Consider the following 50,765-nt stretch of genomic DNA (forward strand, 5'->3'; position numbering starts at 1 on the left):
GGCACATCCCTTGCATCGTCAACAATACGCCACCCCATCGGGAGTATTGTGTCATGGAATGGGACACCCCAATCGAATTCGATCCCGTGATCCTGATGTTTCACGATCCCGACAGGCTCCTGTCCGTGCGAACCGCTATCGGAGCCGCCAATGCGCTCATGACGGAATTCCCTTGCGATGACGGGGAGGAATTTGTTGCGGCGATCAAGGCCTGTCTTGATGTCATACAGGGCAACGCTAGCCCCGGGGAATTGAGAGCGGCGATCATTCGCGCCGCAGCCGAGGCTGGGATTACCGCCATCGCCGTATTGCACTGAGCGTCTTTCGCGGCAACGATGTGTAGCCCGAACTTTGTAAGTGGTCGCTTTTTCCCGCAAACTTGTAAGCGAATTTCGCGAAAAGAATCAAACACTTAACCATAGCGCTTACAAACTTACGAAATTACAGTATGTTTCCCACTCTCATGAGAAACCCTGCAAGAACCATTTTCTCTCACCTGAGTTCGCAATTATCTCCGTAAGTCTGTAAGCCTAGCAATAAGCGCCTGAAAGAATTGAGGAAATGCGCTTACAAAGTTCATGTAAGCAATTGTAAGCGCGTAAGCAATCCCGTGGGTCTGCCGATGCGTCCATCCATGACCGCCCCTCTCTCCACGGCATCGGCGCAGGTCCCGTAAACGCTAAGTCCCAGCAACCTGCTCCCAGCGCGCCGGCATCCCGATATGGGTCTTCAATGCCTCCGAGAAGGCCCTGATCTTCGCTGAGGGAACCTGGAGCGCCCGCAGGAGGTAGATGCCGGAGGGATGGTCGTTCCAAGGCTCGTCGTCGATGGGCAGCCGCACGAGATCGCCGGACTGCACCGCCGTTCCCGATACCCAGCTCGGCAGCAAAGCAATGCCGAGCCCGGATATGGCTGCGCCATTCAGTGCCTCGAAGTCGTCGGATCGAAACGCGACCCGCTCGCATGCCGTTCCTGCCGGTCTGCCAAAGATATCCGACCAGCCGAGCAGATCGTTGCCGTGCAGTTTGTCGAGCAGGCGATGGTGGCGCAGCTCTTCAATGCTCGCCGGCGCCGGGTTGTCTTCGAGATAGGCCGGACTTGCCACCACGATGCGGTTGAGCGGCGCAAGTTTCGTCGCGATCAGCGAACTATCCTGCAGCGTCCCCATCCTGATGACGAGGTCGAGCCGCTCCGCGACCGGGTCGGCAAGCCGTTCGGTGAGATCCAGTTCGACATGCAGGTCGGGATGCGCACGCGCGAGCGATGCCAGGACCGGGATGACATAGCGTTTACCGAAAGTCGGGAAACAGGCGATGCGCAGCGTGCCGCTCACCGCATCGTCAAAGGCGGCCACCTCGGCATGTGTGTCGGCGAGGTCATCGAGCAGACGCCGGGCGCGATCAAAGAGGCGATGGCCCGCATCCGTCACGGCCAGTGCCCGCGTCGAGCGCACCAGCAGCGTGACGCCCAGGTCCCGTTCCAGCGCGTCGATCTGCCGAACGATGGCCGAAGGGGTGACGGCACGACGCCGGGAGGCGGCCGAGAAGCTGCCCGCGCGCACCACGTCGACATAGACGGCAAGATGTTCGGCGAATCGCGGATCCTTCATCTTTGCCTACTGCGCAAAATGGTTTCGAGCATTCAGTTCGTTATCATCGGCCGGCATCGGGGGCACATTCCTTCTCGTCAACGGGCGTTTCCCGCTCACTCAACAGAAGGAACAATGCCATGGTCAAGGTCCTCGATACGATTCTCTCCCAGTCCGCCTATTCCGCGAAAATCGACGTCCCGATCGAGAAGATCGACATTGCGGACTGGCTCTTCAATCTGCCCGAAGCTGAATATCTGCGTTGCTGCCCGCCGGATCATATCGCCGCCGGCGTCACCTGGACCGATGACGGGCGCCGCATGTCGATCAATGTCGAGCAGATCGGCTCCGGCCTCGTCGTGCAGCACTATGTCGCCGAGGTCGCCGAGGCCGCCTATTGCCGAATGAATTCGATCTCGGATGTCTTCACCGCAAACGGCCGCACAAAGGTCAATGTCGTCTGGGAACTGATCGCCGAGAAAATCGACGACGCCAGCACCCGTTACACCAACCGCGTCACCGCCCATCCCACGGATGCCTTCATGACGTTCCTTGAAGAACACGCCATCACATTCGAGGATGCCGCAGCGGCGCGACAGGCAGCGGGTGCAGACCATAACAGCCGCGAGACGCCGCTTTTCGCCGCAAGCATCGCCCGCCGGGCGCAGGCGAGGTAAGCGGCGGCAGCAGCAATTCTCAAGGTCGGTCCGCACGGAAAAACCGGCAGAAGCCCGGCGTCTCAGAACGGTGTACCCGCGCCCTTTAGAACCTCCGTTCCCGCCCTCGCGCGCCGTGCTCGAACTCGATGCGGCCGTCAGCCCATCTCGCCCAGGGCCTGCCGCTCACGTCGCCGCGAACATAGACGCGCACAGCCTCGCGTCCGCGATTGGAAACCACCGCCTGCGGTTCGAACCCCAGCCCGGCAAGCGCCCTCTGCAGGTTGGCGCGCCAGCCGGCAGGCAAGCGGCTGGCATCCTCGCTGCCACCCGTCAAAAGCTTGCGCATCTCGGCGCACGGCACCATCATCTCGCCGTCAGGGATCAGGTCGCGGATGATCTCGTAGGTGGGGCCGAAATCCATCACGCCGTGATGCAGGGCTTCGAGGTCGGCCTTCAATGCCGGGTCATCCAGCCACAGTGGCTCATGCTCGCAGATCGTCATGACTTCGGCCCAGATCTGCGCGCGGTCGGTCCGGATGGCCGCGAGATCGATCGCGGTGGGCTTGACCGGCCACCAGCGGCGGTTGCCGCTCGTATCCGTCAGGAACTCGTTGGCATTCGTCGTGGCGTAGAAGGCGAACTGGCGCGGCACGTCGTCGGGCCTCTGCTGATACGCCCCGCGCGCGGTATCGACGCGGATCGTGATGAACTTCCTGATCGTCTCGATCTCCCGGTTCGACCGGCCGGCAAGCTCCGCGAGCTCGACGACCCAACGCCCGCGCGTGATCTCGATCACTTCGCGCGCGTTTTCGCCCACCGTCAGGCCGTCGGTCACCCATTCCTCGACCGGAACGAGCGCCCGGCCGAAGGATGATTTTCCGAGCCCCTGTTTGCCCTGCAGGGTCAGCACGTGGTCGAACTGGCACCCTGGCTCGAAGACGCGCCTGGCAAGTGCGGAGAGCCATTTGCGCGCGAAGGCGCGGTTCAGCTGCGTGTCCGCGGCGCCGAGATAGCAAGTCAGGAACGTGTCGACCCGCCGCGTTCCGTCCCCTGCCGGCAGCGAGGACAGCCAGTCTTTCACGGGGTGATAGGGATGCCGGCCGGCGACCTTGTCGATGATGGGATTGATGTTGAAAACCTTCGGCGTCAGGCCGAACCCTTCCAGCCACTCCACCGCTTCGGCAAGATCGTTGTTTGCGAGGGCGCGAGGCTTCCAGTCGCCCTTGCGCAAATCCCACGGCGGCCGGCGCAACAGCATCGTGCGGCCGCTGAATTCATCGAGCGCGAGCATTCCGCGCGCGTCGGGGTGATGCTCCAGGATTACGGTCCAGTTGAGCGTGAGGCCCGGAAGGGGATTGCCCCTGTCGTTCGTCTTGAGCATGGCGAGCCAGTCGCGCGACGGCGCGTGTTCAGTCATATGTGGCATGGGATTTTCCGCGCGGGATGAAGTGGTGTCCCCTTCTCCCCGGGCGGGGAGAAGGTGCCCGAAGGGCGGATGAGGAGGCTCCGGGCAAGAGTTTAACCACAGGAGAATCTCCCCCTCTCTGCCATCCGGAAACGAAAGGTCAGCAATCTTCGACTGCATTATCCGTCGGCACCCGTGGCCCCCTCATCCGACCCTTCGGGCCCCCTTCTCCCCGCTGGGGAGAAGGGGGAGCCGCACCCGCCACACATTCACCGATCCACGCCTCGACCTGCCCTTCCATCCAGCCGACGGCGCGCTTGCCGATCTTCACCGGGCGCGGAAACCGGCCGTCGGCAATCAGCGCATAGAGGGTTGAGGTGGGAAGGCCCGTCCTGTTCTGAACCTCCGGGCGGCGGAGAATCCTTGATGTCATTGACCGTTTCCTTCTGGGATGTTTCGGACATCGCCAGACTTGCTTGGAAACGGTTGGGATATAGAATTGCGCCGATAACGCCTGTTGTCGGGCAGGTGCCGGCCGCTCGCTGCGGGCACGGATCCTCAGTCGCGCATTGGCGGCAAGGCCGTGCGCTGGCCGTCCGCCGGCGGATCAGGCGGCGGCGTGGCTGCTCCCGGCATGACGGCTGAAGAGGCCGCGTGCGCCTTCCACCATGATGCGCAGATGCTCCGCGTCACGCACGCCCTGCCGGTAAAGCTCGACGACGATCGCGGCGATCCGCGCGGCCTCTTCCGAGGCCTTGTCGACGCCGGCTTCTCTCACGAGCGTATCGAAAACGGGCTGGCAGGCTGCAAGATCGCGCGCGTCGAACGGCTGCGGCTTGCGAACATCGATCGATTTCATGTCTTTCAAAAGCCGGCGCCATCTGGCGGCGCCGGCTTCCTCCTCCCCCTCCGGTTAAGCGACGTTCTTTTCGCCTTCGATCATCTGCATCGGCGCCTGAGAGCCCTCGGCGCTGGCGATCGCGATCTTGCGCGGCTTCATCTCTTCGGGGATCTCACGCTTCAGATCGATGGTCAGAAGGCCGTTGGTCAGCGAAGCGTTATCGACCCGGACATGGTCGGCAAGCTCGAAGCGCCGCTCGAAGGAGCGGCCGGCAATGCCGCGATGCAGGTAGTCGCCCTGCTTCTCTTCGTTCTTCTGGCCTCTGACGACCAGCACGTTGCGCTCCTGGGTGACATCGAGGTCGCTGCCGGCAAAGCCTGCGACCGCCATCTGGATGCGGTAGTCGTTCTCGCCGGACTTGACGATGTCGTAGGGCGGCCACGTGTCGATAGCCTGCAGGCGCTGCGGATTGTTCAGAAGGTTAAGCACCCGGTCGAAGCCGATGCTCGAGCGGTAGAACGGTGCGAAGTCGAATTCGTTTCTCATGACCAAATCCTCCGTAAAGCGAGTTGGAAAGGAGACGCGTCGGAAACTGCGTCCCCGGCTTCCGGCCCCCTTTGGGCTGCCGGCGAATATCGATTTGGTTTGGCTTTTTTTGCCTTTCAAGAGGCCTCGGAAAATTTTTTCGGGCGCCCTGCGCCGGCCCACTTGAACCCTGAAAACACCGAAACGATCTCTTATCCGCCTGGAGATTTTCCTCATCCGTCGAAAGTTTTTAGGAGAACGAACATGACCATCGAAGGCACCAAATCAGTCGGCTCGGCCACTGCCGTCGACGCCATCTCGGCGTCGCATATCCTCTATCCGCACCAGCATTTTTCCCATCCCGACGAAGTGATCGCTTCGCAGACGATGACGACCGCGGAAAAGCGCGCGATCCTCGCGTCCTGGGCGTCCGACCTCCACGCGGTCGAATCCTGTCCCGAGCTCCGCCACCCTCCGGGCGTCGCCTGCTCCATCCGCTACCAGGACATCCTCTCCGCCCTGAAGGCTCTCGACGGGCGGGAGAAGGCCCGCAAGCCGGCCTGCACCATGTTCGGATAAGGGAGGGCGGAATGCGGCAGAAAGCGTCACAGTCTCCATCCGCTCCAAGAGGCAACCCGATTACCGACAGGCTCGTTCTCGCCTCGCGATATTCGGAATGCCTGCGGCGCCTCTCGCGATCTGCCGGGCGGCTGCGCCACGCCGATCTCGGCGAGAAGCTGATGGAGATCGCCCTGTGCCTCGACCGGATGAGCGCCGACATCGCGATCAACGACGCGGGCATCGAAATCCTGAGGCGCGCAGCACGCCTCATCGGCACGGTGGAAGCCCTGATCGACCGCAAGGCGAAGGCATCGATCCTGCATTGAAGGCTCGATCCGTGTAAACGAAGCGTCGGAAATCGGTTACACTTCTGCGCCACAAGGCGGGTAGTTTGGCCATTGCCAAGGGTGCCGCGCATCGAACGAAACCGAAATGGGCGTCAGGAACTATTTGATCGAAGGCGTGTCGGGGACGGGCAAAACCTCGGTCGCCACGGAGCTGCAGCGGCGCGGATACCATGTCGTCCACGGCGACCGGGAGCTCGCCTACCGGGGCGATCCGCGCACCGGCGAGCCGCTGGATGGCTCGGGGCACGAGTGGCGCGATGTCGCCTTTGCCCATAGGCACCATCTCTGGAATGTCGAAAAGGTCGCATCGCTCGCGGCCGACAAGCGCCACCCGATCTCCTTCTTCTGCGGCGGCTCGCGGAATTTTAGCCGCTTTATCCATCTGTTCGACCGGGTTTTCGTTCTCGATGTCGACCCGCAGACGCTGAAAAGGCGGCTTGCCGGCAGAGGGGACGACGAGTTCGGCGGAAAACCGGCCGAACGCGATCTGGTCTTGCGCGTGCATGCGACGAAGGAAGACATTCCCGGCAACGCGACGGTCATCGACGCCACCGCGCCGCTCGCCGCCGTCGTCGACGGCATCCTGTCGCAATGCGGAGAGCCCGGCTGAAGACAATCGAAAACTGCCCGAAACGGACGGGTCTGTGTTAACCTTGCCGTCTCGGACGAACCGTGGGTGGCAGCGATGTTGGAGACGGACAAAATCTTCGCCGGCTCGATTCCGGAAAACTACGACCGCTATATGGTGCCGCTGATCTTCGAGCCCTTCGCGGCAGATCTCGCGCGACGTGCGGCATCCTTCTCGCCTGACGCCGTCCTGGAAATCGCCGCCGGCACCGGGGTCGTCACCCGCGCATTGGCGCCAAAGCTGTCCCCCGGCGCAACTTATACCGTCACCGACCTCAACCAGCCGATGCTCGACTATGCCGCCTCGCGCCAGCCTTCCGACAGCCGCATCGAGTGGCGCCAGGCGGACGCCCTGGCGCTGCCGTTCGAAGACGCAGCCTTCAATCTCGTCCTCTGTCAGTTCGGCGTGATGTTCTTTCCCGACCGGATATCCGGTTACCGCGAGGCGAGACGGGTTTTGAAGCCCGGAGGGCATTTCCTGTTCAATGTCTGGGACCGCATCGAGGAAAACGTCTTTGCCAACGATGTCACGAATGCGCTGGCGCAGATGTTTCCGGGCGATCCGCCGCGCTTTCTGGCGCGCACGCCGCACGGCTATCACGATACCGCCCTGATCCGCCGCGAAGTGGAAGAAGCGGGGTTTTCGAACGTGGCGATCGAGACGAGAGAAGAGCAGAGCCGGGCGCCCTCACCGCGTCTTCCCGCCCTTGCCTATTGCCGGGGAACGCTTCTTCGCAGCGAAATAGAGGCGCGGGACGCCGGAAAGCTCGATACTGCGACCGATCACGCCGCATCCGCGATTGCCGGCAGACACGGCAGCGGCGAGGTCTCGGCCAAGATTCAGGCACACATTATCGAAGCGGTGGCGTAAACCCATCGGCTTCCCGTGCGTGGGCCGCGTTCTAAAGCGCGTCGCGATCTTTCATATCCGCTCGCTGCGCTTTAGGTCTTTGTTTTTACGCATGTCGTTGTCGCAAAACCGCTGCACACTTTTGCGCGACATGCTTTAATGGGCGGTATAGGCGCCATCCACGAGATAGTGGGCGCCGGTGATGAAGCTTGCCTGTTCCGACAGCAGAAAGCAGACGAGATTGGCCACTTCGTCCGGTGTCCCGCGCCTGCCCATCGGCTGGAGCGAGGCCATGCGGCGCATGCTCGCCGTTTCGAGATGCTCCGCCAGGAGGGGCGTATCGATCCAGCCCGGACCGACGGCATTTACCCTGATGCCGTATCGCGCATATTCCATCCCCGCCACCTTCGTCAGCCCGACGACGCCGTGCTTGGCGGCGGTATAGGCTGCCGCGGTCGGCAGTCCGACAGTGCCGAGCATCGAAGACATGTTGACGATTGCGCCCCCGCCCCGCTTCAGCATCGCGCCGATCTCGAATTTCATGCAATAGAAGACGCTGTTGAGATTGACGTTCATCACTCTGTGCCAGTCGTCGAGCGGATAGTCTGCAACCGCCGACCGTATCCCGTCGACCCCGGCATTGTTGACGGCCAGATCCAGACCGCCGCATGTCTCGACGGTGAAGTCGACGAGGCTCTGCACGGCTGCAGGATCCCTCACATCGACGACGAACGGGCGGGCGCGACCGCCCTCCTCCCGGATTGCAGCGGCCACCTTTTGCGCAGCGTCGCCATTGAGATCGGCGACGACGACCTCGGCACCCTCGACAGAAAGTTGCCGGGCTACGGCAGCCCCGATTCCGGAACCTGCGCCCGTCACGATGACGACTTTTCCTTCAAGGCAAAGTTTCATGGCATCCATCCATTTCACTATGCTAATGTTCCAAAAAGCATGATTCACGCAAGAGGTTTCATGAATGGGGGCACGCGATTTGAAGCTGCACATCTTATCCGCCTAACACGCGCACGACGGAAAATTCGAACATCCCGGTTCGTCGGCGCGCTGTTGATCGGCGTCGTCAAGACCGAGGGGACGACTTGGCAGAACGACTTGAGCAGGTGGAAATGAACGGACAAGATGTTGAACGCCGAGGTTTCATTTTGGGCAGCCTCGCTCTCATGCTTTCGGGATGCAGCACCACCACGGATGGGCCGCCGCTCGGCTATCGCGTATTCGGCAGCGACCCTGATGTCGATCCCCGCTATCGGCGGCAGGAGGTCGCCTATTCGGGAGGCGAGCCGCCCGGCACGATCGTCGTCGATACCGGGGCGCGCTTTCTCTATTTCGTCGAGGCCGACGGCCTTGCCACGCGCTACGGTGTCGCCGTCGGCGAAGAAGGGCTGAGCTTCAAGGGCGAGGCCACCATCGGCCGCAAGGCCGAGTGGCCCTCCTGGAAACCCACCGACGATATGATCGCCCGTAAGCCGCGTCTTGCCCAATATGCCGATGGCGTGCCGGGCGGACCGGGCAATCCGCTGGGTGCCGCAGCCCTCTACCTCTACCAGGGCGGACGGGACACCCTGTTCCGCCTGCACGGAACGAACGCTCCCTGGTCGATCGGCCATGCGGTTTCGAACGGCTGCATCCGCCTGACAAACGCAAACATCATGGACCTCTACGCACGGACGCGCGTCGGAACCCGCGTGGTGGTCATTTGATGGCATTTACCATGTGAAATTACCGGGTTGGTCACACCGGTTAGTATCTGCTAATGTAGATTCGTTGCACGTTGCATCACTCCCGCACTGTTCACGGTGCTGAATATCGTCAAACTTCGAGGCGCAGCCTTCGACGGTCTGCGTCATGATGAGGAGAGGACTTGTTAATGAGCAGAATTCTATTCGTCATCCTCGCAGTACTTGCGGTGGCCAATCTGAGTGCCTGCGGGTCGATTGGTAAAGGCAAGGGGAAAGCTCCGCCGCCTGCGGAAACAGCCGTCTACAAGTAAGCTCGCATGATTCCCGGGAAGGGCTCGCTCAGCCCTTCCCTTTTTCTCGACATCCGAAACCGGCCAGGATTGATCCCCCGCATTCAGGGCACAAGAATGGCATATCTGCCGGCGTCGCGTCGCCGCTGGGCAGAGCTTGCATATGGAGCGTGGTGATGGCGCTTGGAAGAAGCCGCTTGTGGCTGGTTGTTGCTGTGGCATTTGCAGCATCATCGTGCCAGACGGAAGACAAAGGTCCCCAGCCGCGTTATACATCCGCCGGCCGAGAACTGACGAAAACCACCGCCCAGAATAGATCGAGCGGGCGTTTCATAGAATTCCGCTCCCGCTATGCGCTGACCTACGGTCACACCTACGTCGTCTTCGGCAGCGCCGACAAGAACGGAAGAATGATCAATCCCGAGGTCGCAGGCCTTGCCCCGGCTTCGGAAGATGCAGCGCCTTACGTCATCGGCCACTTCATTCCGGTCCCTGCGACGACGGGGGAGACAGACGGCGACCTCGAGGAGCAGTACCGCTCGGCAAGCTGGCGCGTGATGCTGACGGATGCCGAATATAACGATACGGTCGCCTATATCCGCAAGCTGCAGGCGCGAAGCCGTCTCTGGGAGGCGACGGTCTACAATTGCAACGCCTTCGTGGCGGATATCGCAAAGCACATGGGCTACAAGACACCCGGCATCTGGCTACGGCCGCAGCAATTCATTACAAGACTGCGGGAGATGAATACGTGAGGCTGGCATAGAGCGCCGGGCGTCATACGGACGCGCCGAGGACGCTCTAACTCTCTCCAACCGCTGGCGATCGCGGAAGCCTGATCGTGGAAAGGTTCTGGTGCCGGCTTGAACATGTCGGTCAATATCATTGGCGAGGCTGTCTGGGTCCTCGGAATTATCGCATGGTACGTTATTCGATACCCGTTCGAGCGCCGGGGAAAGCGCGTGCCTGTCGTCAGCAGCCGGCGCAGCCTGTCTGAAGGTGTCGCACTGGCCGCAGCGCTTGCCGGGCTTGCGATCGTGCCGGGATTTTACGTCGCGACGGGCATCCCGAGAGCAGCCGACCATCCCTTGCCTCTCTGGGCCGTCGTCATCGGCGCGGCCCTCTTCTGCCTCGCAATGTGGGTCTTTAGAAGAACCCACAAGCAGCTCGGGCGAAACTGGTCCATCACGCTCGAAATCCGCCAGAAGCATGAATTGATATGCGCCGGACCTTATGCCTATGTCCGCCATCCCATGTACACCTCGTTCCTCCTGATGGGGCTTGCCCAGGCTTTTCTGCTGCCGAACTGGGTGGCAGGCATGGCCGGGATCGTCGGTTTCGCCGTGCTGTTCTTTCTGCGCGTCGACAAGGAAGAGCGTATGATGCTCGATGTCTTCGGCCCGCAATACCGCGCCTATATGGACAGGACCAAACGCATCATCCCTTATCTGTACTAGGGGGCCGACGCTCCGACGTTTTGGATCTCTGCGGGTGGAAAGACGAGGGGGAGGAATAAGATGAAGGGACGGGCAATCAGACTTTCCGCGGCAAGGCGGCTGGTTGGGGATCTCATGAGATTTTCGATCGGCATACCGCGCGTAACCGTTCAGCGGCAGATGAACATCCGCCCCCTTCTCGATGCCAGGCGAATGTCCGATCCCCGCCCCTCCTGGACCGCGCTTTTCCTGAAGGGATATGCCCTCCTCTCGAAGGAGGTTCCGGATCTGAGGCGCGCCTACATCAAGTTTCCGCGGCATCAGCTCTACGAATATCCGGCAAGCGTGGCCTCCATTGCCCATGAGCGCGAATATGAAGGCGAGCGGATCGTTCTCCTGAGCACGATCAAGACCCCCGAAGACCGGTCCATCCCCGAACTGGAAACGCAGATCCGCGAGGCGAGGTCGCGCCCCGTCCTGGAGATCAAGGAATTTCGCCGCTCGCTTAAGCTTGCGCGTGCGCCTGCTTTGCTCAGATGGTCGCTCATGTGGCTAGGGCTCAATCTGGGGCGAAAACGGGCGCGCTATTTCGGCACCTTCCAGCTGTCGGTCTATTCGGGCCTCGGGGCCGAATCCCTCAATCCTTTGAGCCCCTTGACCACGCTCATGAACTATGGCCCGATCGATGAGAACGGATCGGTGACCGTCCGCATCCACTATGACCACAGGGTCATGGATGGAGCCAGCATCGCCCGGGCGTTGGAGCGGTTCGAGACTATCCTCAACGGCGCGGTCGTCGACGAGATGCGGGAGCTGCACCGGAAGGCAGCGTCCACCGGCGCGTCGCCCATCGGCGCGTCGATTGCAGGAATGTCTCGATGATATCAGAGCAGTTCCAGCAAAAGCGAGGTGCGGTTTTGCGTGCGGAATTGCGGGAAAACAATGAGACGGGGAACCGTCCGGCCGTCGTCGTACTTGGCGCCTCCCGTGGCATCGGGCGGGCAATTGCGAGGGTCGCGGCGCGCGAGCGCAACATCGTCGTTCTCGTGGCACGCTCCCCGGACGAGCTTGCGGCGGCGGCGGCCGAGGTGGAAGAGGCCGGCGGAGAGGCTTTCACGATCGAACTCGACCTCATGGCGCCAGGCGCATCGTCGCACCTCGATGCCTTTCTGGCCGAGAAGGGTCTGGTCTGTGACGTCCTTGTCAACAGTGCCGGCTACGGCCTGCGCGGCGCAGCGACCTCGCTGCCATTAGAGGATCAACTTGGGATCATCGATCTTAACATACGGGCGCTTGCAGACATGAGCCTTCGCTTCCTGCCGGGAATGGTCGCCCGCCGGCGCGGCGGAGTGGTCAATCTCGGCTCAATCGCGGGTTTTGCACCCGGGCCGTACATGGCCTTCTACTATGCCAGCAAGAGTTTCGTACACTCGTTTTCGGCTGCTCTTCATGAGGAAGTCCGCCGCTTCGGCGTCACCGTGACATGCGTGGCACCCGGGCCGGTATCGACCGACTTTCTTGAAAAATCCGGCGCCGATCGCGCCGCGCTCTTCAAGGTATTGCCCAAGCTGAAGGCGGATTACGTCGCCGAGCGGGCGTGGCGCGGCTTCAAGTCCGGTCGCAGCCTCGTCGTTCCCGGCTTCTCGGCGAAGCTGACCGCCTTTATCGCAAGGGTCCTGCCATCGGCGGCTGCCCTGCGGCTGATCGGCCGGGTGCAGCGCCGAAGCAAAGATCCGAGCCCGCACGGCCCGCGCACGAGTGTCAAATAAAGCTGCGATCACGGCAGCGGCACGCCAGCGAGGTCACCGGAGCGGCAGCCCGTATCACTGCCCTTCCTCCTTGCGGACAAAGACCTGCTTCGAACTCTCTGCGTCGTCGCCTTGCGAGGCCTCGTGCCTGATGCGCAGCCACCAGTCCGTGCTGAGATGCGGCGCCGTCAACTGCCCGTCGTGAGGCGCCGGCTTCAGGACTTCGTTTTGGGGGCGGCTGTCCTTTTGCGATCCGGCATCATCGGCGCAGGCCATGGTCACGGCAGAAGCAAGAGCAGCGACGGTGACGAGCGCTCTCCAGGCATGTCGTCCGATGCTTGCCATGACGTGCTGGTTTCTCATCAGCCCATTCAGCCAGAATATTAGCGTTTACGGAAGTACAAAAGGCCGAATGTGCGGCACCAAATGCAAATATAACGGCGGTTCGCGCGCCCAATCTCACACATATCGGAGAAGGTTTCGCAATTAGATATTCATTCGATTGACTGAAATATCCGGCTGCGCTATACATGAGCCATGACTGATGAACAAACTCAACCGAACCGCGCCGAGATCACGCGGGAAAAACTGCTGTCCGCAGCCCTCGATGTCTTCGGCCGCTACGGCTTCGACGGGGCTTCGACACGGCAGCTGAGCGAGGCTGCCGGCGTCAACCTGCAGGCCATCCCCTATTATTTCGGCGGCAAGGAAGGCCTTTATGTCGCGACCGCGGAATACCTGGTCTCCCGCATCGAGCGCCATATCGGCGGCCTGCGGCAGCGGATCGGCGCCCATCTCGGGGAACTCGCTGCTGCCGGCGAGGCGCTCAGCGAAGCGGAGGCGCGGCGTTTCCTGACGGAGATGGCGACGGCCATGGTCGCCCTTTTCGTCAGCAAGGAATCCGAGCCCTGGGCGCGCTTCATCATCCGCGAGCAGATGGAGCCGACCGAGGCCTTCGCAAGGGTCTATCAGGGCCTGATGGGTCCGATGATCGGCATGGCGCGGCAGATGATCGGCGCCATCCTGCGCGAAGACCCGGCTTCCGAGCATGTGCGTCTGCGCACGCTGGCCTTCATCGGCAACATCATGATCTTCCGCGTCGCTCACGCCGCCGTTCTCGCCCAGATGGAATGGCAGTCGGTCGGCCCCGGCCAGCTTCAGGCCCTGCGCAATCTCGTTGCAGAACTCGTCGGCCAGTTGCAGCAGGCGAAAGGAGAGAGTCGATGAGACGGATCATTCCCCTTGCCATCCTCATTCTCGTTGCGGCAGGCGCCGCCGCCTGGTGGTACGGGCTGCCCCAGAAGTTCGGCTGGCTGCCCGAGCGCACACGACAATTCGCCCTCTACGGCAATGTCGATATCCGCCAAGTCTCTCTCGGCTTCCGCGTCAATGGCCGGCTTGCCTCGCTCGCTGTCGACGAGGGCGACATGATCAAGAGCGGCGACGTGCTCGGCAAGCTCGACACCGCACCTTTCGAAGCGGCCGTCACCTCGGCTGAGGCCAATGTCGCCGCCCTGCAGGCAACGCTCGACAAGCTGAAGGCTGGTCCGCGCCCGACAGAGATCGCCCAGGCAGAGGCCGCCCATGATGAAAGCCTTGCCGCGCTGCGCAATGCCAACATCGCTTATGACCGCGCCCGCCAGCTTCGCCCCCAGGGCACGATCTCGGAGGCCAGCCTCGATCAGGCGACCGCCAACCGCTCGATGGCGGCAGCCCGCGCGGATTCCACCGAACAGGCGCTGAAACTCCTGCAGGAGGGCAGCCGCGTGGAAGACATTGCCAATGCCGAAGCGCAGCTGAAAGCCGCGCAATCTTCGCTCACCTCCGCCCGCATCTCGCTTGCCGATGCCGAGCTGCGCGCGCCTGATAATGGCGTCATCCTCTCCCGCGTGCGCGAACCCGGCGCCATCGTCTCGCCCGCCGACACCGTCTATGTGCTCTCGCTGACGCAGCCGGTCTGGGTGCGCAGCTATGTGGCCGAAGGCGATCTCGGCCGCCTGCATCCCGGCATGAAGGTTCAGGTGACCTCGGATACCCAACCGGACAAACCCTATGACGGCACTGTTGGATTCATCTCGCCGGTGGCCGAGTTCACGCCGAAATCGGTCGAGACGCCGCAATTGCGCACCGACCTCGTCTATCGCCTGCGCATCGTCATCGACAAGCCCGGCCCCGATCTGCGCCAGGGCATGCCGGTCACCGTGCATTTTCCCTCGCTGGTCGCGCAATGAGCCCCTCTTCCACCCCGACGGATGACGCGCTGGTCCGGCTCGCCGATGTCACCAAGCATTTCGGCGATGGTCCGGCCGCACTCGATGCCGTCTCCGGCGAGGTGAAGGGCGGCGCCATCACCGGCCTCGTCGGCCCCGACGGGGCGGGAAAGACGACGCTGATCCGGCTGATGACCGGCCTGATGCTGCCCGATAGCGGCATGGTCGAAGTGCTGGGCTTCAATACGCAGAAGAACCCCGCCGGCATCCAGGCGGCGATCGGCTATATGCCACAGCGCTTCGGCCTCTATGAAGACCTGTCGGTCCAGGAAAATCTCGATCTCTATGCCGATCTGCGCGGCCTGCCGAAGGGCGAGCGCGCGGCCGCCTTCGAGGAACTGCTGACCTTCACCGATCTCAAGCGCTTCACGACACGGCTGGCCGGCAAGCTCTCGGGCGGCATGAAGCAGAAGCTCGGCCTTGCCTGCGCTCTCCTGAAAAAGCCGCGCCTGCTGCTGCTCGACGAGCCGGGTGTAGGCGTCGATCCGATCTCGCGCCGCGACCTCTGGAAGATGGTCGAGAACCTGACGCAGGAAGGCATCGGCGTGCTCTGGTCGACCGCCTATCTGGACGAGGCCGAAGCCTGCGATCACGTTCTGCTGCTCAACCAGGGCAAGCTGCTCTTTTCCGGCAAGCCGCATGACCTGACCGGCCGGGTGGAAGATCGCGTCTTCAAGGTATCGGGCGTGACAGGTCGCAGGCGCCAGGTGCTGGCCGAACTCCTGCAGACGAAAGGCGTCATCGACGGCGTCATCCAGGGCGATGCCATCCGCCTCGTCGCATCGAAGGACGAGACGCCCGACATCGGCAGCGCCGGCAACGGCGCGAAACTTGCCCCCACGCCACCCCGCTTCGAGGATGCCTTCGTCGACATGCTGGGCGGCGGCCCCGGCGGGCGTTCGAAACTCGCGGAAGCGCAAGCGCCGCCGAGCGAGACGGGCGACCGCCCCGTCATCGAGGCCAAGGGCTTAACCAAGCGCTTCGGGGATTTCACCGCCGCCGACAAGATTACCTTCGATATCAGCCGCGGCGAGATATTCGGCCTGCTCGGGCCCAACGGCGCGGGCAAATCCACCACTTTCAAGATGCTCTGCGGCCTGTTGAAGCCGACGGAAGGCGAAGGCCGCGTCGCCGGTTTCGATCTGCGTAAGGATGCTGCCGAAGCCCGCAACCAGCTCGGCTACATGGCGCAGAAATTCTCGCTCTACGGCGATCTCACCGTCATGCAGAACCTCGAATTCTTCGCCGGCGTCTACGGTCTCTCAGGCAGCCGGCGGCGCGAGCGCATCGAATTGATGACCGAGATCTTCGATTTTCGCCGCCACGCGCGCCACTCTGCCAAGGACCTGCCGCTCGGCCTGAAACAGCGCCTGGCGCTCGCCTGCGCCGTCATGCACGAACCGCGTGCGCTCTTCCTCGACGAGCCCACGTCCGGCGTCGACCCGATTACCCGGCGCGAATTCTGGACCCATATCAATGCGCTCGTCGAAAAGGGCGTCACCGTGCTGGTGACGACGCATTTCATGGACGAAGCCGAATATTGCGACCGCATCTCGCTGATTTATCGCGGCCGCTCGATCGCCCTTGGTTCGCCAGACGAACTGAAGGCGCGCGTCGCGACGAAAGAACAGCCTGACCCGACGATGGAGGATGCCTTCATCGCCCTCATCAAGGACTCGGAGAGGGAGAAGGCCGTATGAGCACCTCGTCCAGAGCCCGTCGCTTCGCCGCCCTCGTGCGCAAGGAAAGCTATCAGGCGATACGCGATCCCAGCACCATTCTCATCGCTTTCGTGCTGCCGCTGATCCTGCTGTTCCTCTTCGGTTACGGCGTATCGCTCGATACGACCCGCACCCGCATCGGCCTCGTGCTGGAACAGGCGACGCCGCTGACGCAGGATCTCGCGGCAAGCTTCCAGGCTTCCCGCTATTTCTCCGTCGCCGTCGGGCGCGACCGGCGCATGTTCGAAGACGATCTCGTGCTCGGTAATGTGCGCGGCATCGTCGTCATTTCAGCCGATTTCGCGACGGATTATGCCGCCGGCAATCATCCGCAGGTCCAGGTCCTCGTTGACGGCTCGGATCCGAACACCGCCAATTTCGTGCAGAACTACGTGCAGGGTGCGGTCGCCAACTGGGAGCGGCAGCGGCAATCCGAAACGATTGCGGCGGGACCGCCCATCGCCATCGAGCAGCGTTTCTGGTTCAATCCGGAGCTGACCAGCCGCAACTTCCTCGTCCCAGGCTCCATCGCTATCGTCATGACGCTGGTCGGCACGCTCCTGACCTCGCTCGTCGTCGCCCGCGAATGGGAGCGCGGCACCATGGAGGCGATGATGGCGACGCCGGTGACGGCGGCCGAGCTGCTGGCCGGCAAGATCCTGCCCTATTTCATCCTCGGCCTTGCCTCGATGACGCTCTGCGTGCTGCTGGCAGTCTTCCTCTTCGGCGTCCCCTTCCGCGGCTCTGTCGCAGCCCTCTACGCGCTCTCGGCCGCCTTCCTGATCCCGGCGCTCGGCCAGGGCCTCTTGATCTCGACGGCAACCAAGAACCAGTTCCTCGCCTCGCAGCTGGCATTGATCTCCGCCTTCCTGCCGGCCTTCCTGCTGTCGGGCTTCCTCTTCGAGATCAATTCGATGCCTCAGATCATCCAGTGGATCACCATTATCGTGCCCGCCCGCTATCTCATCCCCAGTCTGCAGACGGTATTTCTGGCCGGCGACATCTGGCCGATGTTTGCCCGCGCGATTGCCGTCATGCTCACCATAGGCTCCATCATGTTCCTGCTGGCCGCCCGCAGCACGAGAAAAAGGATCGGCTGAAATGTGGTGGACCCGGCTTCGTGCTCTTATCGTCAAGGAACTGCTGGCCGTCCTGCGCGACCCGAGAGGGCGCTTCGTGCTGATCGGGCCGCCCATCATGCAGCTTCTCGTCTTCTCCTATGCGGCGACGCTCGAAGTGCGCAATGTCGATATCATTGTGCTGAACCGCGACAGCGGTCATTGGGGACAGGAACTGATCGAGCGCATTCAGGGCTCCCCGACATTCCGGCACATTGAGACTGCCGGGAGCCAGAGCGACATCCGCGAGGCGATTGACGGCCAGTCGGCAATTGCGGCAATCGAGATCGGCCCCGATTTCTCCCGCAACATCGAGTCGGGCATCCCCGCCGACCTGCAGATCATCCTCGACGGGCGCCGCTCCAACGCCTCGCAGATCGTATCGGGCTATCTGACCCAGATCGGAATGACGCTCTCGGCCGAAACGCCAGCCGGTCGGCGTGCCGTGGCAAGAACCGTGGCGACGGTGCCGCGCAACTGGTTCAACGCCAACCTCACCTATCAATGGTTCATGGTGCCGAACCTGATCGCCAGCATCGCGCTTCTGATCGGCCTCATCGTCACCGCTCTTTCCATCGCCCGCGAAAGGGAACTCGGCACCTTCGACCAGCTGATGGTCTCGCCGCTGCGCGTCCATGAGATCCTGATCGGCAAGCTCATTCCGCCTATGATGATCGGCCTTTTCCACATGACGATCTATGTGCTGGCGGCGATCTTCGTCTTCGGCGTACCTTTGCGCGGCTCGCTCGTCCTGCTTTACGGCGGCTCGATCTTCTATCTGGGTTCGGTCGCCGGCGTAGGCCTCTTCATCTCGGCGCTGTCGATGACACAGCAGCAGGCGATCCTCGGCGCCTTCCTGTTCATGGTGCCGGCCATGCTGCTTTCGGGCTTCGCGACGCCGATCGAAAACATGCCGGACTGGCTGCAGCCGGTGACAACAATCAATCCGCTGCGCTATTTCCTCATCATCGTCAAAGGCGTTTTCCTGAAGGATATCCCGGCAGGCGAGGTGCTGAACCTGACCATTCCGCTGGCGCTGATTGCCTGCGCGACCCTCGGCGCCGCCGCCTGGCTGTTCCGCCGCAGGCTGGAATAGACCTCACGCACTATGACTTCAGTTGCCAAAGCGTGACTCCTGACATCCGGAACATCGAATCGGCAGGCTCGTTAATCCAGCGCAAACCCAAGCAATTCCAGCAAAGCGCCCAGCGCTCTCGCGTCAGGAATTGCCTGAAAATAAGCGGATAGCATTTTCGTCTTTCCTCGAAAAACGCAAATGCTCTCGAGCTAAAGGAGAAGCAAAATGTACAAGGTCATTCTTGTATCTGGCGCACTTGCGCTTTCGTCTCTGGCCACGAATGCGATGGCTGACGGAGCCGTCACCGGTGCTGCCGGCGGCGCAATCACTGGCGCCATCGTTGGTGGTCCGGTAGGCGCTGCGATCGGCGGCGTCGCAGGCGGTGTCGCCGGTGCTGTTGTCGACCCGCCGCCGCGCGAGGTCGTAACCTACGTCGAACAGCAGCCCGCCCCGACCTCTTCAGTGGTGGTGCAGCAGCCGATCGTGGTTGGCAAGCCGCTGCCGGCCGAAGTCCAGGTTATTCCGGTGCCGGATAATCCACGCTACGCTTATACGGTCGTCAACAACCGCCATGTGATCGTCGAACCGCAGACCCACCGCGTGGTCCAGGTGATCGAATAAAAGGAATTGGCCCCGCTCTCCGGCGGGGCCTCTTTCATGCGCAGTTTTCGAAAATGTCAGGGCTTGCGCGGCGTCGTCAGAACCGCGTCAGCCGTATCGACCACAAACACGGCAAGCAGCTTCGCCGGTTTTGTTTTGCTGGCATTGGCGCTGACATCGTGCCGGTCGCCGGGAAGCTCCGTGAAGTTCGTTCCCTTGGTGAAAGTCTTCACCTCGCCACCATTCACCCCGCTCAAAATGGCGCCTTCGAGAACGGTCGCATAGATAAGCGCCGATTTGGCATGGGTATGCGCCGAGCTGTAGCCGCCGGGCTCATATTCGACCAGGACCCCTTTCACGCTCTTGCCGGGAACATCCGGAAGCGCGTGCTCGTAAACCTCCGTTACTTTCGCCCCTTTCGACTCGTAGACGAGTTCACCCCTGGTGAGGTCGTCCGCCGAGGCGGCGGTGACCGGCAGAACGAGTGCCATCATGGCATAAAGGATCGTTTTCATTATGCTTTCTCCACTTGCGTTGCATGGGTCTGTTGCTGTAGCCAGTCCGAAAACGCGATCTCCCCCCGCATGAAGGCACCCATCGGAACGAGCGAGGTAGCCGTCACCGGTGCGCCGAAATAGCCGAGGGAGGCATCGACGCGAACGCTGCGCCTATCGCCCTTTGCAGCCAGATAGGTCCGCATGATCTCGTCAAAGCCGGCGCGATCGGGACCGGCAAGATCGACGATGCCGTGGTGCGGATTTCCAAGCGCGACTCTGACCAGCGCCGCCGCCACATCATCGGCCGCAATCGGCTGAAATTCGATATCGGGAACCGTCACGGCGCCATCGGCGGTATAGGCCTCGGCCAGCGTGTCCATGAACTCGTAGAACTGCGTGGCGCGCACGATCGTGTAATCCTGGCCGGAGGCCTGCACGGCCTCCTCCTGCGCCTGCTTGCCGCTGATGTAGGGATTGCTGACGAGGTCGCTGGTGCCGACGATGGAAAGAACCACATGGTGGCGAACTCCCGCCGCTTTCTCGGCCGCGGTAAGGTTGCGGCTCGACGTCGCAAAGAAATTGCGCAGGACCGGCTCGTCGAACGACATCATGTTGGAAACGTCGATGACGGCATCTGCCCCCGAAAGAGCGGCCTCGAGCCCCTCACCCGTAAACGCGTTGATGCCGTTTCTGGAACTGGCCACGACGACGTCATGACCGGCATTGCGAAGAATGGCGACTGCCTTGGAGCCGATGAGGCCCGTGCCGCCGATGACGACGAATTTCTTGGACGTGCTCATTGTAGCTTCTCCTGAGACGAGGCCCGATTGCCCGTCTTTCTTTCGTTGAGTTCAAGGAAAGCGCAGCCGCGGGCGGCGATACCGCCGTCATCGTCTGACATGACATTGGCCACGATGTCCGCGATGGTCACCTTGGCGAGTTCGGCGCGATAGGCCTTTTCGGCCTTCAGCATTGCGGCATTGATCTGGCAGGGCTTTGTGAAATACCGCCCTGGCAGAGGATTGGGACCGCGCTGGCGGATCTCGGCGCAGCAGAAAGCTGGTGCAGGCCCTTCCACGGCCAGCACGACATCGAGAAGCGTGATCTCCTCCTTCGGCTTCGCCAACCGGTATCCGCCCTTTGGCCCAGGTGTGGTAACAAGCAGCCCCGCTCCCGACAGCGCCTGCAGATGCTTCAGGAGATAGCTCCCAGAGACCCCGTGAAGCTCGGCAAGTGCGGCTGCCGACAGCACCCCGTCCTCCGACAATCCGGAGAGGAAGGTCACGCAGTGAATGGCCTGCTCTACGCCGTCGCTGAGTTTCATTCGCCCTCTCCAATCATGGATAAACTTTATCCACGATTTTCGGCGCCGTCAACATGCGGGCCGCAAATAGTGCGTCGCGATCCTTCACGCCCGGGCCGGCTTGGATGCGTGTGATTGGAAAGGGGCGGCCCTAACGTGCGTTTCAGGTCAGTTGAATAAAAGAAAAAGGCCCCGCTTTTGCGAGGCCTTCAGCTTGTCCGATGCGATTAGAAACCCTGTCTTCCGCCATGCTCTGGCTCGTCCGCACAGGGCACCAGGAGGATGACGCAGATTCATCTATCCGCGATTTCTCAGGGCTTCCGCCTGCGCATAGAACCTCTTTTCCCACTCCTTGTGATTGTCGAGCCCTTCGCGAATGAACGGCGTGAAAATCGCAAGATTGAGCAAAATCCAGTTGATCAGCCGCGCCGGAAATTTCAGCGGCTTGACGAAATCGATGAACAGCACGACGCGCGTCTTGTCCGTGTGGTTCCACGCTTCGTGCTCATAGGCGTCGTCGAAGATCAGCGCCTTGCCTTCCTGCCAGTGGCAGATCCGGTCCTTGACGCGGATAGCGAGCTTTTCGGCGGGTTCCGGCACGATCATGCCGAGATGCAGACGCAGAACGCCATTATAGGGGCCGCGATGGGCCGGCAGATGCTTGCCGGGCTCGAAGATCGAAAACATCGCCGTCTTCAGGCCGGGGATCTTCTGCACCGCCTTCCAGGTTTCCGGGCAGGCCTGAATGTTCTGCTCGGACTTCACCCCGAAACCGACGAGAAAGAAGGTTTTCCACCGATTATCCTTGGAGATGGTCGAAACGTCGGTGGAGATTTCCTGGAAGCTCGGCAGCTCGCTCTGGCGCACCAGCACGCGGTCGAGTTCGGCGCGGATCTGAGGCCAGGCCTTCTCGACCTCCTTCGCCCACGGGAAGACGGCATTGTCGTAAACCGGCGGATTGCCGAGTTTGGCATATTTGAAGTTCAGGCCCTCGGCCCAGGCCACGATGCCCATGAAGAAGCGCGTGATTGCGCTTGGCCGGTCCATGGGAGCGATACCAGCAGTGGCAAACTCTTGTGTCTCGGGGGCGGTTTTTTCTGGAAGGGGTGTATTGGCGATACCGTCAGTCATGTGTTTTCCGTTGCGGACTAGAGCAATTCCAGCAAAAGTGCATGGCGGTTTTGCATCGGGAATTGCGTCAAAACGAAGAAAAGAGCGCTTCCGCATTTTTGAAGAAAACGGAAATGCTTTAGGAATGACATGGCCTTCCGCAGGAGCCTATGGGATCGGTTACCGCGTTGCCACCGAATAAATATGGCGAGTGCCGGGTGTGGCTCAAGTACACTTAAGTGCAGGTTTTAGCGATCAATTGCCGCATGTTACCGCCGCCCTAGAAGGGCGACGGCAACAATCTCGAAGAAACGTCCGGGAGAATATCAGACTTTCAGCTCGCGGCGGTCGCGCTCGGTGACCATGGCAAGGTCGAGCACTTTCTGCAGGTTTGCGGCATGACGGAAGTTCGGATCGAGCTGCACGCCCGTTGCCACAGCCTCGGCAAAGCGCTGATAATTGGTTGGAACCGGCGGCACGTCGACCGGCTTCCAGGTCGCCGTTTCCACGTCGTCACCGAGGCAGCCGTGGAGTTCCGAGCCGCTCGGACGGTGGATGACTTCGAGGCTGCCCTTCTCGCCATAGATGCGCAGCTTCAATTCGTTGAGATGGCCGGTCGCCCAGCGGCTGGCATGGATGACGCCGAGCGCGCCATTGGCGAAATCGACCGACATGGTGAAGCTGTCATTGGCATCGAGCATGTATTCGCCGATCTGGCCTCCCGGCGCCTTGTTGAAGGTTTTGAGCCGCGCAAAGACGTGATCGATGTCGGTCGCGGCGCCATAGGCGGCGAAATCGAGGATATGGATGCCGACGTCGCCAAGTACACCGTTCGAACCGTGACCCGTCGACAAACGCCACAGCCAGGTGGATTCCGTGCGCCAGTCGCCCCAGGCGCGCGACACCAGCCAGCTCTGCAGGTAGGAGGCTTCCACGTGCTTGATCGTGCCGAGTTCGCCTGACAGCACCATCTCACGGGCGCGCTGCAGCGGCGCGACATTGCGATAGGTGAGGTTGACCATGTTGATGACGCCGGCGGCCTCGGCCGCTTCCGTCATTTCCAGCGCCTTCGGATAGTTTTCAGCCAGCGGCTTTTCGCAAAGCACATGCTTGCCGGCAGCGATCAGCGCCATGGTCGTCGGATGATGGATCCGGTCAGGCGTGATATTGGTCGCCGCATCGAACTCGCCCCAGGCGATCGCCTCGTCGAGCGTCAGGAACCGCTTTTCGATATTGAACCTGTCGGCAAAGGCGGCCAGGCGGTCGGAATCGGTATCGACGGCGCCGACCACCGTCACGCCGTCCATAGTCATGAAATGGGCGAGCTGGTTTTTCGCCATCACACCCGTACCAAGAACGAGTAATCGCATGGATGCTCCTCAGCGGTAACCGGCTTCGCCGGCCTGGTGCAGTCTCGGGCCGCGTTCGACGATCGGCTCCAGTGCTTTTTCTACCGGCACATTTGGAGCGTCGGTGATGCTCTTCAATGCACCCTCGGGGTTATAGGCCCACTTCACGCCGTTGATCAGCACCTTCTGCACGTTGGCATCGTGATAGGTCGGATAGGTTTCGTGACCCGGACGGAAATAGAAGATGTTGCCGGCGCCACGCCGCCAGGTGAGGCCCGAGCGGAAGACTTCACCGCCTTGGAACCAGGAGATGAACACCGTTTCCAAGGGTTCCGGCACCGAGAACTGCTCGCCGTACATCTCTTCGTTTTCCAACTCGAAATGCTCGCCGATGCCGGCGGCGATCGGATGGCGCTGGTTGATCGTCCACAAGCGCTCGCGTTCGCCCGCCTCGCGCCATTTCAGCGCACAGGGGGTGCCCATCAGCCGCTTGAAGATCTTGGAGAAATGGCCGGAATGCAGCACCAAGAGACCCATGCCTTCCCAGACCCGCTTGGCGACACGCTCGACGACCACATCGGAGACCGCGCCATGATCCTTGTGGCCCCACCAGGTCAGAACGTCGGTTTCGGCAAGCCGGGCCTCGCTCAAGCCGTGCTCGGGCTCCTGCAGTGTCGCGGTCGTCGCCGAAATTGCCGGATCGGTGTTCAGTGCCTTGGCGATGGTCGTGTGCATGCCTTCAGGGTAGATGCCCCGGACGATCTCATTGGTGGTCTCGTGGATGTTCTCACCCCAGACGATGGTGCGAATGGCCATTGCGATGCTCCTGTAGAACCTCTTGATTGCGCGACAGGCGGGAAGGAAGGGATTTAAGGCGCGTCGGAAAGATGACCAGCCAAATCACTCTCTCCTCCGCGTCGGAGGAAGACATAGACCTTTGTCGGTATTTTGACAGAGGGCTTTTACCTGCGCCATGCGAAGGAAAGCCCCTTTCCGATCAATGGGAAACGGATTTGGAGAACAGGTTGACGACGACGACACCCGAGATGATCAGGCCGAGACCGATAATGGCCGGCGTATCCAGCCGCTGCTTGAAAAAGATGAGGCCAACGGAGGAAATCAGCACGATTCCCAAAGCACTCCAGATCGCATAGGCGATACCAACAGGGATATGCTTCAGCGTCAGCGACAGGCAATAGAAGGCAGCCCCATAGCAGGCAACGACGAGCGCCGTCGGCCCGAGACGGGTGAACTGCTGGGAAAGCTGAAGTGCGGTCGTGCCGATCACCTCAAGCACGATGGCTGCAACGAGCAGCCCGTAGACAACAGCCGGGTTCATTGCGGTATTCCTTCTTGATCTACTTGTGGGTCAGCTCGATGAGGCGGGCGATCAGCTCTCGCCTCAGAGCGCCACTGATATCATGGCTTTCCAGTGTATCCGCCAGCCACAGACCGTCGGCGGCAAAACGCACGATCAGGGTATCGAGCGCGGAGTCGGTGCCGATATATTCCTCGGCCCTTTCCGCCACCCATTGGCGCCATCGCAGGCGCAGCCGGGGTTCGGCAAGCAGCGCGATCGTCACCTGCGTCCAGCTTCTGGAATCATCGGGACGATCCTTCAGCCCGGACACCGCCTGCAGATAGGCGCGAGAGAAACGGCCCTGCGGCAACGGATCGGCACGCATCAGCTGGTCTATCTCGGCGTCGAACTTTTCGAGCAGGCTTTCGAACAGGGCGTCCAGCAGCGCGTTCTTCGTCGGGAAGTGATGCAGCAGCCCGCCCTTGCTGACACCTGACGCAGCCGAGACCGCATCGAGCGTGACAGCGCTCATGCCTTGCTCACCGGCAAGACGCGCGGCGACCTCCAGCAACTGCTGGCGCACGAGCACGGGTTGTTTCTTGCGATGATGAGCGTTCGACATGCCAGAATAAAGATACCGTCCGGACGGTTTTGTCAAGCAGAATCGGTTGAAGCCCCTACACTACAAGGGATTATGCGCGAAATGACGCGGAGTTTTGATGACAGTTGCGATCCTTTTTGATCGGGTGCATGTAGAGCTTCGGACCGGAAAGCGTGAACCGGTTTTCCGATAGTCCGATGCCGGAATAGGACCCGGAGCGGCGGAGGGGGCGGCGACGCTCCGGGGTGTTTAAGGATGGTTTCGTGCCGGAGCAGGTAACTTCACAGGTGACAACTTTGTACGAGGCGATCGGCGGCGATCCCGTCGTTCGGGCGCTGACACACCGTTTCTACGAGCTGATGGACACGCTGCCGGAGGCCAAACACGTGCGCGCCGTGCATCCGCCAAGTCTCGAAGGCAGCGAAAAGAAATTCTACGAATATATGACCGGCTATCTCGGCGGTCCGCCGCTCTATACCGACAAACGCGGTCATCCCCGTCTGCGCAGCCGCCATTTCGTTGCCGAGATCGGTCCCGTGGAACGCGACGAATGGCTGCTCTGCTTCCGCCGCGCGATGGATGAGACCATCGCCAGCCAGGCGCTGCGCGAGCTTATCTGGACGCCGGTCGAGCGCCTCGCCCATCATATGCAGAACAGGGAATAGTCATGAGCCTGAATGCCCGCCTGGAGCCGGTGCTCTTCCTCTTTGCCGGCCTGTTCGGCTTTGCCGGCGTTGCCCTTGCCGCCCTTGCCGCCCACGGAGGCGGCGAAGCCCATCTCGCCGCCTCTGCCTCCGCCATGTGCCTCGCCCACGCCCCAGCCCTTCTGGCGCTCGCGCTCGGTGCCGGCAGAATCAGAACTGCCTGGCTAGCCGGCTTGCTGATGATTGCGGGAACGCTGCTCTTTGCGGGCGATCTCATCACCCTGCGCTTTACCGGCTCCGGCCTCTTCCCCTACGCAGCACCATTAGGCGGCTGGGCCATGATGCTGGGCTGGCTGGCGGTTTCAGTGAGCGCGTTCTGGCGGGTGCGGGCATAGATCTTCCCTTCTCCCCGCTGGGGAGAAGGAGGAGTAAGCCGCGGCGGCATCCCATAAGTGCTAGGCTTTACACGCCTTGAACGACATTGAAACCCTCAAACACCGGCGGCCCCTTATACAGGCCCTTGTTGTCGCCGGCATTGCGGTGGGCGGCGCGGAAATTCTCTGACTTCGTCCAGTTCAGAAAATCCTCTTCGCTGCGCCAGAGCGTGTGCGAGGAAAACAGCGTATAGCCCTCTTCGGCATTGGCCTTGCCGCGCAGCAGCCGAAACTCGACGAAGCCGGGAACTTCGGAAAGGCTGGAATCACGATTGCGCCAGACACTCTCAAAATCGCCCTCGGCACCGGCGGCTACCTTGAAGCGGTTCATCGCGATATACATCAAAAACTCCTCACGCCTTTTTCTTGTTCGCCCGCTCCGCATAACGCGGAAAGGCGACGATATTATTGCCGTCAGCAGCATCCGCGCCAAGCGGCTTTGCGGCCGCTTCGCCGGGCATGCGCGCTTCCCAGGCGGGAAACAGCACCACATTGGGATAGCTGCGCTGGCGCGCAGCATTCTCCAGGAAAACTTCGTAAAGCGCCGGCACCAGGCCGTCGTCGCCGTGAGCGGCGAGTTTGTGCAGGCCGATCATCGTGAACCCGTCAGGATGCCCGCTATTCATCGAAAAAATGTCATTCATCAGGAATTGTCTCGTTCGTTCATCGTCTGCAGCGCACGTTCCAGGCTGGACTTGCTGCCGTTGCGCAGCGGGATGAAGGCCTTGCTGAACTTCTTGCAGCCGGTCTTCACCCGCAGGCAGGCATCGTGGCTGATACAGTCGATGGGGCAGAACACGCAGTCGACGGAGGGAAGCAGCGTATCGATGCGGGAAACCGCTTCGCGAAGGCCGCCATCATGGTGGATGAGTTCAGCGCCGAAATTGCTCGCGATCTGGCGAAGATGCGCCACCTGGCAATCGCGCCCGCCGACATAGAGGAAACTGCGGCCATCCAGCTTGGAGCGCGCCGACGAAGTCTCTTTGGCCTCCTGATCGGCCTGAACACGGATGTCCCGGTTCGCCCCCTTCTTCGCCTTTCGAGCCATTTGCCACCCGTTCGCTCGTTGATCGTCACACGATTCCTGCGTGTGCGAACGGACCTTATTAAACTTGATTTTTGTAGTAAAGTATAAAGTTGATTAGATTACTCATATTATCGGCGGGTGACCTGAACCGGAAATGTGTAGGTGTGGGATGAACCCATTTCATCGGGCAGAGCCGGCAGGTTACAGGACGCGATCCTGCCGAGAGCCGCGTTGTCCACGTCGGGCCGGCCCGATCCCCGGACGATGTTCGATGCCGCAATATCGCCACTGCGGCTGACCGTGATGCGAACCGTCAAGGTCACAGGATCATCGCGATACCGTGCCTCCATCCGGTCGACGCAACGGAATAGGCGGGAAACAAGTTTACCCTTGTAATTAGCTTCCGACGCGCCTCCAGATCCGCTCCGTCCGCCCGATGCGCGCGAACTATCATCCGAGCTGGCATCTGCCTGCCCGTCCGCGGCACCCCTGCGTGACTCCTGCGTTGCATTTCCCCGCGAACCCTGCGCCTTCTTTGGCGGCAGTTTTCTTTCCACAGGCTTCCTTTCCGCAGGCTTTTCCAGCTTGGGCTTCTGCAACGGCGTTACCGCTACTGCCGGCGGTTCCGGCTCGGGAGAAATCGTAGACGTCTCTAAAGGCTTTGTCTCGTCTGGCTCGGGTTGCATCGCCGCTACCACTGGCGGCTCGGCAGAAGTCACAGCTGTGTCCGGCGGGACAGCATCAGACGTCACCGGCGACTCTACTGGCTGATCAGGAACGACCGCCGACATCGGCTGAGCAACGGAGGTTTCCGCAGGAATTTCGGATACCAGAACCTCCGGCTCGACTGCCGCCACGGTTTCCGATGACTGACGGGTAACCTCCTGGGAAGGCTGAACAGCCGTTGTCTCTACGGGCTTTACCTCCGTCGGCTGGGCAGTCTCGGGCTGAACGGCTTCGGGCTGCACTTCAACCGGTTCTGTCGGTTGGATCGTGTCCGGCTGTACCGCTTCAGGAATGATTTCCTCCTGAATGGTCACCTCTGTTTCGCCGGCAGCACTCTGATCCGCCTCAGAGCTGCCGAGTGCGACGACACTGATCGCTGCCCCCGCTTCCATCAGCGCCTCCTCCGGCGCTTTGGGGAAAGCAACGATCAGAGCAGTCGCCAGTGCCGCGTGAAAGAGCAGCGAGCAGATGCAGGTCAGCGCCACCCGTCGCCGCACCGGCGCCTTCTCCTCCTCCTGCTTTTCCACCGCCGCATCCATCGGTGGCGGGGTGACGGAAGCCGCCGGTGCAGCCTCGGGATGATCGGGGAAGGGGGATATCTGCGCAAAACGCCCATAATGGACGACCTGCTCGCCGGCCGGCTGACGCTGCGCATTGCGCAGGTCGGACAGCTCATGGCCGGGATGCAGGCCGGGATTATTGTCGTTCAGGCTGTCGTCAGCGCTCGCCTCCTCGATGAGCACGTGTCTCGATCTGGATTTCGCTGAAATTGCCATTTTAAGCCTCGGACAGCCTGAAACATGCGCGCCGGGCTTTCATCCCGGCCCGGTCTGGCTTGGAACTGGTTTTAGCCTTCAAAAGGAACTGAGATCTGCGAGCGGGTCACGAGACCCTTCATGCATTCGCCGGCAGCCGGCCCGTCACAAACAGGCGTATCGTTGATGAGGATGCGCGTGACCGTCTCGCACTTGACAGCAGGCATATCGAACTGGCGCACGCGTTTCTTGCCCTGCGGCAGATCGCGGAAATCGAGCACGGTGATACGATCGACGGCGTTCTTGTCGTTGAAGAAGGCGAGTTCGAAGGAGACCTTGTTGATCGGCGTCGCCAAATTGTTCTCGGCAACGAAGGTCATCATGCAGCCCTTCTGGGAAGGCGCCAGCGCATTGAGCTCGACATCGAGCTTGGCGGCGGCTGCAGCATCCTGCGCATGGGCCTGCGCCACGCCCGACACCGAAAACAGCACACCGGCAGTGAACGCAGCAATCCGACCCGTCATTATCCATCTCCTCACAAGGCAAATCGACCGCCGCCCAGCGGCTTAAAACAGCAGGACCTAAAACTTGACTGCTTTTGTCTTCTATTATTGCGTCTTTAAAAAACTATGAGTATGAGAGTCAAGATAAATGTCACCGGAACCGGGATCTCGACACCCGCAATCACGGAATAAGCCGACCGAAATGATGGTTGAAAAGCCAGATACCTTTAAGCTCGCACCACTGCGGAACGAACCTGCGGTGGCCGATATCCGCGTTCTTGAAAGCGGCGATCTTTTTCGCAGCGCAAACGAGATCATGATTCGGCACGACGGCGTGATCTACCGCCTGAAGATCACCCGTCAGGGCAAACTCATTCTTAACAAGTAGCTCAATAGCAGGGTAGGACATGACCGAGCAGACCAGACCGGCACCATCAGAAATCCGCGCATTCCGCGCCGATAATCCGAAGATGCGCGAGCGCGACATTGCCGCGCAGCTGAAGATCTCCGAGGCCGCGCTCGTCGCCGCAGAAGTCGGCCTCAGTGCAACGCGCATCGATGCCAGCGCCGCAAAACTGCTGGAGCGTGTCGCCGATCTCGGCGAAGTCATGGCGCTGTCGCGCAACGAAAGCGCAGTGCACGAAAAGATCGGCGTCTACGAAAACATCAAGATCGGCGAGCACAACGCGATCGTGCTCGGCGAAAACATCGACCTGCGCGTCTTCCCGAGCCGCTGGGTCCACGCTTTTGCCGTCACCAAGAAGGACGGCGACACCGAGCGCCTCAGCCTTCAGTATTTCGACAAGACGGGCAACGCCGTCCATAAGATCCATCTGCGCCCGGCATCCGATGTCGAGGCCTACCATCGCATCGTCGCCGAGTTGAAGGTCGAGGACCAGGGCCAGGAACTCGTCGAAGCTGAGGCTTCCCCGGATGTTGACGAAGACGGCAATGTCAGCCGCGAAGAGCTGCGCGACAACTGGAGCAAGATGACCGACACGCATGAATTCTTCGGCATGCTGAAGCGCCTGAAGATCGGCCGCCAGGCCGCCGTGCGCACCGTCGGCGACGACTATGCCTGGAAGCTCGACAACGCGGCGACGGCGCAGATGATGCATGCCTCCGTCAAATCGGGCCTGCCGATCATGTGCTTCGTTGCAAATAACGGCATCGTGCAGATCCATTCCGGCCCGATCTTCAACGTCCAGCCGATGGGTCCGTGGATCAACATCCTCGACGAAACCTTCCATCTGCACCTGCGCCAGGACCATATCGCCGAGACTTGGGCCGTCCGCAAGCCGACCAAGGACGGCCACGTCACCTCGCTCGAAGCCTATGACGCTGCCGGCAACATGATCATCCAGTTCTTCGGCAAGCGGAAGGAAGGCTCCGACGAGAATGCCGAATGGCGTGACATCATGGAAAACCTGCCGCGGGCAACAAGCGTCGCAGCATAAGGATCAGAGCGATGAAAATCCGAAACAACCTGCGCCGGCTCCGTCTCCGGGAACTGGCTCTGCTGGCGGCTGTCATGGCCCTGCCGCTTATCCCGGCGACACCGATCGGCGATACTTTCGTTCGCGCCGCCCATGCTCAGGAAAAAAAGCTCGATACGTCGCGGCTGGTTTCGGTCGGCGGCGACGTCACCGAGATCATTTATGCGCTCGGCGAAGAAAACCGGCTGATCGCCCGCGATACGACGAGCATGTATCCGGAAGCAGCCCTGAAGCTGCCTGATGTCGGCTACATGCGCGCGCTTTCGCCGGAAGGCATTCTTGCCATGAACCCGACGGCGATCATCGCCGTCGAGGGCTCCGGCCCGCAGGAAGCGCTGAACGTTCTGAAGAATGCCAGCGTGCCCTTCGAAACCGTTCCGAATGCCTATACGCGCGACGGCATCATTGCCAAGATCGATCGTGTCGGCACGCTGCTGAACGTTCAGGACAAGGCAAAGGCGCTTGAAGAAAAAGTCGGTGCCGATCTCGATGCCGCCGTCACCGACGCGGAAAAACGCCCCCAGACCGAGCGCAAGCGCGTCCTCTTCATCCTCAGCGCCCAGAACGGCCGCATCATGGCATCAGGCACTGACACCGCCGCAGACGGCATCATCCAGCTTGCCGGCGCCATCAATGCCGTCGGCGAATTCCCGGGCTACAAGCCGCTCACCGATGAGGCGATCATCAGCGCCAGGCCGGACGTGATCCTGATGATGAACCGTGGCGATGGTGCCGGCATCAAGAACGAGGATCTGCTGGCACAGCCGTCGATCGCGCTGACGCCGGCCGGCGAGAAGAAGGCGATCATCCGCATGGATGGCCTGCACCTCCTGGGCTTCGGTCCGCGCACGGCAAGTGCTGTCCGCGAACTCAACGCGGCGATCTACGGGGGCTGATTGTGGCCGTTTCGGAAGCCATGATGGAAAACAGGCGACCCTTTTCGGCTCTGTTCCAACGGAGCCGGCAGGCGGGCGACAGAAGCGAACTGGCCTTGCTTGCGATCACCCTGCTCGTCCTGGCTTCCGTCTTGGCGCTGCTGTTTTCCGTCACGACAGGCGCATCGGATGCGTCCATTCTCGATGTTCTGAGAGACATGACGGGCTCACAAACGGCGCTCAGCACCCGGGACAGGATCATCATCTTCGATATCCGCCTGCCGCGTGCCATCCTCGGTTTCCTGATCGGCGCTTCGCTTGCGGTCTCCGGCGCCGTCATGCAGGGCCTGTTCCGAAATCCGCTCGCTGATCCCGGCCTTGTCGGCGTTTCCTCGGGCGCGAGCTTCGGCGCGGTCGCCATGATCGTGCTCGGTGGCACGGTTGCAGCCCCCCTCTATGCCGCACTCGGCATCTATGCGCTGCCGGTCGCCGCCTTCGCCGGCGGCCTCATCGCCACGCTCCTGCTCTACCGCATCGCTACCAGCAATGGCCGGACATCCGTCGCCACCATGCTGCTCGCCGGCATCGCGCTCGGCGCGTTGGCGCTGGCGCTGACCGGTGTGCTGATCTATATGGCGAACGACCAGCAACTGCGCGACCTGACCTTCTGGAGCATGGGCTCGCTTGCCGGCGCTACGTGGGTGAAGATATCGGCAGCCGGCCCGATCATCCTTCTCTCCTTCGTCGCCCTGCCCCTGATGGCGCGCGGCTTGAACGCCATCACCCTCGGCGAAGCCGCAGCCTTTCATATGGGCGTGCCAGTCCAGCGACTGAAGAATATCGCCATCGTCGGCGTCGCGGCCGCAACCGGCGCTTCCGTTGCCGTCAGCGGCGGCATCGGCTTTGTCGGCATCGTCGTGCCGCACATCCTGCGCATGGTCATCGGCCCGGACCACCGCTTCCTGTTGCCGGCTTCGGCTCTGCTCGGCGGCTCGCTGCTGATCTTTGCCGATGTACTCGCCCGCACGATCGTCGCGCCTGCGGAACTGCCGATCGGCATCATCACGGCAGCCGTCGGCGGCCCCTTCTTCCTATGGATCCTGTTGCGGCAGCGCTCGCGCCTTGCCCTTTGAGTATGTGTCGATGATCGATGTTTCCGGCGTCAGCGTGCGCCTCTCCGGCAAGACCATCGTGCGCGATATTGCCTTCACTGCGAAGGCAGGCGAGTTGACCGCCATTGCCGGCCCCAATGGCTCCGGCAAGACGACGACGATTAAGGCCGTTTCCGGCGAGCTTGCCTATGACGGCTCCGTGCGTCTCAACGGCGAAGAGCTGCGCACACTGAAGCCGTGGCGGCTTGCCTCCGTTCGTGGGGTCCTGCCCCAGTCAAGCGCCATTTCCTTCCCGTTCACCGTGCGCGAGATCGTCCGCATGGGGCTGACATCAGGCCTCAACCTCCACCCGGATCAAGCCGACGAGACAGCCGCAAAAGCGCTTGCCGCCGTCGATCTCGCCGGCTTCGAAGGACGTTTCTACCAGGAGCTCTCGGGCGGAGAGCAGCAGCGTGTGCAGCTTGCCCGCGTGCTCTGCCAGATTGCCGAGCCGGTCGTCGACGGCAAACCCTGCTGGCTGCTGCTCGACGAGCCGGTCTCCAGTCTCGACATCAGCCATCAGCTGACGATCATGACGCTGGCGCGCAATTTCTGCGAACGCGGCGGCGGGGTGATAGCAGTCATGCACGATCTCAACCTGACGGCTCTCTTCGCCGACAGGATCGTGCTGATGAAGTCCGGCCGGCTCGCGGCTTTCGGCAAGGTGCGCGAGGTGCTGACGGACGAATGCATGCAGTCCGTCTTCGGGTGCCCGCTGCGCGTCAACAAGGTGCCATCAGACGGCACGCCCTTCGTGCTGGCCCACAGCGCGCTTCCCGCCAACTGAGGAACCTTTCCGGCCTGAATGCGTTGTCCGCAATGATTTGGGTCAAAGCCGGGCGCTCTCTTCCCTGCCATTGATGGCAATGACCCCGCGCGAAACCGGCGGCGCTTGTCCGCGTCCAGCTATGGAGACAGTCATGGCCTACTCCTTCTTCCATTCCAGCCGCAGCCGCCGCAACGGCGCTCTTCACAATCTCGAAACCAGCATCGAAGACCAGATCGCAGCCCTGCGCGACGAGCTCGCCGAACTCACCCATGTACTCGGCAAGACGTCTCGCCACCAAGGTGAAAAGCTCCGCTCTCAGGCATCCGCAAGCTATGAAGACATCCTCGGCCGCAGCGAGGATCTGCTGAACGAGTTGCAGCAGCGTTACCTGCGCGGCGCCGGCGAGGTACGAAACACCGTACGTCGTCATCCACTCGCAACTGTCGGTGCCGCTGCAGCCTTCGGCCTGCTCGTCGCCATGCTCGCCCGCCGCTAGGAGGCTCGATGCTCTTCCCGATCCTGAGCCTGCTCGTCGGCAATAGCGTTCATCGCACGGTGGAACGCACCAAGCGCAACGGCATCTTCATCGCCGTTGCGTTGCTTTTTTTGCTAACTGCCTACGCACTTGCCGTCACCGCCGGAGCCATCTGGCTGGCAGGCATCTACGGCGCCATTGGCGCATCCCTCTTCCTGGCGGCCTGCGCTTTGCTGATCGCGATCATCGTCTTCGTGATCATGACGATCATGAACCATCAGGAAGCCCGCCGCGCCCGGGAGCGCCGCGCAGCACTGGAATCTCTGGCGACAGTCGGCCTTGGCGTCATTCGCACCCAGCCGCTCCTGACTGCGGGCATCGTGGCCGCTCTCGTGGCTGCCAATCTGGTGGGTTCGAAGCGGGACGACTGATCCGCATTCTCCTCATTCTTCGATCGACGCAAAAAGCGCAGCCCGCCCGATGATTTGGCGCGTTGCGCTTTTTCTCTGTTCTTTATTGAAGCCATCGCGCCCTCGGCCAAACAAAAAGCCGGCGCCCCGCAGGGCAGCCGGCCATCCTTCCTCCCAGGAAACACGTCGATCAGAAGGCGAAGGCCTTCGAGGTCAACGGCGCCGACGTGGCATCCGGGCCAAAATCCGCCTCGCCTGATATCTGCAGGAGATCCTGCAGCCGTTGGCGCGCGCGGTTCACGCGGCTCTTGATGGTGCCGACGGCGCAGCCGCAGATTTCCGCCGCTTCCTCGTAAGAGAAGCCGGATGCGCCGACGAGAATGATCGCTTCGCGCTGATCCGGCGGTAGCTGATCCAGCGCCTTCTTGAAGTCCTGCAGGTCGAGTGCGCCGTATTGGGAGGGGTGCGTCGCCATGGATTCGGTAAACAGGCCGTCGCTGTCCTGCACCTCGCGGCCGCTCTTGCGCATCTGGCTGTAAAGCTCGTTGCGCAGGATCGTGAAGAGCCACGCCTTCATGTTGGTGCCCATCTCGAAGTGATCCTGCTTGGCCCAGGCCTTCATGATAGTGTCCTGAACTAGGTCGTCGGCGCGGTCGTGCCGGCCGATCAGCGATATGGCGAAAGCACGAAGGCTCGGCAGGGCCGCCAGGAGTTCGCGCTTGAAGCTCGGTTGCGCTTTTTCCATGCCGGTATTCCTATTCGGCCATCTTTGCGGAAGCCATCATTTCGGCCTGATCGAGCTTTTCGAGCAGGTCGAGGAAGCGATCGGGAATGGCTTCTTCCTGCGCGGACGCATAGAGCGAGCGCAGCCGGATACCGATTTGATTGTTCGGATCCAGTATGTCGCTCGCCCGCAGCTCCAGCTGGCGCTCGTCGGGTGCCTCTGTCTTTTGTGTCGTCATTAACTGGTCACTTCTTGGCTGTTGTCTCGGAATGAAAGGCAGAGTCTGCTGTTAAAGTTAAATGGAAAGGACATCCGGTCGATCAAGCCGGTCCTTGTAAACCCTTGATCCCGCAGATCCATTCCGTCCACATGTGTCAAGACGCGACGCCCTTCATTGTCGGCTAGGATAATGCGACGCCGCAAAAAAAGTTCCTCACCTTCGGAACTTTTTTATGGAGATCGCGTTTTCAAGTCATTGAAGCCATTCACCGGCTTGGAGACGGAGTTTTTAATGACACTTTCCACTCGAATTGCGCCGCACCTTCCTTACCTGCGTCGCTATTCCCGCGCACTTACCGGCACTCAGACATCAGGCGATGCTTACGTCGCCGCCGTCCTCGAAGCGATCATCGCCGATCTCTCCATATTCCCGGATACCGCGAATGACCGCGTCGCACTCTACAAACTGTTCACGCAACTGTTTGGTTCCACAGCGGTCGAGATTCCCGAACCGTCCTCTCCCTATGCGTGGGAACAGCGCGCGACGCTGAACCTTTCCAAGGTTTCTCCGCTCGCCCGACAGGCTTTCCTGCTGGCATCTGTCGAGAACTTCCGCGTCTCCGAGATCGCCGACATTCTCGAAATCACCGAGGAGGAAACCATGCAGCTGCTCGACAAGGCTTCGCACGAGATTTCGCGCCAGGTCGCGACCGATATCATGATCATCGAGGACGAACCGCTGATCGCCATGGATATCGAGCAGATGGTCGAAAGCCTCGGCCACCGTGTCACCGGCATCGCCCGCACCCATACGGAAGCCGTCGCGCTCTACAATAAAACGAAGCCGAGCATGGTGCTGGCCGATATCCAGTTGGCCGACGGCAGCTCCGGCATCGACGCTGTCAACGATATCCTCAAGACATCGAGCGTGCCCGTCATCTTCATCACCGCCTTTCCCGAGAGACTGCTGACCGGGGAACGGCCGGAGCCCACCTTCCTCGTCACCAAGCCCTTCAACCCCGACATGGTCAAGGCCCTGATCAGCCAGGCGCTTTTCTTCAATGAAACGACCCGTGTGGCGGCCTGAAACACGAAATTCCGCCGCGCCGGAACCATTCCGTCAACGATGCGTTCCGGCTCTGTCGGGACGTATTGGCGACCTTAACGGTTTTTGCAGTGCTTGCTTTTAGAATGACCGGCATGTTTGTCGGGAGGGTAGCATTCCCTCCATATGTTCGAAGGGACTGAGGAAAGGCGGCCGAGTGAATACCACTGGACCATTGTCCGGAACGCCTTTCACTACCGAAGGCAAAGCGGCCATGATGGAGCGCGCGCTCGCCAGCGCAGCCATCTCCATCCTGTATCAGGATGCCAGCCTTACCATGATTTACGCGGAGAATCTTCTCCCCTATTTCCAGAAGCGTTTCGTGGCCGGTGGCGACGACGGCTCGCTGTTCGGTGAGGCGCACGGCAAATCCCTTGCCGCAATGAAGCAGAGGGTGCTCGAAACCGGCGCCTCCAGCAATGCCGAGGTCGACGTTGCGATCGACGGCGAAGCCAGGACATTCGAACTGAAGGTTGAACGCACCGGCGCCCACGGAAATTACGGCCTGCTTTCCGTCATCTCCGAGATTACCGAAAGCCGGCACCGCGAAAAGGTGCTGAAATCGCTGCTGCGAGAGCTTTCCCACCGCTCCAAGAACCTGCTTGCCATCATTCAGGGCATTGCCACGCAGACTGCGCGAAACACAATTTCCCTCGATACTTTCCTGACGAAGTTCCGCGGGCGCCTTCAATCGCTCTCCAACTCACAGGATCTGATCACCGATTCCAGCTGGCGCGGCGCCTTCCTATTCGAACTCGCCGAAAAGCAGTTCGCCCCCTATTGGCCGGAGACATCAGGCTCCATGCCGATTTTTGGCGTCAACGCCCATCTGACGCCGAACGCCGCCGTACATCTCGGCCTGGCGCTGCATGAACTTATCGTCAATTCCGCCTCCTATGGCGCAATTGCCAGCGGCGCGACGTCGGTGACGCTGAATTGCCGGGAAACTGACATCGCCGACCGCCGGGCAATCGAGCTGACCTGGGTGGAAGTGCTGCCAAACAGCGCCGATGTGCACGAATTCAGCGAAAACAGCTTCGGACGCACGGTGCTGGAGCGGGTCGTGCCCTCCTCCGTCAACGGCAAGGCCGAGTTGACGCTCACACCAGGCCGCATCGAATACCATCTGACGGTTCCGGAAACGGAATTCGAAATCCTCAAGCGTCCCTGAGGCATTCCACGCAATTTGCGATATTCCGCGCAATTTGCATTTTTCTGACGTGCCCGAGCTCAAACAGAAAAACAGCCGGCGCGAGGGCGGCGCACCGGCTGTTTCGACTCACCGGGAGGGGACCGTGAGTTCGTCCGGATGATGGGTTGGGGGCGCGCATGTTGGGTCGATGCGGTCATCATCCGGATATCGCATTAACTACGGTCGTTAACTTTGGTTCCGCCGGTTTGGAAAAAAATCGGACTTTTATCAATTTTTTCTCGAACACCCGAATTCGGGTGCCATCCAAACCCTTCCAATTGGAACGCAGAACCTGCCTAAAGAACTATCATAACAAACGAAATCAACTAGTTACATGACGCGGGCGAAGGAAAATTGCGAAAATTTTACCGTTTGATAAATTTTTGAACCTGAGTTACGATTTCCTCACTAGCCGTTACCGATAAAGAGGGAACTTCAATGGAACGTCTGGAAACTGGGATTCGTGCTGGCCGGCTTTCGTCCGCCGAGTACGAGGCTAATTTTTCCGATCTTCATCCGCGCCTCGACAATCACGAAGCGCTGGTCGCCGCCGACCGCTGTTATTTCTGTTATGATGCGCCGTGCATGACGGCCTGTCCCACCTCCATCGACATTCCGCTCTTCATCCGCCAGATCTCGACCGGCAATCCCTTGGGTTCGGCAAAGACCATCTTCGACCAGAATATTCTCGGCGGCATGTGCGCCCGCGTCTGTCCCACCGAAGAGCTCTGCGAGCAGGCCTGTGTGCGCAACACCGCCGAAGAGCGCCCGGTCGAGATCGGCCGCCTGCAGCGCTACGCAACGGATGCGGCGATGGAGGCCGGCAAGCAGTTCTATCGGCGTGCGGAACCGACCGGCAAGAAGATCGCCGTCGTCGGCGCCGGTCCCGCCGGCCTCGCGGCAGCCCATCGCCTTGCCGTCAAGGGCAATGAAGTCGTGATCTACGACGCCAAGCCGAAATCCGGCGGCCTCAACGAATATGGCATCGCCACCTATAAGGCGGTCGATGACTTCGCCCAGAAGGAAGTGGATTACGTCCTTTCGATCGGCGGCATCAAAGTGAAACATGATCAGCAGCTTGGCCGTGATTTCTCGCTCGCCGATCTGCAGAGCCAATATGACGCCGTCTTCCTCGGCCTCGGGCTTGCCGGCGTCAACGCATTGCGCGTCGACAACGAAAACCTGCCAGGTGTCGATGACGCCGTCGATTTCATCGCCGCCCTGCGCCAGGCCCGGAACAAAGGCGACATCGCCATCGGCCGCCGCGTCGTCGTACTCGGCGGCGGCATGACGGCAATCGATGCCGCTGTGCAGGCAAAGCTGCTCGGCGCGGAGGAAGTGACGATCTGCTACCGCCGCGGCAAGGAACACATGAACGCCTCGGAATTCGAGCAGGACCTCGCCACCTCCAAAGGCGTCATCATCCGCCACTGGCTGGCGCCGAAATCCATCCTGTCGCAGGACGGCAAGGTGGCCGCGATCGAGGTGGAATATACCAGCCTCGTCGATGGTCGATTGACCGGCACCGGCGAGACCGGCGTCATCGCGGCCGACCACATCCTCAAAGCCATCGGCCAGACATTCGAGACCTCAGGTCTCGGCGCGCTGCGGATGGAAGCCGGCCGCATCGCGGTTGATGCTGAAGGCCGCACATCGGTTGATGGCGTCTGGGCCGGCGGCGACTGCGTCTTTGGCGGTGAAGACCTGACCGTATCTGCCGTCGCCCATGGCCGTGATGCGGCCGAATCCATTCACCGCGCCCTCACTGCCGCAGCCGCTCCGGCTGTCGCAGTCGCCTGAAGGGGAGAATAAACAATGGCTGATCTCCGCAACAATTTCGTCGGCATCAAGTCTCCGAACCCCTTCTGGCTTGCTTCGGCACCGCCGACCGACAAGGCCTATAATGTCGAGCGCGCCTTCAAGGCCGGCTGGGGCGGCGTCGTCTGGAAGACGCTGGGCGAGGAGGGCCCGCCTGTCGTCAACGTCAACGGCCCGCGTTACGGCGCGATCTGGGGAGCCGACCGCCGCCTGCTCGGCCTGAACAATATCGAGCTCATCACCGACCGCGACCTGCAGACCAATTTGCGCGAAATGAAGCAGGTCAAGATGAACTGGCCGGACCGGGCGCTGGTGGCCTCGATCATGGTCCCCTGCGAGGAACAGGCCTGGAAGGCGATCCTGCCGCTGGTGGAAGAGACCGGCGCCGACGGCATCGAACTGAACTTCGGCTGTCCGCACGGCATGTCCGAACGTGGTATGGGCTCGGCGGTCGGCCAGGTACCGGAATATATCGAAATGGTCGTGCGCTGGTGCAAGCAGTATACCCGCATGCCCGTCATCACCAAGTTGACGCCCAATATTACCGATATCCGCCGCCCTGCCCGCGCCGCCAAGGCCGGCGGCACGGACGCCGTATCGCTGATCAACACGATCAACTCGATCGTCTCGGTCGATCTCGACAATTTCGCGCCGAACCCGACGGTCGGCGGCAAGGGCAGCCACGGCGGCTATTGCGGCCCGGCCGTGAAACCGATCGCGCTCAACATGGTCGCCGAAATCGCCCGCGATCCGGAAACCTACGGCCTGCCGATCTCAGGCATCGGCGGCATCACCACCTGGCGCGATGCGGCGGAATTCCTCGTGCTCGGCGCCGGCAACGTGCAGGTCTGCACGGCTGCCATGACCTATGGCTTCAAGATCGTGCAGGAAATGATCACGGGCCTTTCCGACTGGATGGACGAAAAGGGTCACAGGACCCTCGACGACATCACCGGCCGCGCCGTTCAGAACGTCACTGACTGGCAGTATCTGAACCTCAACTACATCGCCAAGGCGAAGATCGACCAGGACGCCTGCATCAAATGCGGCCGCTGCTACATCGCCTGCGAGGACACCTCGCACCAGGCGATCACCAACTTCGTCGACGGCGTTCGCCATTTCGAAGTGATGGACGAGGAATGCGTCGGCTGCAATCTCTGCGTCAGCGTCTGCCCGGTCGAAAAGTGCATCACCATGGAGCAGCTTCCCGCCGGCTCGCTCGACAAGCGCACCGGCAAGGTGGTCGATCCGAACTACGCCAACTGGACGACGCACCCGAACAACCCGATGGCGCGCCAAGCTGCGGAGTAGATCTCCGAAAAGCTCATGAAAAAGCCGCCCATCCACGGCGGCTTTTTCTTTATCTATCGCCCCTCAAAGCCCGAACGACTTCCTGTAAGCGCTCGGGCTCGTACCCAGCCTATTGCGGAAATGATGGCGCATCGTCGCCAATGTGCCGAAGCCGCTGGCGGCGGCGATATCGTCGAGCGACACCGCAAGCTCCTTCTCCAGAAGATCACGCGCATGCCGCAGCCGCTCCTTCAGCAGCCACTCGCCGACGCTATCACCGGTCGTCGCCTCGAAGCGGCGCTGGAAGGTGCGCATGCTCATGCCGGCTTTATCCGCTAGCAGGCTGATCGGCTGGTCTTCGGACAGCCGCTCGCGCATCCATTCGATCAGCGGTCCAAGGCGAATGCCTTCCCTTTCCTCCGGCACGGGAGCCGCGATGAACTGCGCCTGCCCGCCTTCGCGATGCGGCGGAACGACAAGACGGCGCGCGACGCTGTTGGCGGCATCGGGGCCGAAATCACCGCGCACCACATGCAGGCAGAGATCGATGCCCGCAGCACTGCCTGCTGCCGTCAGGATACTGCCTTCGTCCATGTAGAGCACGTCGGCATCAAGCGCGATGTCAGGGTAACGCTCGGCAATCGAGGCGACATAGCGCCAATGTGTCGTCGCCCGCCGCCCGGCAAGCAGACCTGCCGCAGCGAGTACGGCGACGCCGGAACAGAGCGACATGACCCGTGCGCCGCGTTCATGCGCGGCCCGCAGCGCTGATGTCAGAGGCTCCGGCACCGGCGCATCGATCGCCCGCCATCCGGGCGCGATGATAAGATCCGCCTCGTCGAGCAGCTCGAGTCCCCTGTCGACCGCAACCGTCAGCCCGCCGGCGGCCCGCAGCGGACCAGGCTCAATGCCGGCGACCGAGAAACGATACCAGCCCTCACCCATTTCCGGCCGCGATAGACCGAAGATCTCATAGGCAATGCCGAATTCGAAAGTGCAGAGCCCGTCATAGGCAAGCGCCACGACATGCGGCCCACCCGTCCTGTGAACATCTGATTCTGGCATGATCTTTACGCTATCAGTCACGATGGCCAATTTCGCTCATCACTATCATCGGCAATGATCGGCTGCAACCAAGTCAAGAAAGGACAAGATCATGCCGAGCCCGGTTTCCGAAATCCCCGCCGCCGCACCCGAAGCTGCCGCCGAGCACTTCGCCCGCAAGCTCGCCTTCGAGACCGACTGCTCGGATGTGAACGCCGCCTTCACTTCCGGTAAGGTCGATTTTGTGCTGCTCGACGTCCGCTCGCCGGCACTCTTCGCCCTCTCGCATATTCCAGGCGCCCTTAACCTGCCGCACGGCAAGATGACCGCCCATCGCATGTCGCAATGGCCTTCGGATACGCTGTTCGTCGTCTATTGCGCTGGTCCGCATTGTAACGGCGCGGACAAGGCGGCACTCCGTCTCTCCCGCCTCGGCCTGTCCGTAAAGCTGATGATCGGCGGCCTAACCGGATGGGCAGACGAAGGTTTTGCTTTCGACGGCGAAGCAGGCGTCGCCGCCTGATCAAGGTTCCTTCTCCTCGCTCGAGGAGAAGGGAATCATTCCTCAAAACTCGACCACGACCTTGCCGAACGGCCCGCGATAGAGATGATCGAGCGCTTCGGGGAATTCCTCGAAAGCGTAACGCTTGTCGATGACGGGTTTCAGCCCGGTCTGATCCACCGCCCGCGCCAGATCCTCTAACGCCCGGCGATGACCGACGGAAATACCCTGCACCACAGGCGCCTTGAGCAAGAGCTGGGCAGCCGGACCGGACACTTCGAAACCTTCGAGAACGCCGATGACCGAGATGCGGCCGTTGACCGCCACCGCCTTCAGAGCCTGCCCGAGATGCGCGCCTCCCACGATCTCAAGGACGTGATCGGCACCGTAACCGTCGGTCAGCGAATAAAGCTGCTCCACCCAGTCACCGTCAGTCCTGCTGAGCGCATGATCGGCGCCGAGCGCAACGGCGCGTTCCAGCTTCTCCGCGCTGCCTGATGTGATGAAGACCTCCGCCCCATGCGCCTTGGCGATCTGCAGTCCGAAAAGCGCAACGCCGCCCGTGCCCTGTACCAGCACCTTGTCGCCGGCCTTCAAGCCGCCGCGCTCGATCAGCGCGAACCACGCCGTCAGTCCGGCGCAGGGCAAAGTGCTCGCCTCAGCCGCATCGAGCGTGTCAGGTGCGCGCGAATACCATTCCTCCGGGAGCACGGTGTATTGCGAGAGAACGCCGGGATAGAAGCCGCCGCGCGTCTTGTAGGGCGGCGTGCGAGCGTCACCCAGACCGCGTCCGTCGATCCAGTCGGGCGAGAAAGTCGAAATCACCCGATCTCCCGGCTTGAAGCGGGTGACATCGGGACCGACGGCTTCCACGACGCCGGCCATGTCGGAAGCCGGCACGAAAGGAAATTGCAGCGGCAATCCCATGCCGGTTTCCATCACCAGCCTGTCGCGAAAATTCAGCGAGACGGCCTCAGTCCGCACGAGAATTCTGTTACTCGAAACCGGCTCCAGTCTCCGCTCACCGATCTCAAGTTTTCGCTCCGGTCCGATCGTGTCGATCTGCCACTGCCGTGTCGTCTCCATTGTCTCGCTCCTTGTCCGATTGCGGGGAGTGAAACATATCGTTGAAATCTTCTCTCCAGTTGCGATATTAGTTCACCAGACTGGTTCCGCCAGGGAAACAATATGGAACACCTGAAAGGCATCTCGATCTTCGTCGAAGCCGTCGAGGCCGGCGGCTTTTCCGCTGCCGCCGAGCGTCTGCATCTCACGCGCTCCGCCGTCGGCAAGACCATCGCACGCCTGGAGCAGCGGCTCGGCGTGCGGCTCTTCAACCGCACGACACGCATGCAGAGCCTGACGGAGGAAGGCCGCTTCTTCTACGAGCGCTGCCTGCGCGCGGTTGAGGAAATCCGCCTTGGCGAGGCGATGCTGGAATCGGGCCGCCGCACCGTGCGCGGCCGGCTCCGTGTTTCGATGCCCGTGCTCTTCGGCCGTCTTTGCATCGCGCCTGTTCTAGAGGAGCTGCTCGATGAACATCCCGACCTGGAACTCGACCTCTCGTTTAACGACCGCATCGTCGATCTCCTTGAGGACGGCTTCGATCTTGCCATCCGCAACGGACCGCTGAAGGATAATCCGGACCTGATGGCCCGCGCCGTCGCCCGCCAGCGAATGACCGTCTGCGCATCACCCGCCTATCTGGAACGACATGGCATACCGCAATCGATTGCAGATATTCCTCAGCACAAGGGCATCGTCTACCGCCGAGGTGATTATGAAAGAAGCTGGATATTCCCGACGCCCGAGGATCGCTGGCGGGAGGTCCAGCCGAAGACGCGGCTGCGGCTCGACGACCTCGGGGCGATCTCGGACGCGGTGGTTGCCGGACGCGGCCTTGCCTGGCTGCCCTGCTGGCTGGTGCGCGGCGACGTGGCCGCAGGCCGTCTCGTCCAGGTGCTGAAACACGAGACGGCGAACGTCTTCGATGCCCATGCGCTCTGGCTGCGCTCGCCGGTCATGCTGCCGAAGGTAAGGCTGGCGATCGACACCCTCGCCGCCCGGCTCCCGGCGATGATGGGCTAAGCAGCAAGTGCCCGGCGATGAATTAGGAACCTGACCGATCCGGCCGCAACCCGCCGATGAAAAGCTGTTCAAGGAACCGCGCCGCATCCTCGAAGCGCCCGTCGCCTGAATGCTCTTCACCGAGCACGGCACGAACCTGCACGTCGAAATCCGCATAGTGCTGCGTTGTCGACCAGATCGAGAAGATAAGATGATAGGGATCGCAGTGGACGATCTTGCCGCTCTTGATCCAGGTGCGGATGACGGCCGCCTTTTCATCAACCAGCTCTTTCAGCGGCCCCTTCAGCATATCGAGAACATGCGGCGCGCCCTGCAGCATCTCGTTGGCGAAGAGCCGGCTCTCGCGCGGGAAATCGCGCGCCATTTCGAGCTTGCGGCGGATATAGCTGCGGATTTCCGATTCCGGATTGCCTTCCGCATCGAAGGCCCTCAATGGTTCCAGCCAGTTATAGAGCACCCGGTCGATCAGCGCGCGGTGCATGGCTTCCTTGGTGCGGAAATAATAGAGCAGGTTCGGCTTCGACATGCCGGCCACCTCGGCGATCTGGTCGATGGTCGAGCCGCGGAAGCCGCTGACCGAAAACACGTCGAGCGCTGCTTCCAGGATCTGCTCTTCCTTCTCTTCCTGGATTCGTGTCCGCCGAAGTGTCTTCGCCGCTCTCGGTATGGCCATCCGCTCTTTTCCCCTTGAAATTCAACTCCTCGCTCAAGATTGGAAGAGCAGCCTCTCCTGCCGCTTCAACAGGCAACTGCCCGTATTTTTATCGGTATTTTTGTATGTATTTTTCGTGATTTTCGTCTTGAGCGCAGCGATGGAAGTTGTAATGTTTACCAATCGGTCAAATTATCTGCCAGATAAAAAACAAAGGCAACTGGCGATTTTCCGGCGCTGAAAGAACAACAAAGCGGCGACGGACTTGACCACGGGAACATGGCGGGCATGCACCTTGCATGACTGCCGCAAAACAGGTGAGGACTTTCAATATGGTGGCAGCGCCAGGGGAAAATATGCGCGTCAACGGGGACCGTCTCTGGGACAGTCTCATGGATATGGCGAAGATCGGCCCCGGAATCGCCGGCGGCAACAACCGCCAGACTCTGACGGATTCGGATGCCGAGGGCCGCAGCCTTTTCAAAAAATGGTGCGAAGAGGCCGGGCTGACGCTTGGCGTCGACAAGATGGGCACGATGTTTGCGACCCGCGCAGGCACCGATCCGAATGCTCTCCCTGTTTATGTCGGCTCGCATCTCGATACGCAGCCGACCGGCGGCAAATATGATGGTGTGTTGGGCGTGCTCGGTGCGCTTGAAGTCGTCAGAACCATGAACGACCTCGGCATCAAGACCAAGCATCCTGTTGTCGTCACCAACTGGACCAATGAGGAAGGCGCTCGTTTCGCGCCGGCCATGCTGGCATCAGGGGTCTTTGCCGGCGTGCACAGCCTGGACTTTGCCTATAATCGCAAAGATCCCGAAGGTAATCTCTTCGGTGATGAACTGAAGCGCATCGGCTGGGTCGGCGACGAAGAGGTCGGCGCCCGCAAGATGCACGCCTATTTCGAATATCACATCGAGCAGGGCCCGATCCTCGAAGCGGAAAACAAGCAGATCGGTGTCGTCACCCACTGTCAGGGCCTGTGGTGGCTGGAATTCACGTTGACCGGCAAGGAAGCCCATACGGGCTCGACGCCGATGAACATGCGCGTCAATGCCGGCCTTGCCATGTCGCGCATCCTCGAAATGGTCCAGAGCGTGGCAATGGGCGAACAGCCGGGCGCCGTCGGCGGCGTCGGCCAGGTTATCTTCTCGCCGAACTCCCGCAACGTACTGCCGGGCAAGGTGGTCTTCACCGTCGATATCCGCTCGCCCGACAAGAGCAAGCTCGACCGCATGCGGGCAAAGATCGAGGCCGAAGCGCCAAAGATCTGCGATGCATTGGGTGTCGGCTGTTCCATCGAGGCGATCGGCCATTTCGAGCCGGTCACCTTCGACGAAAAGCTCGTCACCTCGGTCCGCTCCGCCGCCGAACGCCTCGGCTATTCCCACATGAACATCATCTCCGGCGCCGGCCACGACGCCTGCTGGGCCGCCAAGGTTGCACCTGCGACGATGGTGATGTGCCCGTGTGTGGGTGGTCTCTCGCATAACGAGGCGGAAGAGATCTCGAAGGAATGGGCAACCGCCGGTGCGGACGTGCTGTTCCATGCGGTGGTCGAGACGGCGGAGATTGTCATCTGATGTCTCACGTTGCGTTCGGAGCCCCCTCATCCGACCCTTCGGGCCACCTTCTCCCCGCTGGGGAGAAGGGGACGGTGAACGTCGCCGCTCCCCCCTTCTCCCCTCGGGGAGAAGGTGCCCGAAGGGCGGATGAGGGTGCTTCGGGCGCAACGAAAACCATTAAACAAGATATCCGCAAACACCGCGCCGATAAGACCCGACAGGCCCGTCAACTCCGCCGCGACGAGACTGAGGAAGAATATTACCTCTGGAGCGACCTGCGTGCCCGCCGCCTGAACGGCCACAAATTCACGCGACAAGTTCCGCTCGGTCCATTCATCGTCGATTTCCTTTGTCGCGACGCACGCTTGGTTGTTGAAATCGACGGCTTCCAGCATGCCGAAAGCACCACCGATAGACGCCGAACCGAATGGCTCAACGCAAACGGCTATTCGGTCCTGCGCTTCTGGAACCAGGAAATCTCGCGCGAACGCCGCTCGGTCCTAGAAACGATTCTGGTTGCCATCGAGGGCCGTCTCGAATTCAGCACCCAATTGCGAAGCTTTTATTCGCCTGCCGAACAACGATAAAGAATAGGGAACGATCATGACCACAGTCATCAAGAACGGCACCATCGTCACGGCCGACCTCACCTATAAGGCGGATGTGAAGATCGACGGCGGCAAGATCGTCGAGATCGGCCCGAACCTCTCCGGCGACGAAGTGCTTGATGCCACAGGCTGTTTCATCATGCCCGGCGGCATCGATCCGCATACCCATCTCGAAATGCCTTTCATGGGCACCTATTCCTCCGACGATTTCGAAAGCGGCACGCGCGCGGCGCTCGCCGGCGGAACGACCATGGTCGTCGATTTCGCTCTTCCCTCGCCCGGCCAGTCGCTGCTTGAGGCGCTGACCATGTGGGACAACAAGTCGACCCGCGCCAACTGCGATTATTCCTTCCACATGGCGATCACCTGGTGGGGCGAGCAGGTCTTCAACGAGATGAAGACGATCGTTCAGGACAAGGGCATCAACACCTTCAAGCACTTCATGGCCTATAAGGGCGCGCTGATGGTGAACGACGACGAAATGTTCGCCTCCTTCCAGCGCTGCGCCGAGCTTGGTGCTTTGCCGCTGGTGCACGCCGAAAACGGTGATGTCGTCGCCTCACTGTCGGCCAAGCTGCTGTCGGAAGGCAATAACGGTCCCGAGGCGCATGCCTATTCGCGCCCGGCCGAAGTCGAGGGCGAGGCGACCAACCGCGCCATCATGATTGCCGATATGGCCGGCTGCCCTGTCTATATCGTCCACACCTCCTGCGAACAGGCACATGAAGCGATCCGCCGCGCCCGCCAGAAGGGAATCCGCGCTTATGGCGAGCCGCTGATCCAGCACCTGACGCTCGATGAGACCGAATATTTCAACAAGGACTGGGACCATGCCGCCCGCCGCGTCATGTCGCCGCCCTTCCGCAACAAGCAGCATCAGGACAGCCTCTGGGCCGGCCTCGCCTCCGGTTCGCTGCAGGTGGTGGCGACCGATCACTGCGCCTTCACCACGGCGCAAAAGCGCTTCGGCGTCGGCGATTTCACCAAGATCCCCAACGGCACCGGCGGCCTCGAAGACCGCATGCCGATGCTCTGGACGTATGGCGTCAATACCGGGCGCCTCACGATGAACGAATTCGTCGCCGTCACCTCGACCAACATCGCCAAGATCCTCAACATCTATCCGAAGAAGGGCGCCATCCTCGTCGGCGCCGATGCCGATCTCGTCGTCTGGGATCCGAAACGCTCCAAGACCATTTCATCGAAGACCCAGCAATCGGCAATCGATTACAACGTCTTCGAAGGCAAGGAAGTGACCGGCCTGCCGCGCTACACGCTGACGCGCGGCGTCGTGGCAGTCGAGGAAGACACGATCAAGACCCGGTCGGGCCACGGCGAATTCGTCAGGCGCGAGCCGGTCACCGCGGTCAGCAAGGCGCTCTCGACCTGGAAGGAGATCACCGCTCCACGCAAGGTCGAACGCACGGGCATCCCGGCAAGCGGGGTGTGATATAAATGCGCGGCCATCTGCTTCTGCCGATTGTCTTCCTGGCCGCGCTTTCCACCGCGGCGAATGCTGACACGCTGCCCATCAAGGGCAGCTACGGCAACAAGGATGGCTGCGCCTACGCCAAGAGCGGCGAAAGCACAGGTTCGGACAACTTCTTCCTGCTGACTTCCGAGGGCATCACCACGGCTGCCTCTTACTGCGAAATCAAGAAAGTCCTGAAAACCGAAGGCAAGGATTTCACCGCCACGGTCGCTTGCCAGGCCGAGGGCGAAGAGAGCAGTAACGACGACACCGTGAAGATCACATCAGGGCCTAAAGGCTATACGATCGGATTCGTGGCCGATGCCGCAATCAAGTGGGGGCCGCTGCCGCTATGCAAATAGCCTCACGCCGGCACCAAGGCATCCAGCTCCGGCAGCAGGACGACGCTCTCCTGCTCGTTCGGGTCGGTGCGGGCAATGATCGCCGTGCAGGGTGTGCTGCTGAGGTTCGCCGGAAGATGCGGCACCCCGGCCGGAATGTAGAAGAGCTCGCCGGCACGCAGGACCACATGGTTCTCCAGCTTGTCGCCGTACCAGGTATGCGCCTCGCCGGAGAGCATGTAGATTGCCGTTTCATGCGCCTCGTGCAGATGCGCCTTGGCGCGCACGCCGGGCGGGATCGTCAAAAGATGCATGCAGATGCCCGTCGCGCCGACCGTCTCGGCCGCGATGCCCTGGAAATAGCTGAGCCCCTGCTTGCCGTCATAGGTGTGGTTGGGGCGAACAATGTGGCAGGTGGGCTTTGATTTTGCGTCCATCCTTTTCCTCCAAGGACTGTGCTGCCGGAAAGGCCGGCGGTAATGATATCATGGAAAACCGCGACGGCGCGGCGAAAACAAGACTGGTTTATTGATGCAAGCACCCTCCGTCGTATCCGCCAAGGATCTCTGTCTCAGCTACCAGACGAATGACGGCGCGGTGCATGCGCTTGCTGATGTCAATCTCGATATCCGCAGGGGCGAATTCGTCTCCTTCATCGGCCCTTCCGGCTGCGGCAAGACGACGTTCCTGCGCGTCATCGCCGATCTCGAGCGCAAGACCTCCGGCGACATTGCCGTCAACGGCATGACGCCGGATGAAGCCCGCAAGGCCCGTGCCTACGGCTACGTCTTCCAGGCACCCGCCCTTTATCCCTGGCGCACGATTGAAAAGAATATCGCCCTGCCGCTGGAGATCATGGGTTATCCGAAGCACGAGCAGAAGAAACGCATCGCTGGAGCACTCGACCTCGTCGAACTCACAGGCTTCGACAAGAAATTCCCCTGGCAACTGTCAGGCGGCATGCAACAGCGCGCCTCGATCGCCCGCGCCCTTGCCTTCGACGCCGACCTGCTTTTGATGGACGAACCCTTCGGCGCGCTCGACGAAATCGTCCGCGATCACCTCAACGCCGCCCTTCTGAAACTCTGGGCGCGAACCAATAAGACGATCTGCTTCGTCACCCATTCCATCCCGGAAGCCGTCTACCTCTCCACCAAGATCGTCGTCATGTCGCCGCGGCCCGGCCGCGTGACCGATGTGATCGACTCGACATTGCCGAACGAGCGCCCGCTCGATATCCGCGAAACTCCGGAATTCCTGGAAATCGCCCATCGCGTCCGCGAAGGGCTGAGGGCGGGGCATAGTTATGAATAGTAGTTTGAGTGTTCTCAGCTTGGCAAAGGCCCCTCCCCAACCC

The 50,765-nt window shown here is 61.2% G+C and carries 65 protein-coding genes; 39 read left to right on the top strand and 26 right to left on the bottom strand.

Annotated elements, in window-relative coordinates:
* Positions 1 to 53 precede the first annotated feature (53 nt).
* Positions 54 to 317 (top strand): DUF982 domain-containing protein, encoded by a 264-nt coding sequence (locus tag JNB85_RS29275; RefSeq protein ID WP_220337968.1) that lies wholly within the window; start codon positions 54 to 56, stop codon positions 315 to 317.
* A 362-nt stretch (positions 318 to 679) separates the two neighbouring features.
* On the opposite strand, the gene JNB85_RS29280 is transcribed toward JNB85_RS29275, so the two are convergent.
* Positions 680 to 1,609 carry a LysR family transcriptional regulator gene (locus JNB85_RS29280; protein ID WP_220337909.1) on the bottom strand — a complete coding sequence of 310 codons (930 nt, stop codon included), beginning with the start codon at positions 1,607 to 1,609 and terminating at the stop codon, positions 680 to 682.
* A 119-nt stretch (positions 1,610 to 1,728) separates the two neighbouring features.
* On the opposite strand from JNB85_RS29280, the gene JNB85_RS29285 reads away from it, so the two are divergent.
* Positions 1,729 to 2,265 carry a hypothetical protein gene (locus tag JNB85_RS29285; RefSeq protein WP_220337910.1) on the top strand — a complete coding sequence of 179 codons (537 nt, stop codon included), beginning with the start codon at positions 1,729 to 1,731 and terminating at the stop codon, positions 2,263 to 2,265.
* Positions 2,266 to 2,350: 85 nt separating this feature from the next.
* On the opposite strand, the gene JNB85_RS29290 is transcribed toward JNB85_RS29285, so the two are convergent.
* The 4 genes from JNB85_RS29290 to JNB85_RS29305 form a co-directional block, all read right to left on the bottom strand.
* Positions 2,351 to 3,673 carry a VapE domain-containing protein gene (locus tag JNB85_RS29290; protein WP_220337911.1) on the bottom strand — a complete coding sequence of 441 codons (1,323 nt, stop codon included), beginning with the start codon at positions 3,671 to 3,673 and terminating at the stop codon, positions 2,351 to 2,353.
* 139 nt (positions 3,674 to 3,812) lie between these two features.
* A complete protein-coding gene (locus JNB85_RS29295; protein ID WP_220337912.1) occupies positions 3,813 to 4,085 on the bottom strand; it encodes a helix-turn-helix transcriptional regulator in 273 nt (90 codons plus the stop codon).
* Positions 4,086 to 4,259: 174 nt separating this feature from the next.
* Positions 4,260 to 4,511, bottom strand: a complete 252-nt coding sequence (locus JNB85_RS29300; RefSeq protein ID WP_220337913.1) for a hypothetical protein — start codon at positions 4,509 to 4,511, stop codon at positions 4,260 to 4,262.
* A 54-nt stretch (positions 4,512 to 4,565) separates the two neighbouring features.
* Complete coding sequence (locus JNB85_RS29305; RefSeq protein ID WP_220337914.1) at positions 4,566 to 5,039, bottom strand: Hsp20 family protein; 474 nt, start codon at positions 5,037 to 5,039, stop codon at positions 4,566 to 4,568.
* Positions 5,040 to 5,282: 243 nt separating this feature from the next.
* Between JNB85_RS29305 and JNB85_RS29310 the strand changes: the two genes are divergently transcribed.
* The 4 genes from JNB85_RS29310 (at position 5,283) to JNB85_RS29325 (ending at position 7,424) form a co-directional block, all read left to right on the top strand.
* Positions 5,283 to 5,597: a hypothetical protein gene (locus JNB85_RS29310; protein WP_220337915.1), complete on the top strand. Its 315-nt coding sequence runs from the start codon at positions 5,283 to 5,285 to the stop codon at positions 5,595 to 5,597.
* 11 nt (positions 5,598 to 5,608) lie between these two features.
* Positions 5,609 to 5,905 (top strand): hypothetical protein, encoded by a 297-nt coding sequence (locus JNB85_RS29315; protein ID WP_220337916.1) that lies wholly within the window; start codon positions 5,609 to 5,611, stop codon positions 5,903 to 5,905.
* A gap of 106 nt (positions 5,906 to 6,011) precedes the next feature.
* Positions 6,012 to 6,536, top strand: coding sequence for an AAA family ATPase (locus tag JNB85_RS29320; RefSeq protein ID WP_220337917.1), 525 nt, complete (start codon positions 6,012 to 6,014; stop codon positions 6,534 to 6,536).
* Between the two features lie 75 nt (positions 6,537 to 6,611).
* Positions 6,612 to 7,424, top strand: a complete 813-nt coding sequence (locus JNB85_RS29325) for a class I SAM-dependent methyltransferase (RefSeq protein ID WP_220337918.1) — start codon at positions 6,612 to 6,614, stop codon at positions 7,422 to 7,424.
* A gap of 135 nt (positions 7,425 to 7,559) precedes the next feature.
* Here JNB85_RS29325 and JNB85_RS29330 read toward each other — a convergent pair whose 3' ends face one another.
* On the bottom strand, positions 7,560 to 8,315 hold the full coding sequence (locus JNB85_RS29330; protein ID WP_220337919.1) for an SDR family NAD(P)-dependent oxidoreductase: 756 nt from the start codon (positions 8,313 to 8,315) through the stop codon (positions 7,560 to 7,562).
* 212 nt (positions 8,316 to 8,527) lie between these two features.
* Between JNB85_RS29330 and JNB85_RS29335 the strand changes: the two genes are divergently transcribed.
* The 6 genes from JNB85_RS29335 to JNB85_RS29360 all read left to right on the top strand — a co-directional run bounded on the left by JNB85_RS29335 (position 8,528) and on the right by JNB85_RS29360 (position 12,595).
* Positions 8,528 to 9,121, top strand: coding sequence for a L,D-transpeptidase (locus JNB85_RS29335; RefSeq protein ID WP_220337920.1), 594 nt, complete (start codon positions 8,528 to 8,530; stop codon positions 9,119 to 9,121).
* 167 nt (positions 9,122 to 9,288) lie between these two features.
* Entirely contained in the window at positions 9,289 to 9,411 is a 123-nt protein-coding gene (locus JNB85_RS29340; RefSeq protein WP_220337921.1) for an ABC transporter, read from the top strand.
* A 155-nt stretch (positions 9,412 to 9,566) separates the two neighbouring features.
* Entirely contained in the window at positions 9,567 to 10,145 is a 579-nt protein-coding gene (locus JNB85_RS29345; protein WP_220337922.1) for a hypothetical protein, read from the top strand.
* Between the two features lie 114 nt (positions 10,146 to 10,259).
* Positions 10,260 to 10,847 (top strand): protein-S-isoprenylcysteine O-methyltransferase, encoded by a 588-nt coding sequence (locus JNB85_RS29350; protein ID WP_220337923.1) that lies wholly within the window; start codon positions 10,260 to 10,262, stop codon positions 10,845 to 10,847.
* Between the two features lie 60 nt (positions 10,848 to 10,907).
* A complete protein-coding gene (locus JNB85_RS29355; protein ID WP_220337924.1) occupies positions 10,908 to 11,708 on the top strand; it encodes a 2-oxo acid dehydrogenase subunit E2 in 801 nt (266 codons plus the stop codon).
* On the top strand, positions 11,705 to 12,595 hold the full coding sequence (locus JNB85_RS29360) for an SDR family NAD(P)-dependent oxidoreductase (protein ID WP_223216647.1): 891 nt from the start codon (positions 11,705 to 11,707) through the stop codon (positions 12,593 to 12,595). Before JNB85_RS29355 ends, JNB85_RS29360 begins: the two co-directional genes overlap by 4 nt.
* A 54-nt stretch (positions 12,596 to 12,649) precedes the next feature.
* On the opposite strand, the gene JNB85_RS29365 is transcribed toward JNB85_RS29360, so the two are convergent.
* Complete coding sequence (locus JNB85_RS29365; protein WP_220337925.1) at positions 12,650 to 12,937, bottom strand: hypothetical protein; 288 nt, start codon at positions 12,935 to 12,937, stop codon at positions 12,650 to 12,652.
* A gap of 174 nt (positions 12,938 to 13,111) precedes the next feature.
* Between JNB85_RS29365 and JNB85_RS29370 the strand changes: the two genes are divergently transcribed.
* From JNB85_RS29370 to JNB85_RS29395, 6 genes are all read left to right on the top strand, one after another.
* Positions 13,112 to 13,801, top strand: a complete 690-nt coding sequence (locus tag JNB85_RS29370; RefSeq protein WP_220337926.1) for a CerR family C-terminal domain-containing protein — start codon at positions 13,112 to 13,114, stop codon at positions 13,799 to 13,801.
* Positions 13,798 to 14,805 (top strand): secretion protein HlyD, encoded by a 1,008-nt coding sequence (gene hlyD, locus JNB85_RS29375; protein WP_220337927.1) that lies wholly within the window; start codon positions 13,798 to 13,800, stop codon positions 14,803 to 14,805. Before JNB85_RS29370 ends, hlyD begins: the two co-directional genes overlap by 4 nt.
* Positions 14,802 to 16,544: an ATP-binding cassette domain-containing protein gene (locus JNB85_RS29380; RefSeq protein ID WP_220337928.1), complete on the top strand. Its 1,743-nt coding sequence runs from the start codon at positions 14,802 to 14,804 to the stop codon at positions 16,542 to 16,544. Before hlyD ends, JNB85_RS29380 begins: the two co-directional genes overlap by 4 nt.
* Positions 16,541 to 17,665, top strand: coding sequence for an ABC transporter permease (locus JNB85_RS29385; RefSeq protein ID WP_220337929.1), 1,125 nt, complete (start codon positions 16,541 to 16,543; stop codon positions 17,663 to 17,665). Before JNB85_RS29380 ends, JNB85_RS29385 begins: the two co-directional genes overlap by 4 nt.
* Position 17,666: 1 nt before the next feature.
* Entirely contained in the window at positions 17,667 to 18,779 is a 1,113-nt protein-coding gene (locus JNB85_RS29390; protein WP_220337930.1) for an ABC transporter permease, read from the top strand.
* Positions 18,780 to 18,986: 207 nt separating this feature from the next.
* Entirely contained in the window at positions 18,987 to 19,382 is a 396-nt protein-coding gene (locus JNB85_RS29395; RefSeq protein WP_220337931.1) for a DUF1236 domain-containing protein, read from the top strand.
* A 56-nt stretch (positions 19,383 to 19,438) separates the two neighbouring features.
* Here JNB85_RS29395 and JNB85_RS29400 read toward each other — a convergent pair whose 3' ends face one another.
* From JNB85_RS29400 to JNB85_RS29435, 8 genes are all read right to left on the bottom strand, one after another.
* Positions 19,439 to 19,876, bottom strand: coding sequence for a cupin domain-containing protein (locus tag JNB85_RS29400; RefSeq protein WP_220337932.1), 438 nt, complete (start codon positions 19,874 to 19,876; stop codon positions 19,439 to 19,441).
* Positions 19,876 to 20,658 (bottom strand): SDR family oxidoreductase, encoded by a 783-nt coding sequence (locus JNB85_RS29405; protein WP_220337933.1) that lies wholly within the window; start codon positions 20,656 to 20,658, stop codon positions 19,876 to 19,878. The genes JNB85_RS29400 and JNB85_RS29405 overlap by 1 nt, the downstream gene beginning before the upstream one ends.
* Complete coding sequence (locus JNB85_RS29410; protein ID WP_220337934.1) at positions 20,655 to 21,182, bottom strand: RrF2 family transcriptional regulator; 528 nt, start codon at positions 21,180 to 21,182, stop codon at positions 20,655 to 20,657. Before JNB85_RS29410 ends, JNB85_RS29405 begins: the two co-directional genes overlap by 4 nt.
* A gap of 276 nt (positions 21,183 to 21,458) precedes the next feature.
* Complete coding sequence (gene olsC, locus JNB85_RS29415) at positions 21,459 to 22,292, bottom strand: ornithine lipid ester-linked acyl 2-hydroxylase OlsC (RefSeq protein ID WP_220337935.1); 834 nt, start codon at positions 22,290 to 22,292, stop codon at positions 21,459 to 21,461.
* Between the two features lie 305 nt (positions 22,293 to 22,597).
* Positions 22,598 to 23,641 carry a Gfo/Idh/MocA family protein gene (locus JNB85_RS29420; RefSeq protein WP_220337936.1) on the bottom strand — a complete coding sequence of 348 codons (1,044 nt, stop codon included), beginning with the start codon at positions 23,639 to 23,641 and terminating at the stop codon, positions 22,598 to 22,600.
* A gap of 9 nt (positions 23,642 to 23,650) precedes the next feature.
* Positions 23,651 to 24,436: a ThuA domain-containing protein gene (locus JNB85_RS29425; RefSeq protein WP_220337937.1), complete on the bottom strand. Its 786-nt coding sequence runs from the start codon at positions 24,434 to 24,436 to the stop codon at positions 23,651 to 23,653.
* A gap of 181 nt (positions 24,437 to 24,617) precedes the next feature.
* On the bottom strand, positions 24,618 to 24,959 hold the full coding sequence (locus JNB85_RS29430; RefSeq protein ID WP_220337938.1) for a DMT family transporter: 342 nt from the start codon (positions 24,957 to 24,959) through the stop codon (positions 24,618 to 24,620).
* Positions 24,960 to 24,978: 19 nt separating this feature from the next.
* Positions 24,979 to 25,542, bottom strand: a complete 564-nt coding sequence (locus JNB85_RS29435; RefSeq protein ID WP_220337939.1) for a TetR/AcrR family transcriptional regulator — start codon at positions 25,540 to 25,542, stop codon at positions 24,979 to 24,981.
* 242 nt (positions 25,543 to 25,784) lie between these two features.
* Here JNB85_RS29435 and JNB85_RS29440 point away from each other — a divergent pair, with 242 nt between their 5' ends.
* On the top strand, positions 25,785 to 26,186 hold the full coding sequence (locus tag JNB85_RS29440; protein WP_220337940.1) for a group II truncated hemoglobin: 402 nt from the start codon (positions 25,785 to 25,787) through the stop codon (positions 26,184 to 26,186).
* A gap of 2 nt (positions 26,187 to 26,188) precedes the next feature.
* A complete protein-coding gene (locus JNB85_RS29445) occupies positions 26,189 to 26,560 on the top strand; it encodes a DUF423 domain-containing protein (RefSeq protein WP_220337941.1) in 372 nt (123 codons plus the stop codon).
* Positions 26,561 to 26,627: 67 nt separating this feature from the next.
* Here JNB85_RS29445 and hmuQ read toward each other — a convergent pair whose 3' ends face one another.
* The 5 genes from hmuQ to JNB85_RS29470 all read right to left on the bottom strand — a co-directional run bounded on the left by hmuQ (position 26,628) and on the right by JNB85_RS29470 (position 29,631).
* A complete protein-coding gene (gene hmuQ, locus JNB85_RS29450; protein ID WP_220337942.1) occupies positions 26,628 to 26,942 on the bottom strand; it encodes a heme-degrading protein HmuQ in 315 nt (104 codons plus the stop codon).
* Between the two features lie 10 nt (positions 26,943 to 26,952).
* Complete coding sequence (locus JNB85_RS29455; protein WP_220337970.1) at positions 26,953 to 27,225, bottom strand: hypothetical protein; 273 nt, start codon at positions 27,223 to 27,225, stop codon at positions 26,953 to 26,955.
* A 17-nt stretch (positions 27,226 to 27,242) separates the two neighbouring features.
* Positions 27,243 to 27,647 carry a DUF2325 domain-containing protein gene (locus tag JNB85_RS29460; RefSeq protein ID WP_220337943.1) on the bottom strand — a complete coding sequence of 135 codons (405 nt, stop codon included), beginning with the start codon at positions 27,645 to 27,647 and terminating at the stop codon, positions 27,243 to 27,245.
* Between the two features lie 107 nt (positions 27,648 to 27,754).
* On the bottom strand, positions 27,755 to 29,128 hold the full coding sequence (locus JNB85_RS29465; RefSeq protein ID WP_220337944.1) for an energy transducer TonB family protein: 1,374 nt from the start codon (positions 29,126 to 29,128) through the stop codon (positions 27,755 to 27,757).
* Positions 29,129 to 29,199: 71 nt separating this feature from the next.
* The gene (locus JNB85_RS29470) at positions 29,200 to 29,631 is read right to left on the bottom strand and encodes a hypothetical protein (RefSeq protein WP_220337945.1); all 432 of its coding nucleotides are present in this window, start codon (positions 29,629 to 29,631) and stop codon (positions 29,200 to 29,202) included.
* A 181-nt stretch (positions 29,632 to 29,812) separates the two neighbouring features.
* Between JNB85_RS29470 and hemP the strand changes: the two genes are divergently transcribed.
* The 7 genes from hemP to JNB85_RS29505 all read left to right on the top strand — a co-directional run bounded on the left by hemP (position 29,813) and on the right by JNB85_RS29505 (position 34,807).
* Entirely contained in the window at positions 29,813 to 29,998 is a 186-nt protein-coding gene (hemP, locus tag JNB85_RS29475) for a hemin uptake protein HemP (RefSeq protein WP_220337946.1), read from the top strand.
* Between the two features lie 19 nt (positions 29,999 to 30,017).
* Positions 30,018 to 31,067, top strand: a complete 1,050-nt coding sequence (locus JNB85_RS29480) for a hemin-degrading factor (RefSeq protein WP_220337947.1) — start codon at positions 30,018 to 30,020, stop codon at positions 31,065 to 31,067.
* An 11-nt stretch (positions 31,068 to 31,078) separates the two neighbouring features.
* Positions 31,079 to 32,002 carry a heme/hemin ABC transporter substrate-binding protein gene (locus tag JNB85_RS29485; RefSeq protein ID WP_220337948.1) on the top strand — a complete coding sequence of 308 codons (924 nt, stop codon included), beginning with the start codon at positions 31,079 to 31,081 and terminating at the stop codon, positions 32,000 to 32,002.
* 2 nt (positions 32,003 to 32,004) lie between these two features.
* Positions 32,005 to 33,114 (top strand): FecCD family ABC transporter permease, encoded by a 1,110-nt coding sequence (locus tag JNB85_RS29490; protein ID WP_220337949.1) that lies wholly within the window; start codon positions 32,005 to 32,007, stop codon positions 33,112 to 33,114.
* 10 nt (positions 33,115 to 33,124) lie between these two features.
* The gene (locus JNB85_RS29495) at positions 33,125 to 33,919 is read left to right on the top strand and encodes a heme ABC transporter ATP-binding protein (protein WP_220337950.1); all 795 of its coding nucleotides are present in this window, start codon (positions 33,125 to 33,127) and stop codon (positions 33,917 to 33,919) included.
* 133 nt (positions 33,920 to 34,052) lie between these two features.
* On the top strand, positions 34,053 to 34,397 hold the full coding sequence (locus tag JNB85_RS29500) for an ElaB/YgaM/YqjD family protein (protein WP_220337951.1): 345 nt from the start codon (positions 34,053 to 34,055) through the stop codon (positions 34,395 to 34,397).
* 8 nt (positions 34,398 to 34,405) lie between these two features.
* A complete protein-coding gene (locus JNB85_RS29505; protein ID WP_220337952.1) occupies positions 34,406 to 34,807 on the top strand; it encodes a hypothetical protein in 402 nt (133 codons plus the stop codon).
* 169 nt (positions 34,808 to 34,976) lie between these two features.
* On the opposite strand, the gene JNB85_RS29510 is transcribed toward JNB85_RS29505, so the two are convergent.
* Both JNB85_RS29510 and JNB85_RS29515 read right to left on the bottom strand, forming a co-directional pair.
* Positions 34,977 to 35,531 (bottom strand): RNA polymerase sigma factor, encoded by a 555-nt coding sequence (locus JNB85_RS29510; RefSeq protein WP_007815244.1) that lies wholly within the window; start codon positions 35,529 to 35,531, stop codon positions 34,977 to 34,979.
* 10 nt (positions 35,532 to 35,541) lie between these two features.
* Complete coding sequence (locus JNB85_RS29515; RefSeq protein WP_183741472.1) at positions 35,542 to 35,748, bottom strand: NepR family anti-sigma factor; 207 nt, start codon at positions 35,746 to 35,748, stop codon at positions 35,542 to 35,544.
* Positions 35,749 to 36,021: 273 nt separating this feature from the next.
* Here JNB85_RS29515 and JNB85_RS29520 point away from each other — a divergent pair, with 273 nt between their 5' ends.
* The 4 genes from JNB85_RS29520 (at position 36,022) to preA (ending at position 41,155) form a co-directional block, all read left to right on the top strand.
* Entirely contained in the window at positions 36,022 to 36,816 is a 795-nt protein-coding gene (locus JNB85_RS29520) for a response regulator (protein WP_220337953.1), read from the top strand.
* A 193-nt stretch (positions 36,817 to 37,009) separates the two neighbouring features.
* Positions 37,010 to 38,005, top strand: coding sequence for a sensor histidine kinase (locus tag JNB85_RS29525; protein ID WP_220337971.1), 996 nt, complete (start codon positions 37,010 to 37,012; stop codon positions 38,003 to 38,005).
* Positions 38,006 to 38,464: 459 nt separating this feature from the next.
* Positions 38,465 to 39,826: an NAD(P)-dependent oxidoreductase gene (locus tag JNB85_RS29530; RefSeq protein ID WP_220337954.1), complete on the top strand. Its 1,362-nt coding sequence runs from the start codon at positions 38,465 to 38,467 to the stop codon at positions 39,824 to 39,826.
* A gap of 15 nt (positions 39,827 to 39,841) precedes the next feature.
* Positions 39,842 to 41,155, top strand: a complete 1,314-nt coding sequence (preA, locus tag JNB85_RS29535) for an NAD-dependent dihydropyrimidine dehydrogenase subunit PreA (protein ID WP_220337955.1) — start codon at positions 39,842 to 39,844, stop codon at positions 41,153 to 41,155.
* A 63-nt stretch (positions 41,156 to 41,218) separates the two neighbouring features.
* Here the strand turns inward: preA and ftrA are convergent, their stop codons facing one another.
* Positions 41,219 to 42,220, bottom strand: a complete 1,002-nt coding sequence (ftrA, locus tag JNB85_RS29540) for a transcriptional regulator FtrA (protein WP_220337956.1) — start codon at positions 42,218 to 42,220, stop codon at positions 41,219 to 41,221.
* 70 nt (positions 42,221 to 42,290) lie between these two features.
* On the opposite strand from ftrA, the gene JNB85_RS29545 reads away from it, so the two are divergent.
* Positions 42,291 to 42,701 (top strand): rhodanese-like domain-containing protein, encoded by a 411-nt coding sequence (locus JNB85_RS29545; protein WP_220337957.1) that lies wholly within the window; start codon positions 42,291 to 42,293, stop codon positions 42,699 to 42,701.
* 42 nt (positions 42,702 to 42,743) lie between these two features.
* On the opposite strand, the gene JNB85_RS29550 is transcribed toward JNB85_RS29545, so the two are convergent.
* Positions 42,744 to 43,766, bottom strand: a complete 1,023-nt coding sequence (locus tag JNB85_RS29550) for a zinc-dependent alcohol dehydrogenase family protein (protein WP_220337958.1) — start codon at positions 43,764 to 43,766, stop codon at positions 42,744 to 42,746.
* Positions 43,767 to 43,868: 102 nt separating this feature from the next.
* On the opposite strand from JNB85_RS29550, the gene JNB85_RS29555 reads away from it, so the two are divergent.
* Positions 43,869 to 44,768, top strand: a complete 900-nt coding sequence (locus JNB85_RS29555; RefSeq protein WP_220337959.1) for a LysR family transcriptional regulator — start codon at positions 43,869 to 43,871, stop codon at positions 44,766 to 44,768.
* Between the two features lie 22 nt (positions 44,769 to 44,790).
* On the opposite strand, the gene JNB85_RS29560 is transcribed toward JNB85_RS29555, so the two are convergent.
* Positions 44,791 to 45,441 carry a TetR family transcriptional regulator C-terminal domain-containing protein gene (locus JNB85_RS29560; protein ID WP_220337960.1) on the bottom strand — a complete coding sequence of 217 codons (651 nt, stop codon included), beginning with the start codon at positions 45,439 to 45,441 and terminating at the stop codon, positions 44,791 to 44,793.
* Here JNB85_RS29560 and JNB85_RS29565 point away from each other — a divergent pair.
* The 5 genes from JNB85_RS29565 (at position 45,434) to JNB85_RS29585 (ending at position 49,429) form a co-directional block, all read left to right on the top strand.
* Entirely contained in the window at positions 45,434 to 45,661 is a 228-nt protein-coding gene (locus JNB85_RS29565; protein WP_220337961.1) for a hypothetical protein, read from the top strand. The genes JNB85_RS29560 and JNB85_RS29565 overlap by 8 nt on opposite strands.
* A 91-nt stretch (positions 45,662 to 45,752) precedes the next feature.
* Complete coding sequence (locus tag JNB85_RS29570) at positions 45,753 to 47,006, top strand: Zn-dependent hydrolase (RefSeq protein ID WP_220337962.1); 1,254 nt, start codon at positions 45,753 to 45,755, stop codon at positions 47,004 to 47,006.
* Entirely contained in the window at positions 47,006 to 47,575 is a 570-nt protein-coding gene (locus JNB85_RS29575) for an endonuclease domain-containing protein (protein ID WP_220337963.1), read from the top strand. Before JNB85_RS29570 ends, JNB85_RS29575 begins: the two co-directional genes overlap by 1 nt.
* A gap of 16 nt (positions 47,576 to 47,591) precedes the next feature.
* A complete protein-coding gene (gene hydA, locus JNB85_RS29580; protein ID WP_220337964.1) occupies positions 47,592 to 49,046 on the top strand; it encodes a dihydropyrimidinase in 1,455 nt (484 codons plus the stop codon).
* A 5-nt stretch (positions 49,047 to 49,051) separates the two neighbouring features.
* Complete coding sequence (locus JNB85_RS29585) at positions 49,052 to 49,429, top strand: hypothetical protein (RefSeq protein WP_220337965.1); 378 nt, start codon at positions 49,052 to 49,054, stop codon at positions 49,427 to 49,429.
* Positions 49,430 to 49,431: 2 nt separating this feature from the next.
* Here the strand turns inward: JNB85_RS29585 and JNB85_RS29590 are convergent, their stop codons facing one another.
* Positions 49,432 to 49,845 (bottom strand): cupin domain-containing protein, encoded by a 414-nt coding sequence (locus tag JNB85_RS29590; protein WP_220337966.1) that lies wholly within the window; start codon positions 49,843 to 49,845, stop codon positions 49,432 to 49,434.
* Positions 49,846 to 49,939: 94 nt separating this feature from the next.
* Here JNB85_RS29590 and JNB85_RS29595 point away from each other — a divergent pair, with 94 nt between their 5' ends.
* The gene (locus JNB85_RS29595) at positions 49,940 to 50,722 is read left to right on the top strand and encodes an ABC transporter ATP-binding protein (protein WP_220337967.1); all 783 of its coding nucleotides are present in this window, start codon (positions 49,940 to 49,942) and stop codon (positions 50,720 to 50,722) included.
* The last annotated feature ends 43 nt before the right edge of the window (positions 50,723 to 50,765 follow it).

The sequence above is a fragment of the Rhizobium mesosinicum genome, assembly GCF_019511345.1.
GTDB lineage: Bacteria > Pseudomonadota > Alphaproteobacteria > Rhizobiales > Rhizobiaceae > Rhizobium > Rhizobium mesosinicum.

Excerpts from the sequence above, each read along its gene's own strand:
- JNB85_RS29275 (WP_220337968.1), top strand. The coding sequence starts at position 54 with ATGGAATGGGACACCCCAATCGAATTCGATCCCGTGATCCTGATGTTT.
- JNB85_RS29280 (WP_220337909.1), bottom strand. The coding sequence starts at position 1,609 with ATGAAGGATCCGCGATTCGCCGAACATCTTGCCGTCTATGTCGACGTG.
- JNB85_RS29285 (WP_220337910.1), top strand. The coding sequence starts at position 1,729 with ATGGTCAAGGTCCTCGATACGATTCTCTCCCAGTCCGCCTATTCCGCG.
- JNB85_RS29290 (WP_220337911.1), bottom strand. The coding sequence starts at position 3,673 with ATGCCACATATGACTGAACACGCGCCGTCGCGCGACTGGCTCGCCATG.
- JNB85_RS29295 (WP_220337912.1), bottom strand. The coding sequence starts at position 4,085 with ATGACATCAAGGATTCTCCGCCGCCCGGAGGTTCAGAACAGGACGGGC.
- JNB85_RS29300 (WP_220337913.1), bottom strand. The coding sequence starts at position 4,511 with ATGAAATCGATCGATGTTCGCAAGCCGCAGCCGTTCGACGCGCGCGAT.
- JNB85_RS29305 (WP_220337914.1), bottom strand. The coding sequence starts at position 5,039 with ATGAGAAACGAATTCGACTTCGCACCGTTCTACCGCTCGAGCATCGGC.
- JNB85_RS29310 (WP_220337915.1), top strand. The coding sequence starts at position 5,283 with ATGACCATCGAAGGCACCAAATCAGTCGGCTCGGCCACTGCCGTCGAC.
- JNB85_RS29315 (WP_220337916.1), top strand. The coding sequence starts at position 5,609 with ATGCGGCAGAAAGCGTCACAGTCTCCATCCGCTCCAAGAGGCAACCCG.
- JNB85_RS29320 (WP_220337917.1), top strand. The coding sequence starts at position 6,012 with ATGGGCGTCAGGAACTATTTGATCGAAGGCGTGTCGGGGACGGGCAAA.
- JNB85_RS29325 (WP_220337918.1), top strand. The coding sequence starts at position 6,612 with ATGTTGGAGACGGACAAAATCTTCGCCGGCTCGATTCCGGAAAACTAC.
- JNB85_RS29330 (WP_220337919.1), bottom strand. The coding sequence starts at position 8,315 with ATGAAACTTTGCCTTGAAGGAAAAGTCGTCATCGTGACGGGCGCAGGT.
- JNB85_RS29335 (WP_220337920.1), top strand. The coding sequence starts at position 8,528 with ATGAACGGACAAGATGTTGAACGCCGAGGTTTCATTTTGGGCAGCCTC.
- JNB85_RS29340 (WP_220337921.1), top strand. The coding sequence starts at position 9,289 with ATGAGCAGAATTCTATTCGTCATCCTCGCAGTACTTGCGGTGGCCAAT.
- JNB85_RS29345 (WP_220337922.1), top strand. The coding sequence starts at position 9,567 with ATGGCGCTTGGAAGAAGCCGCTTGTGGCTGGTTGTTGCTGTGGCATTT.
- JNB85_RS29350 (WP_220337923.1), top strand. The coding sequence starts at position 10,260 with ATGTCGGTCAATATCATTGGCGAGGCTGTCTGGGTCCTCGGAATTATC.
- JNB85_RS29355 (WP_220337924.1), top strand. The coding sequence starts at position 10,908 with ATGAAGGGACGGGCAATCAGACTTTCCGCGGCAAGGCGGCTGGTTGGG.
- JNB85_RS29360 (WP_223216647.1), top strand. The coding sequence starts at position 11,705 with ATGATATCAGAGCAGTTCCAGCAAAAGCGAGGTGCGGTTTTGCGTGCG.
- JNB85_RS29365 (WP_220337925.1), bottom strand. The coding sequence starts at position 12,937 with ATGAGAAACCAGCACGTCATGGCAAGCATCGGACGACATGCCTGGAGA.
- JNB85_RS29370 (WP_220337926.1), top strand. The coding sequence starts at position 13,112 with ATGACTGATGAACAAACTCAACCGAACCGCGCCGAGATCACGCGGGAA.
- hlyD (WP_220337927.1), top strand. The coding sequence starts at position 13,798 with ATGAGACGGATCATTCCCCTTGCCATCCTCATTCTCGTTGCGGCAGGC.
- JNB85_RS29380 (WP_220337928.1), top strand. The coding sequence starts at position 14,802 with ATGAGCCCCTCTTCCACCCCGACGGATGACGCGCTGGTCCGGCTCGCC.
- JNB85_RS29385 (WP_220337929.1), top strand. The coding sequence starts at position 16,541 with ATGAGCACCTCGTCCAGAGCCCGTCGCTTCGCCGCCCTCGTGCGCAAG.
- JNB85_RS29390 (WP_220337930.1), top strand. The coding sequence starts at position 17,667 with ATGTGGTGGACCCGGCTTCGTGCTCTTATCGTCAAGGAACTGCTGGCC.
- JNB85_RS29395 (WP_220337931.1), top strand. The coding sequence starts at position 18,987 with ATGTACAAGGTCATTCTTGTATCTGGCGCACTTGCGCTTTCGTCTCTG.
- JNB85_RS29400 (WP_220337932.1), bottom strand. The coding sequence starts at position 19,876 with ATGAAAACGATCCTTTATGCCATGATGGCACTCGTTCTGCCGGTCACC.
- JNB85_RS29405 (WP_220337933.1), bottom strand. The coding sequence starts at position 20,658 with ATGAGCACGTCCAAGAAATTCGTCGTCATCGGCGGCACGGGCCTCATC.
- JNB85_RS29410 (WP_220337934.1), bottom strand. The coding sequence starts at position 21,182 with ATGAAACTCAGCGACGGCGTAGAGCAGGCCATTCACTGCGTGACCTTC.
- olsC (WP_220337935.1), bottom strand. The coding sequence starts at position 22,292 with ATGACTGACGGTATCGCCAATACACCCCTTCCAGAAAAAACCGCCCCC.
- JNB85_RS29420 (WP_220337936.1), bottom strand. The coding sequence starts at position 23,641 with ATGCGATTACTCGTTCTTGGTACGGGTGTGATGGCGAAAAACCAGCTC.
- JNB85_RS29425 (WP_220337937.1), bottom strand. The coding sequence starts at position 24,436 with ATGGCCATTCGCACCATCGTCTGGGGTGAGAACATCCACGAGACCACC.
- JNB85_RS29430 (WP_220337938.1), bottom strand. The coding sequence starts at position 24,959 with ATGAACCCGGCTGTTGTCTACGGGCTGCTCGTTGCAGCCATCGTGCTT.
- JNB85_RS29435 (WP_220337939.1), bottom strand. The coding sequence starts at position 25,542 with ATGTCGAACGCTCATCATCGCAAGAAACAACCCGTGCTCGTGCGCCAG.
- JNB85_RS29445 (WP_220337941.1), top strand. The coding sequence starts at position 26,189 with ATGAGCCTGAATGCCCGCCTGGAGCCGGTGCTCTTCCTCTTTGCCGGC.
- hmuQ (WP_220337942.1), bottom strand. The coding sequence starts at position 26,942 with ATGTATATCGCGATGAACCGCTTCAAGGTAGCCGCCGGTGCCGAGGGC.
- JNB85_RS29455 (WP_220337970.1), bottom strand. The coding sequence starts at position 27,225 with ATGAATAGCGGGCATCCTGACGGGTTCACGATGATCGGCCTGCACAAA.
- JNB85_RS29460 (WP_220337943.1), bottom strand. The coding sequence starts at position 27,647 with ATGGCTCGAAAGGCGAAGAAGGGGGCGAACCGGGACATCCGTGTTCAG.
- JNB85_RS29465 (WP_220337944.1), bottom strand. The coding sequence starts at position 29,128 with ATGGCAATTTCAGCGAAATCCAGATCGAGACACGTGCTCATCGAGGAG.
- JNB85_RS29470 (WP_220337945.1), bottom strand. The coding sequence starts at position 29,631 with ATGACGGGTCGGATTGCTGCGTTCACTGCCGGTGTGCTGTTTTCGGTG.
- hemP (WP_220337946.1), top strand. The coding sequence starts at position 29,813 with ATGATGGTTGAAAAGCCAGATACCTTTAAGCTCGCACCACTGCGGAAC.
- JNB85_RS29480 (WP_220337947.1), top strand. The coding sequence starts at position 30,018 with ATGACCGAGCAGACCAGACCGGCACCATCAGAAATCCGCGCATTCCGC.
- JNB85_RS29485 (WP_220337948.1), top strand. The coding sequence starts at position 31,079 with ATGAAAATCCGAAACAACCTGCGCCGGCTCCGTCTCCGGGAACTGGCT.
- JNB85_RS29495 (WP_220337950.1), top strand. The coding sequence starts at position 33,125 with ATGATCGATGTTTCCGGCGTCAGCGTGCGCCTCTCCGGCAAGACCATC.
- JNB85_RS29500 (WP_220337951.1), top strand. The coding sequence starts at position 34,053 with ATGGCCTACTCCTTCTTCCATTCCAGCCGCAGCCGCCGCAACGGCGCT.
- JNB85_RS29505 (WP_220337952.1), top strand. The coding sequence starts at position 34,406 with ATGCTCTTCCCGATCCTGAGCCTGCTCGTCGGCAATAGCGTTCATCGC.
- JNB85_RS29510 (WP_007815244.1), bottom strand. The coding sequence starts at position 35,531 with ATGGAAAAAGCGCAACCGAGCTTCAAGCGCGAACTCCTGGCGGCCCTG.
- JNB85_RS29515 (WP_183741472.1), bottom strand. The coding sequence starts at position 35,748 with ATGACGACACAAAAGACAGAGGCACCCGACGAGCGCCAGCTGGAGCTG.
- JNB85_RS29520 (WP_220337953.1), top strand. The coding sequence starts at position 36,022 with ATGACACTTTCCACTCGAATTGCGCCGCACCTTCCTTACCTGCGTCGC.
- JNB85_RS29530 (WP_220337954.1), top strand. The coding sequence starts at position 38,465 with ATGGAACGTCTGGAAACTGGGATTCGTGCTGGCCGGCTTTCGTCCGCC.
- preA (WP_220337955.1), top strand. The coding sequence starts at position 39,842 with ATGGCTGATCTCCGCAACAATTTCGTCGGCATCAAGTCTCCGAACCCC.
- JNB85_RS29545 (WP_220337957.1), top strand. The coding sequence starts at position 42,291 with ATGCCGAGCCCGGTTTCCGAAATCCCCGCCGCCGCACCCGAAGCTGCC.
- JNB85_RS29550 (WP_220337958.1), bottom strand. The coding sequence starts at position 43,766 with ATGGAGACGACACGGCAGTGGCAGATCGACACGATCGGACCGGAGCGA.
- JNB85_RS29555 (WP_220337959.1), top strand. The coding sequence starts at position 43,869 with ATGGAACACCTGAAAGGCATCTCGATCTTCGTCGAAGCCGTCGAGGCC.
- JNB85_RS29565 (WP_220337961.1), top strand. The coding sequence starts at position 45,434 with ATGGCCATCCGCTCTTTTCCCCTTGAAATTCAACTCCTCGCTCAAGAT.
- JNB85_RS29560 (WP_220337960.1), bottom strand. The coding sequence starts at position 45,441 with ATGGCCATACCGAGAGCGGCGAAGACACTTCGGCGGACACGAATCCAG.
- JNB85_RS29570 (WP_220337962.1), top strand. The coding sequence starts at position 45,753 with ATGGTGGCAGCGCCAGGGGAAAATATGCGCGTCAACGGGGACCGTCTC.
- JNB85_RS29575 (WP_220337963.1), top strand. The coding sequence starts at position 47,006 with ATGTCTCACGTTGCGTTCGGAGCCCCCTCATCCGACCCTTCGGGCCAC.
- hydA (WP_220337964.1), top strand. The coding sequence starts at position 47,592 with ATGACCACAGTCATCAAGAACGGCACCATCGTCACGGCCGACCTCACC.
- JNB85_RS29585 (WP_220337965.1), top strand. The coding sequence starts at position 49,052 with ATGCGCGGCCATCTGCTTCTGCCGATTGTCTTCCTGGCCGCGCTTTCC.
- JNB85_RS29590 (WP_220337966.1), bottom strand. The coding sequence starts at position 49,845 with ATGGACGCAAAATCAAAGCCCACCTGCCACATTGTTCGCCCCAACCAC.
- JNB85_RS29595 (WP_220337967.1), top strand. The coding sequence starts at position 49,940 with ATGCAAGCACCCTCCGTCGTATCCGCCAAGGATCTCTGTCTCAGCTAC.